This is a genomic window from Aeromonas sp. ASNIH4, from assembly GCF_002934425.1.
GTDB classification, from domain to species: domain Bacteria; phylum Pseudomonadota; class Gammaproteobacteria; order Enterobacterales; family Aeromonadaceae; genus Aeromonas; species Aeromonas hydrophila.
The window spans coordinates 716,007-771,861 of record NZ_CP026217.1; the positions used below are offsets into that span (position 1 = coordinate 716,007).

Consider the following 55,855-nt stretch of genomic DNA (forward strand, 5'->3'; position numbering starts at 1 on the left):
GCGTTATTGCAGTACCAGCCGACCGTGCAGCGGCTGCACGGGTCTGTTGTTGGGGTGGTGCATCACCGCCTTGAAGGCGTCGATCTGGCCCTGACTCACCTGCACCGGCTGCTTCATCACCAGCCAGCGCACCCCTTCCGAGCAGGGTGGGGTGGTCAGCGAGCCGCTGAAGCGGTAGTAGTCGCGTTTAGCGGGCAGCAGTTGTTCGGCCGAGATCGGTTCCTTGAAGGCGTGACTCTCTCCCGCCTTGGCTGGCAGCAGCTGCCAGGCCTGGCTCAGGGCAGCATTGGCCTGGCCCGGCTCGAACATCACCGCCACCACCGCCAGCTCACCCTTGGCGTTGGCATGCACCAGGTGCCCCTCCAGCGGATAGGAGTGGCCCTTGATGAGGTTTTCGCTGGGGGCGTGGAAGTGGAACTGCTTGAGCTCAAAGCGCATGCCGTCGAGCTCAAGGCTGCTGCCCAGGGCATAGTCGACCTGCACCGTGTGGCCGTTGTTGGTGACACTGCGGCCCCCCGCCAGGTAGTGAAACTGCAGCGGGGCCAGCTCGGCCTCGACCAAACCGTCGAGGTTGACCGGCGACTGGTTGCTGCCCGCGCACTGGCCAAATTCCGGGGTCAGTCTGGCCCACTGCGCCGGGCCGGCCTCACCGCTGTATTCCCAATGGGGGGTGGCGGCGAAGGCGGCGGGGCAGAGCAACAGGGCGGCGGCCAACAGGGACTTTCTCATCATGCATCCTTATCTTGATTGAAAAGCACGGCGATCCGTTTCCTGCATTGACGAGGAAATAACGGAAGGCATCATCTGAATTGCGGGATACAGAAGGTCAGACGGTATTTTTATTATTGGTTGGGTGATCGCCGACGATATTTATGATGTATTTAATATGAATCTAAATAATGGGCGGTCACGCCTGCATATTGAATAATCGCTTTATTCAATGACAGCAATCTAATTAATTGGCTGTTATCGCAGATGAATTTGCTCATAATTCACTCATCGGAATTCAGCTCTTTTTTGCCGCGCAAGTCCCCGCCACCAGTCCGTCTGTAATATATTAATTCATTGTTTTTAATGTGGTTTTTGTTGGTCTCATTTGATCTTGAGCAAATAACGCACAGACTTTCCCGGGCAGGCTGAGGCTGCTGTTATGCACAGCCACAAGGGAGAGAGAAAAAATGAATAAATATTGTCTGTTGCTGGCGCTGGGCCTGCCAGGGATGGGGTGGGCGAACGAGCCGATCCAGCCGGTGGAAGCGGCCAAGGTGAGCGCACCGGAAAAAGTCGAGCTGGGCAAGATGCTGTTCTTCGAGCCGCGGCTCTCGAAATCCAACGCCATCTCCTGCAACTCCTGCCACAACCTGGCGACCGGCGGGGTAGACAACCAGGTCAGTTCCCTCGGCCACAAGTGGAAGGAGGGGCCGATCAACTCGCCCACCGTGCTCAACTCCAGCCTCAACTTCGTGCAGTTCTGGGATGGGCGCGCCAAGGATCTGCAGGCGCAGGCAGCGGGCCCCATCGAGAACCCGCTGGAGATGGCCTTCACCCACAAGCTGGCGGTGGAAACCCTGCACACCCTGCCCGAGTACCGGACCCGGTTCAGCGCCGTGTACGGCAAGGCAGACTTCGGCATCGACGAGGTGACCGATGCCATCGCCGCCTTCGAGGAGACCCTGGTAACCCCCAATGCGCCGTTCGATCGCTGGCTGAAGGGGGATGCCAAGGCGCTGACCGCGCAGCAGCTGAAGGGCTATCAGCTGTTCAAGGAGAAGGGCTGCACCGCCTGCCACAACGGGGTGGCCATCGGCGGCAACTCCTACCAGAAGATGGGGCTGGTCAAGCCGTTCAAGACCGACAACCCGGCCCAGGGACGCGGCGCCGTGACCGGCGAGAAGCAGTTCATCGGCTGGTTCAAGGTGCCGACCCTGCGCAACATCGAGCTGACCTACCCCTACTTCCACGACGGCTCGGTGTGGGATCTGAAGGAGGCGGTGCAGATCATGGCTGACATCCAGCTCGGCCAGACCCTGAGCGAGCAGGAGGCGGACGACATGACCGCCTACCTCAAGAGCCTGACCGGCGAGCAGCCGCAGATAGTGTTGCCTATTCTGCCGCCCTCCCAACCCGATACCCCCAGGCCTCAGGTCAAGAGCTGAGCGGGAGTGATGATTGCAGCGGAGCCACCGGCTCCGCTTTTTTGTTCCTATCTATCTGATAAGCCTCTCGAAGTTACTGCACTACACAATGACAAAGGGATGACAATCCCCCAGCTGGCGGCGGCGATTTTACCGATTTGCAGCTCTCTTCACATTTCCGACACGCTCACAATTTGTTCGATTGCCTTACTCATCCGACCTGGTGTCAAATCACTCCGCCTAATACAAGGAGTGGCATAATAATGAATAATATCAATAAATTAGTTCTGGCTATCGGATTCACTCTCACCACCTTCCCGAGCCTGGCGGCGGGCTTCCAATGCAAGGATCACGTCAAGCTCGGGGTGCCCAGCCAATCCAGTCAACTGCTGTGCCGTGACGGCTATGCCGCCGGTTACAACTACGACACCAAGGTCTCTGACTGGGTCTCTTACCGGATGACGGCCGCCAGCGCCCAGGGCCAGGTGCCGCGCAAGGATGCCTTTGCCGAGGACAAGGAGGTGCCGGTGCAGTTCCGCGCCACCCTGGCCGACTACAAGGGCTCTGGCTATGACCGTGGCCACCAGGCGCCGGCGGCGGACATGCGCTCCACCGCCACCACCATGAAGCAGAGCTTTCTGCTGACCAACATGACCCCGCAACTGCCGGCGCTCAACCAGGGGGCCTGGCGCATCCTGGAGGAGAAGACCCGGCAGTGGGCCATCGCCTATCAGGATGTCTATGTGATCACCGGCCCCATCTTCACCAACTCCGATGCCTCCATCGGCAACGGCGTGACCGTGCCCCACGCCTATTACCGGGTGGTGATGGATGTGGCCAACAAGGAGGCGATCGCCTTCATCTTGCCGCAGCAGAACGTGTCGGCCAGCAAGCTGGCAGACTACATAGTGACGGTGGATGCGGTGGAGGAGCAGACTGGACTGGACTTCTTCGCCGAGCTGCCGGATGAGCAGGAAGAGGCCATGGAGTCTCAGCTGATGGCCATGTGGGGCAACTGAGCCAGGTCATGAGCACCATGAAAACAGGGGCCGCGGCCCCTGTTTTCATTTGCTCAGTTCATCCCCGACCTTCTTGACGGTATCCCGGGTGCCGTGGCCGATCTCCCGGGTCACGTCGCGGGTGGTGTGGCCAATCTCGCGGGTCACGTTGCGAGTGGTGTGCCCCACGGTTCTGCCCGCCTCCTTGATGTCGGCGCAGCCGCCGAGCAGGCTGCCCAGGGTCAAGCCGAGGGCCATCAGGGTCATGCAGTCACGCCTCATGCCGTGCTCCTTCTCGTTTCATCATCATCTCCATGCCGATGGCGGCATTATGGCCTCGTGTGCAACGGGCGGGCAACCAGCAGGGTGTGGCCCGGCCCCGGGATCTCGTGCTCGGCCTCCACGTGAAAGTGGGCCTCGCGCAGGCACTGGTACAGCTGTTTGGAGTGGTAGAAGCGGCTGTTGCCGTTGGCCAGACAGGTGAAGTAGAGGGAGGTGGCGTTGAGACTGAAACTGGCGGCTTCAAAGGATTGTCTGTCCCAGAACAGCTCCAGGATGCAGACCCGGGCGTCCGGTTTCATGGCCAGCCGGACCCGGTTCAGGATGGCGACGATCTGCGCGTGGCTGAAGCAGTCGAGAAACTGGCTCATCCACCAGATATCCGCCTCGCCGGGCAGGGGGCCTGCCTGCAGCAGATCCACCGGGTGGCCATGCACCTGCGCCGCCAGCCCCGCCTCCTCGATGTTGCAGCGGGCCAGCGCCAGCTGCTCGGGCAAATCCAGGATGGTGACCTGCAGCGCCGGATCCCGCCTGGCGCAGGCGATGGCCCACTTGCCGGTGTTGCCGCCCAGATCGTAGAGGTGGCGCGGCTCGTAGCCGAACACCTTGTCCTGGGCCTGCTGGAAGGCCCAGTCGGAGTAGAAGTGATCGAAGGCGAACCAGCTGCGGCGGGCCGGTTCGGGCAGCTCGCTCAGGTGCGGATAGAGGGTCTGCCAGGGGCCGAACTCCTGCAGACCGGCCGGGGTGCCGTCACGGATGGCGTCGAGCAGGTGGGCGAGGGGCTGATAGCAGACGTGCTGGGTGAAGTCGAGATTGACCCGGCTCATGGCGTCGTGCAGCAGGTATTTGCCGACCCGGCCCAGCACATAGTGCTCCTCGCTCAGATAGCAGAGTCCGCCGCCGAGCCCCATGTCCAGCAGCACGCCAGCGCCGTATTCGCTGAGCTGACACGCCTGGGCGATGTCGGCCAGCGCGGCCCCCTGGGAGCCGCGGGTTTCGAGATAGGCCAGCACCCCGGTTTCACGCAGGCACCAGCTGGCCTGAAACAGCATGGGCCCGAAGGCGATTTTCTGGGCCTCGCTGATGGCTTCCAGCGCGTTGTAGGGATCCGCCTGATAGTGATTCACGGGGTGGCTCCTGCCGGATCAGCGGCTCTGGGTGCGGGCGAGTTCCGCCTGAATGGCCTGATTCAGACCCAGTACCCAGCGGTTATAACTGCGGTGGATGCTGCCCTTGCCTTTGTCGTCCAGATTGACGCTGCTCACATAATTAATGGAATAATCGCGAGCGCTATAAGGAATATTGATCACCGCCTGATGCTGGCGCACATTGACCTGGCCTCGAATTAGTCCTGGCTGCTCCTGGCGCATTACCCAGCTCTTGCTGATGCCGGCCGTAATAATGGCATTGGCCACCTGTTCTTCGGTCAGATTGAAGGGCACCGGATTGGCTGCCATATTGCGAATTGGCTGGCTGGTGGAGCAGGCGGCAAGCAGGGCGCAGGCCAGCAGCAGGGATATTTTATTAATGAGTTTCATAATATTTTCCTTGGGAAGGATATTCATCAATTTGGGCGTGGCAATGAGACAACACAAATAGTTTATTTTCAATCACCAAGGCGGTTGATAATCTGCGCTGGCTATTATTTTTGATGAATAATGGTATTATCCGCCGGTATTAAGCCGATGACGCCATTCAATGTCGTGGAGCAGGCACTGCCCGCCGGGTGAGTGCCTTTTATCGTCTTCGCGTCCACCCATCGATGTAAGGACAGGTTGCCCGAAACATGCTCTCTTTCTCGCTGCTGGATAGTCAGGCCCTGTCACCCGGTCTGGCCGATGAGGCTGCCTGGCAGGCGTGGGCGCAGCAGGGCCGCTGGCCGGTCGACCCGCCGTTTCCCGCCACCCCCTTGCTGCCGATGATGATGGCGCGCCGCCTGAGTCAGGGCGCCCGGCTGGCGGTGCAGGTGGGGCTGAGCCTGCTGGCCCGCCACCAGATAGACAGTGCCGTCTTCGTCAGCCGCCACGGCGAGCTGGCCCGCTCCATGACCCTGCTGCAGGCGTTGGCGGACGGGCAGGCGTTGTCGCCCACCGATTTTTCTATGTCGGTGCACAACACCGCCGCCGGGCTCTGCTCCATTCAGGGCAAGGCCGCCATCCCCATGACCTCGCTGGCCGCGGGGGAGAACAGTCTGATGGCGGGCCTGACCGAAGCGGTCTGCGCCCTGCAGGCCGGCGCCCGTCGGGTGTTGCTGGTGGCTTTCGAGGGGCCGGTGCCCGAGTTTCACCGCCCCTGGCTGGCGCAAGAGGCGCCACCTCATGCGCTGGGGCTGGTGCTGGCGGCGGGCGAAGAGTGGCACTGTGCGGGGGCGCGTTGCACCGCCGCGTTGGCTGCCCGCCCGCTGCCGCAGAGTCTGGCCTGCTGGCGTGCCCTGCTGCGAGGCGAGCCGACCCTGCTCCTCGCTGACGACCGTCAGGAGTGGAGATGGCAGCGTTGCTGAACCGGGGCTGGCGGCTGATCGGCACGGCCCTCGGCTTCACCCTGTTCGGGGTGGGTGGTCTGCTGCTCTCCCTGTTCTGGTTTCCGCTGCTGGCGCTCTGTCTGCGCGGCGAGCGGCGCCGTACCCTGGCCCAGCTCACCATTCGCCACAGCTTTCGGCTGTTTCTCGGCGTGTTGCGCGGCTGGGGAGTGCTCGATTACCGCGTGAGCGGCATGCCCGCCCACCTGCGTGGCGCCCTGGTGGTGGCCAATCACCCCAGCCTGCTCGATTACGTCATGCTGGCGGCCGAGATGCCGGTGTGCGACTGCATCGTCAAGCAGTCCCTCTGGCGCAACCCCTTCATCGGCGGCGTGGTGCGGGCGGCCGACTATTTGCCCAACGTGGCAGGCGAGGATCTGCTGGCCCTGTGCCAGGCGCGGATCCGGGCCGGCGGTCTGCTGCTGGTGTTCCCGGAGGGAACCCGCACCACCCCGGGCGAACCCATCAAGCTGCAGCGCGGCGCGGCCCAGCTGGCGGTGCGCAGCCAGGTGCCGTTGCAACTGGTGCGGATCCACTGCAGCACCCGATTTCTCACCAAGCAGGACAAATGGTTCAAGATCCCGGAAAATAAGCCGATTTTCACCATAGAATTCCTGCAGCAAGTGGCGGCGGATGAGGTGGTCGCCACCGGCCAGAGCAGTGCGCTGGCCGCCCGCCAGTTGACCCGGTTTCTCACCCAGGCCCTGCAACCGGGGCCCCAATGACAGCATGTGGAACAGTTATGCAAGACCTGCATCTAGAGATAAAACAACTCATCATCGACAGCCTCAACCTCGAGGGGCTCATCCCTGACGACATCGACAGTCAGGCGCCGCTGTTCGGTGACGGCCTGGGGCTGGACTCCATCGATGCGCTGGAGCTGGGCCTTGCCATCAAGGGCCGCTACGGCATCGTGCTCTCCGCCGAGGATGAAAACACCCGTCGTCATTTTGCCTCCGTCACGGCGCTGGTCGCCCTGGTGCAGGCCCAGTCGAAAGGGGAGGCCTGAGCCATGACCCGTGACGACATCTTTGCCCAGATCAAGGCTGCCCTCGTCGAGCTGTTCGAGGTCGACGAAGAGGCCATCACCCCCGAGGCCCGTCTCTATCAGGATCTCGAGCTCGACAGTATCGACGCCATCGATCTGGTGGTGCACCAGCAGAAGTTGACCGGCAAGAAGATCAAGCCGGAAGAGTTCAAGTCGGTGCGCAGCGTCAACGACGTGGTGGATGCGGTCGAGCGTCTGCTGGCCGACGCCTGATGCCGGTGCACGCCCTGCCATGATGCGCTGGCTCTCCTGGCTGGCCGGTGGTGCCCTGCTGCTCTACCCGCTGGCGGTCTACTGGGGGCTGACCCACGCCGGTCAGACCCCGCTGCTGCTCGGTCTGCTGCTCATCTTCTCGCTGCGGCTGCTGCCCGGCCTGCTCAAGGGGCGGGTCCGGCTCGGCCCCTTGCCGGAGTGGCTCTGGCTGGGCCGCCTGCTGGCCTGCATCGGGCTGGGACTGACCCTGCTGTCGGCCCTGTTCAGCGCCCGGCACTGGCTGCTCTACTACCCGCTGGCGGTGAGCCTGGCGCTGCTCTGCCTGTTCGGCTGGAGCCTGACCCGTCCCATGAGCCTGGTGGAGCGGCTGGCCCGCCTGCAGGATCCTGCTTTGCCGCCGGTAGCCATCGGCTACACCCGGCGGGTGACCCAGGTCTGGTGCGGCTTCTTCGTCATCAACGGCGCGCTGGCGGCCTTCACCATCTGGCACGGGGATCTGGCGCTCTGGAGCCTCTACAACGGTCTCATCAGCTACGCCCTGATGGGCGGCCTGATGGGCGCTGAGTATCTGGTGCGCCGCCGCCTGCTCAAGAGGCTGGCCCCATGACCCTGTTGCAAACTATCTGGCAGCGGGACGGCGAGCGCGTGGTGGCGTTCGGCCCGGATGGCGAGGTGACCCTGGCCGAGCTGCGTCGCGACAGCCTGCAGCTGGCGCGGGCCATGGCCCGTCTGGCCGGCCCCGAGCGGCCCGGCATGCGCTGGGCACTCTGTTTCGATGACAGCCTGCTGTTTGCCCAGGCGCTGCTCGCCTGCGCCCTCGGCGGGCACCGGGCCATCCTGCCGGGCCATCAGCGGCTGGCCGGTCTGCAGGCGCTGCAGAGCCAGTTCGACGGCCTGCTCACCGACGGCGAGCTGCCGGGTGCGGCGCTCACGGCGGCGCAGCTCAGGCTGCCGCTGCTGGTGGCGGATGACGAACCGGATGCAGACGGCGCGGTCCTGCCGCCCGAGCGCCTCAGTCTCACCCTGTTCAGCTCCGGCTCCACCGGCGAGCCCAAGGCGATCTCCAAGGCCTGGCCCCAGCTGGAGGCGGAGTTGCGGGTGCAGATGGCGCTGTGGGGCGAGCGGCTGGCGGGCACCCGGGTGCTGGCCAGCGTCAGTCACCAGCACATCTACGGCCTGCTGTTTCGCATTCTGTTGCCGCTTGGTCTCGGTATCCCCTTTGATCGCCGCAGCATCGATTATCCGGAGCAGCTGGCGCTGCAAACGGCCCCCTGGTGCCTGATCGCTTCTCCTGCGTTTCTGAGCCGGCTCGACCCGGCCATTGCTGCCGCCGGCTGCCGGCTGCTCGTCTCCTCCGGCGGCCCCCTGCAACCGGGCGATGCCCAGCAGGCCAGACAGCTGTTCGGTCAGCTGCCGGTGGAGATCTTCGGCAGCAGCGAGACCGGCGGCATCGGCTGGCGCCAGCGCCACCAGGTACAAACCCCCTGGACGACACTGCCCGGGGTCGAGGTGCGGGTCGGCCCGGAGCAGGGCCTGCTGCTGCGATCCCCCTTCCTGCCGACGGCGGAGTGGCTCGCCTGCGCCGATCGAATCGCCTTGCACGAGGGCGGTTTCGAGCTGCTGGGCCGCCAGGATCGGGTGGTCAAGCTGGAGGAGAAGCGCATCTCCCTCGACGAGGTGGAGGCGCGCCTGCAGGCGCTGGAGGAGGTGGAAGCGGCCGCCGTGCTGCCGCTGCAGCAGGGCCAGCGCCAGATCCTCGGCGCCGTGCTGGTGCTGAGCGAATTGGGTGACGCCCGCTGGGCTGAGCTGGGGCCCGGACGTTTCCTGCTGGCCCTGCGCCAGCAACTGCGTCCCTGGCTCGAGCCGGTCGCCCTGCCGCGCAGCGTGCGCCGGGTCGAGCAGATGCCCGTCAACGCCCAGGGCAAGCGCCCCTGGCCACAACTCAAGGAGCTGTTCGATGAGCCTCTCTGTTGACTCTCTGCCAGCGAACACCTTGCCCACCGTGCTGGCCTGCGAGACGCTGGCCGACGGGGTGCGCCTGCAACTGCGGCTCGATCCCGATTTGCCCTGGTTTGCAGGCCATTTTCCCGGCGCGCCCCTGCTGCCCGGGGTGACCCAGATCCACTGGGTGATGCACTATGCCGCCAGCCTGCTCAAGCTGGCGCAGCCGTTTCACGGGGTGGATCAGCTCAAGTTCCAGCGCCCGCTGCGGCCGGGGGCCGAGTGCAGCCTGCGTTTGCAGTGGCAGGCAGACAAGGGCCAGCTCCTCTTTCATTATCTGCTCGGCGATGAGCCGGCGAGCAGCGGCCGGGTGCGCCTCACCCCATGACGCCCTGCATTCTCATCCCCTGTTACAACCACGCCGGCCCGCTGGCCGCCGTGCTGGATCGACTGGCCGAATATGAGCTGCCCTGCCTGCTGATCGACGATGGCAGCGAACCCGTCGCCGCCGCCGCGCTGGCTGCGCTGGCCGCCCGCCACCCCTGGGTCACCCTGCTGCGCCATTCGCACAACCAGGGCAAGGGCGGCGCCGTGATGACGGGGCTGCGCCGCGCCCATGCACTCGGCTTCAGCCACGCCCTGCAGGTGGATGCCGACGGCCAACACGATCTGGCGGACATTCCGGCCCTGCTGGCCGAGGCGGACAAGCACCCGGCGGCGCTTGTCTCCGGCCGCCCGCTCTACGATGATTCTGTGCCCAAGGGGCGCCTCTACGGCCGCTACATCACCCATGTCTGGGTCTGGATCGAGACGCTGTCATTCGCCATCAAGGACAGCATGTGCGGCTTTCGGGTCTATCCGCTGGCGGCTACCTGCGAGCTGCTCGAACGGGTGGCGCTGGGTCGGCGGATGGATTTTGACACCGAGGTGATGGTGCGCCTCTACTGGGCCGGGGTGGCGGTGCGTTTCGTGCCGACCCGGGTCATCTATCCCGCCGATGGCAGCTCCCACTTCCAGCTCTGGCGCGACAACCGCGACATCTCCTGGATGCACACCCGGCTGGTGTGCCGCCTGCTGTGGGATCAGCTGCTGCGCCTCTGCCGCTGGCCCCGTCGCCTCGGCGCCAGGGCGGCGCAGCTGTGGCGCGAGCGGCGCACCCACTGGTCACGCACCCCGGAGCGGGGATCCCTGCTCGGCATGCAGATCATGCTGACCAGCTATCGCCTGCTGGGGCGGCGCGGGTTTTCCCTGCTGCTCTATCCGGTCATCGGCTACTTCTGGCTGACCGGCCGTGCCCAGCGCCAGGCATCCCAAGCCTATCTGACCCGCCTCGAGTCCTTCGCCAATGCGAGCGGTGTGACGTTGCCCCCTGAGCCAAGATCGAGCTTTCGCCACTTCCTGCGCTTTGGCGAGGCGGCGCTCGACAAGCTGGCGGGCTGGCGCGGCGACATCACCGAGCAAGAGGTGGAACTGGTGGGAGCGGAGCACTACCAGGCGGCCATCAACAGCGGTCAGGGCGTTCTGCTGCTGGGCTCCCACCTCGGCGATCTGGAGCTGTGCCGCGCCCTTGGCAGCCGCAAGCAGGGGCTGCGCATCAATGCGCTGGTGTTTACCCGCCACGCGGCCCGCTTCAACGCCCTGCTCAAACAGATCAACCCGGATTTGCACCTCAACCTCATCCAGGTGCAGGAGCTGGGGGCCGATACCGCCATCCTGCTCAAGGAGAAGCTGGAGCGGGGGGAGTGGGTGGTGATCGTCGGCGATCGCACCTCGGTGACCCGGGAGAAACGGGTGATCTGGGCCGACTTTCTCGGCGCGCCGGCGCCCTTTCCGCTCGGGCCCTTCGTGCTCAGCAGCGTGCTGGGCTGCCCTGTCTACCTGATGTTCGGCCTCAAGGAGCAGGGGCGCTTTCGGGTACATTTCGAGCCCTTTGCCGACGGCCAACCCCTGCCACGGCAGGGGCGCCAGCAGATTCTTGCGTCCCGGGTGCAGGCCTATGCCGATCGCCTGCAGCATCACTGCCTGCAGGCCCCGCTGGACTGGTTCAACTTTTTTGATTTCTGGCAGCTGACCGATGAACAAGAGTGAGATGAGACGGGTCACCTTCGGCGCCGAGCCGCTGACCATAGAGGACGTGGTGGCGCTGGCCGAAGGGCGCGCCACCCCCGCACTGAATCCGGATCCCGCCTTCATGGCCCGCATCCAGCGGGGCGCCGACTTTCTCGACCGGCTGCTGGCCGAAGAGGGGGTCATCTACGGGGTGACCACCGGCTATGGCGACTCGGTGACCCGGCCGGTGCCGACCGAGCTGGTGCCTGAGCTGCCGCTGCACCTGACCCGTTTTCACGGCTGCGGGCTGGGGGCGGATCTCGAGCTTGATGCCGCCCGCGCCGTGCTGGCGACCCGACTCTGCTCGCTGGCGCAAGGGGTTTCCGGGGTCAGCCCGGCCTTGCTCGAGCGGCTCTGCTGGCTGCTGGAGCAGGATCTGGTGCCGCGCATTCCCGAAGAGGGGTCGGTGGGCGCCAGTGGCGATCTCACCCCGCTCTCCTACGTCGCCGCCGTGCTGGTGGGGGAGCGCGAGCTCCATCACGACGGTGTGCTGCGCCCCGCCGCCGAGGTCTATCGGGAGCTGGGGGTCGCCCCCCTGACCCTGCGGCCGAAAGAGGGGCTGGCGCTGATGAACGGCACCTCGGTGATGACGGCGCTGGCTTGCCTCGCCTACGCCCGTACCGATTACCTGATGCGGCTGGCGACCCGGATAACCGCCCTGGTGAGCGTCGCCATGGGGGGCAACGCCTTCCACTTCGATGAGCGGCTGTTTGCCGCCAAGCCGCACCCCGGCATGCAGGGCATCGCGGCCTGGCTGAGGGAAGATCTGGTGGCCGGCGAGCTGCCGCGCCACAGCGATCGGCTGCAGGACAGATACTCGTTGCGCTGCGCCCCCCACGTCATCGGGGTGGTGGCCGACAGCCTGCCCTGGTGGCGCCAGCTCATCGAGAACGAGCTCAACAGCGCCAACGACAACCCGCTGATCGACGGCGAGGGGGAGCACGTGATGCACGGCGGCCACTTCTACGGTGGCCACATCGCCATGGCGATGGACAGCATGAAGGCGGCCGTCGCCAACCTGGCCGACCTGCTGGATCGCCAGCTGGCCCAGTTGGTGGACAGCAAGTTCAACGGCGGCCTGCCGAGCAACCTCTCCGGCGCGCCGGATGAGCGGCAGATGATCAACCACGGCTTCAAGGCGGTGCAGATCGGCGTCTCGGCCTGGACTGCGGAGGCGCTCAAGCAGACCATGCCCGCCAGCGTCTTCTCCCGCTCCACCGAGTGCCACAACCAGGACAAGGTGAGCATGGGTACCATAGCGGCGCGCGATGCGCAGCGGGTACTGACCCTGACCGAGCAGGTGGCGGCTGCCTGCCTGCTGGCGGCGGTGCAGGGTGTGGAGCTGCGTCTGGCCCGGCCGACCCCCTTCACCCGCCCGCTCGGTACGGCGCTGGCCGCCATGGTTGCGCAGGTGCGAGCCGAGTTCGCCCCGCTGCTGGAAGATCGGGGGCTCGAGCCCGAGCTGAGGGCGCTGATCGCCCGCATTCGCCAGCGTCACTATCCCCTTTATGGGCCGAACCGGAACTGAGACAAGGTCACAATTGATGAGACAAGCCATGCAGAATGAACCCTGGCAGATCAGCGCCGAGATCGAGGTGACCATCCCGTTCCACGATGTGGACATGATGGCGGTGGCCTGGCACGGCCACTACTTTCGCTACATCGAGCTGGCCCGCTGTGCCCTGCTCGATCTCATCGACTACAACTACCCGCAGATGGAGGCCTCCGGCTATCTCTGGCCCATCATCGACACCCGGATGAAGTACCTGGCGCCGCTGCGCTTTGGCCAGCGGGTGCGGGTGCGCGCCACCCTGACCGAGTACCAGAACCGCCTGAAGATCGACTACCTGCTGAGCGACGCCGCGAGCGGCACCCGCACCAGCAAGGGTTACAGCATCCAGGTGGCGGTCAGCAAGGCGAGCGGCGAGATGTGCCTGGCCTCGCCCCAGGTGTTGCTGGACAAGCTGGGGGTGAGCCAATGAGCCGGCTGACAAGGCCGCTGCTGGCCGGTTTGCTCCTGCTGCTGACATGGCCGCTGCAGGCGGCGCCCCTGAGCCGGGCCGAGGTGCAGCAGCTGCTCGCCCTGAACGAGGCCAAGCAGGCCAGTTTCGAGCAGGAGAAGCAGGTGGCTGGGCTGAGCCAGCCGCTCAAAGCCTCCGGCGAGCTGCTGCTGGTGCGCGATCTGGGGCTCTGGTGGCAGCAGCAGAAACCCTTTCCGCTGACCCTGGTCCTGACGCCGACGCGCATGGTGCAGCAGATGGCGGGCCAGCCCGCCACCGTCATCGACAACCCCCAGCTGCTGGAGTTCAGCCAGATGTTGCTGGCGCTGTTTGGCTCGGACGAGGCGACCCTGAGCCGCTACTTCAGCATCGATTTTCACAGCACGGAGGCGGGCTGGCAGCTGGTGCTGGTGCCGACCCTGGCACCGCTCGACAAGGTGTTTGCCAGCCTCACCCTGAGCGGACAGGGGCAGCTGGATCAGCTGCTCATCGCCGACAAGCAGGGCGACAGCACCCGTATCCGTTTCACGGCCTGGCGGGATCGCACCCTGCCGCTGACCCCTGAGGAGCAGGCCCGCTTTGCTGCCCACTAGCACGATGACGCGCCAGTGCGGCGCCCCCGCCGGGACGAGGAGAGCCCCTCTTGCTGCAAGCTGAAACCACCTGGCGCTGGCTCTCCTGGCTCTGGCTGCTGCTCAGCGCGCTGGCGCTGGCGCTGCTCGGCTGGCAACTCTCCCACAGCCGCATCAACACCAGCCTGATGGACCTGCTGCCCCACGAGGAGCGCTCCGCGCTGGATCCCGCCCTGCGTGAGGGCTTGTTGCGCCAGGTCGACAGACAGCTTGTCTGGATGTTGAGCCTGCCGGCGGGGCAGGATGGGCTGGCCGCGGCGCAGGCGTGGGCAAAAAACCTGCAGGCCTTGCCCGAGCTCAGCGCGGTACGCGCCGCCCAGCCGGAGCTGGCCTCCGCCTGGCAAGGTTTCATCTATGACTATGGCTGGCAGCACCTCGACGAGGGCAGCCGGGCGCGGCTGGCCGCGGGGCCAGAGGTCTGGAGCCAGTGGGTGCTCGGCCAGATCTACAGCCCCTTTGGCGGCGTCTCTCGCACCGAGTGGCAGGCCGATCCCCTGCTGCTGACCCGGGCCGCGGTGCAGGGGCAGATGGCCAGCCCCCTGCGCCTCGACCACGGCTGGCTGATCAGCCGGGACGAGGCCGGGCGGCAGTGGTACCTGCTGCGCGCCGAGCTGGACTTGTCGGCCTTCGATCTTGCCCGTAACAGCGAGCTGCTGAGCCGGCTCAACGAGGCGGAGCAACACCTCAAGGCCGAGTTTCCTGGCGTGGAGCTGCTGCGCCGTGGCACCCTCTTCTACAGCCAGCATGCCAGCGAGCTGGCCCAACAGGACATCTCCACCATAGGGCTCGGCTCCACGGTCGGGGTCTTGCTGCTGATGTGGCTGGCGTTTCGCTCGTTGCGGGCGCTCTGGATCTCCCTGCTGCCCATCGCCGTCGGCCTCGCCTGGGGGGTATTGGCGGTGCTGCTGTGGTTTGGCGAGGTGCACATGTTCACCCTGGTGATCAGCTCCAGCCTGGTCGGCATCATAGATTACGGGATCCACTTCCTGACCGAGCGGCGCCTGCATGGCCGGCAGGAGAGTCCGCACCAGACCCGTGCCCGCCTGCTGCCCAGCCTCTCGATGGCGCTGTTCGCCACCCTGGTCGGCTATGGCCTGCTCTGGCTCGCTCCTTTCCCCGGCCTGCAGCAGATGGCCCTGTGCGCTCTGGTGGGGCTGACGGCGTCGTTCATCACAGTGCTCTGCCTGTACCCGCTCTGGCTCGGGGAGCTGCCCCAGCGGGAAGCGCGCGTGCTGGTGCCGATGGCGCTCTGGCTCACATGGTGGCGCGAGTTGCGTCTCTTGCGTTGGGGTGTGCCCCTGCTCTGGCTGGCCCTGATCGGGGCGGGCTTGAGCCGGCTGGCCGTCGACGACGACATCGCCCGCCTGCAACCGCTGCCCGCCGAGCTGCAGGCCCAGGAGCGGCAGATCCAGCGCCTCACCGGCCAGCAGGGGGGCATGACCGGCTTCCTGGTGACGGCGGCCGACGGTGAAACGGCGTTGCAGCGGCTCGAGGCCATGAGCGGCAAACTGGTCGAGGCCAAGGCAGAGGGTCAGCTGACGGGCTTCGTGTCACTGGCCCAGTGGCTGCCCTCGCTGGCTCGGCAGCAGGCGGATCACGCCGCCCTCACGGGCCTGTTGCCGGAAGTGGTGACGCGGCTCAACCAGGCCGGGGTGCCGGTCAAGGGCGAGCCTCGCCCCTGGCATCCTCTGACCCCGCAGCAGTGGCTGGCCAGCCCGGTCAGCGAGGGCAGCCGGCTGCTGTGGCATACCATGGCCGATGGCCGGGTGGCGCTCTGGCTGCCGGTCAACGGCGTGACCGATGCGGCCGCCGTGGCGGCCCTGGCCGAGAGGCAGGAGGGGGTGTTCTGGCAGGATCCGCGCAATCAGTGGAGCCAGCTGTTCGCCCACTACCGGGTCAAGCTGACCGAACTGCTGCTGGTGGCGATCGCCCTGGTGGGGGGGCTGCTGTGGGCCCGCTTCGGCTGGCGCAAGGGGGGGCGGATCCTGCTGATCAGCGGGTTTTCGTTGGGATCCGGGCTGGCCCTGCTGGCCGCCTGCGGCCAGCCGCTCACCCTGTTCGGGGTGCTGGCCATGAGCCTCATTTTCGGCATCGGCATCGACTACAGCCTCTTCTTCGCCTACAGCGGCGGGGATCCTCTGCGCCAGCGTTCGACCATGTTCGCCATCCTGCTGGCCAACCTGACCACCCAGCTTTCGTTCGGTTTGTTGGCGCTGAGCCACACCTCTGCCATCGCGGGCTTTGGTCTGGTGCTGAGCGGCGGTATCTTTACCGCCTTCCTGTTGTCGCCTCTGGTGCTGGATAAACAGGGATTGGACAAGCCGGCATGCACCCCGCCGGTGCAGGGCCACCGGGAGCAGGAGCAACCATGAGACCACTGTTCGCCTTTATCATTCTCTTGCTGGCAGGCTGCAGCAGCCAACCGACCCCCACCGCCTATCTCGACAAGGGGACCGTCATGACGCTGCCGGCCCCCGTGCTGGCCGCACCCTTCTATCGCCAGCAGTTGCTGACCGCCAGCGTGGGGGAGAGCACTCACCAGCTGATGACGGTGCTGGAGGCCGACGGCCGCCAGCTGACCCTGGTGGGGCTGACCCCGAGCGGGGTGCGGCTGTTTCTGGTGCGCTATGACCAGCAGGGGATTTCAACTCGCCAGCTCAGCCCGCTGCTCACCACCGGCATGCCGCCGGTGAGCCAGGTGCTGGCGGACGTGATGCTCTGCTACTGGCCGCTCGCCAGCTGGCAGCCACAGCTGCCACCGGGCTGGACGCTGCGCGACGAAGGGCCGCTGCGCCGGCTGCGCGCCCCCGACGGCACTTTGGTGACCGAAATCCGCTACCGCGACGTCGACGGCGTGCGCGAGCCGGTCGGCCTGCAGCAGCACGTATTCCACTACCGCCTGCAACTGGAGACCCTGAGCCAATGAGCTGTTATATCGCCGCCTATGGCCTCGTCTCGGCATTGGGGACGGGGCGCGATGCCAGCGCCGAGGCGCTGCTGGCCTGGCAGCAGTCGGGCGTGAGCCCGCTGGATCGCCACCGGGCGCCGCTGCTGGATGGCCGCCAGACTCCGGTGGGGCGGGTGGAGGGTGAGTTGCCGGCTATACCGGCGGCGCTTGCCCCTTATGCCTCGCGCAACAACCAGCTGCTGCTGGCGGCGCTGGCCCAGGTGCGGCCCGCTCTCGACGAGGCGTTGGCGGCACATGGCCCTGCGCGAGTGGGGCTGGTGCTTGGCACCAGCACCGCCGGGATCGGCGAGGCCGAGCTGGCGGTGGCGGCTGTCCGGCGCGGGGAGGCCGTGCCGCCCGCCTTTGACTATCGCCAGCAGGAGCTGGGTTCGCCGTCGGAATTTCTGGCCCGCCACCTCGGCCTGGCGGGGCCGGCCTGGACTATCTCCACCGCCTGCTCCTCCAGCGCGCGCGCCTTCATCAGCGGCCAGCGGCTGCTGGCGGCCGGGCTGGTGGACGCCGTGCTGGTGGGCGGCGCCGACAGCCTGTGCGGGCTCACCCTCAACGGCTTTGACAGCCTGGAGTCCCTCAGCTGTGCGCGCTGCCAGCCGTTTGATGAGGCGCGCCAGGGGATCAACATCGGCGAGGGGGCGGCGCTGTTTCTGCTGAGCCGCACGCCAGCACCGCTGGCGCTGCTGGGGGCCGGGGAGTCCTCCGATGCCTGGCACATCTCGGCGCCCCATCCAGACGGTATCGGCGCCGAGGCGGCCATGCAGATGGCGCTGGCCCAGGCGGGCCTGACGCCGGCACAGGTGGGCTACGTCAACCTGCACGGCACCGCCACCCGCCTCAACGACGCCATGGAGAGCCAGGCGGTGCATCGGCTGTTTGGTGCCGAGGTGCCCTGCAGCTCCACCAAGCCGCTCACCGGTCATGCCCTGGGGGCGGCGGGGGCCATCGAGGCGGCGCTCGCCTGCCTGCTGCTGGAGCGCGCTCTGCCGCTGCCGCCCCAGCGGGTGACGACGACGGATCCGGTGCTGGCACCCATCCGGCTGGTGAGCGGCGAGGTGCCGCTCGCGGCGCCCCGGGTGCTCTCCAACTCCTTTGCCTTCGGTGGCAACAATGTCAGCCTGCTGTTCGGGAGCGTTCACCATGAATGAGCCAGGTTCACTGCCCGCCATCGAGACCCTGCTGCCTCACCAGGCCCCCATGCTGCTGCTGGATCGGCTCTGCGCGGCGGATGCCCAGCAGGCGCGCTGCGAGACCCGCATCGGTGCCCGCCATGCCCTGCTGCTGGATGGCGAGGGCAACCTGCCCGGCTGGGTCGGCATCGAGCTGATGGCGCAGACCATCGCCTCCTGGGCCGGCATGCAGGGGCGTCTGCGCGGCGAGCCGGTGCGCATCGGCATGCTGCTCGGCAGTCGCAAGTATCGCTGCCTACGCCCCGCCTTTGCGGCCGGCAGCCTGCTCACCATCGAGGCTTGCTGCCTGTTGCAAGACGGCGGCATGGCCAGTTTTGATTGCCGGATCCTGCTGGCGGGGGAGGAGTGCGCCCAGGCGCGACTCTCCACCTACCAGCCGAGCCCCGACGAATTGTCCGATTTGTTAGCCTGAGGAAGCTTCATGATCTCTAGCGTATTGGTCACGGGCGCCAGCAAGGGGATAGGCCGCGCCATCGCCCTCAAGCTGGCGGCCGACGGTTTTTCCATCGTGGTGCACTACCACAGCGATCGGGCCGGGGCCGAAGCCACTCTGGCCAGCCTGCAGGCGGCCGGTGGGCAGGGGCGCCTGCTCCAGTTCGACATCGCCGATCGGCAGGGCTGCCGCGCGCAGCTGGAGGCCGACATGGCCGAGCACGGCGCCTATTACGGCGTGGTCTGCAACGCCGGCATCATCCGTGACGGCGCCTTCCCCGCCCTCACCGACGAGGAGTGGGACGGGGTGCTGCACACCAACCTGGACGGCTTCTATAACCTGCTCAAGCCCTGCATCATGCCGATGATCGGCCTGCGCCGGGGTGGGCGCATCGTGACCATCTCCTCGGTGTCCGGGCTGATGGGCAACCGGGGCCAGGTCAACTACAGCGCCGCCAAGGCGGGCATCATGGGCGCCACCAAGGCGCTGGCGCTGGAGCTTGCCAAGCGCAAGATCACGGTCAACTGCGTGGCCCCCGGCCTCATCGACACCGGCATGGTGGACGATGAGGTGAAGGCGGAGGCGATGAAGCTGATCCCGCTCAAGCGGATGGGGCAGGCCGACGAGGTGGCCGGGCTGGTCTCTTACCTGATGTCCGACATCGCCGGCTATGTCACGCGCCAGGTCATCTCCATCAACGGGGGCATGGTATGAAGCGGGTCGTGGTGACCGGCATGGCCGGGGTGACCGCCTTCGGGCAGGATTGGCCGAGTGTGCGGGCCCGCCTGCAGGCGGGGCGCAACGCCGTGGTGAACATGCCGGAGTGGGCCATCTACGACGGCCTCAACACCCGGCTGGCGGCCCCCATTCCGGACTTCACGCTGCCGGCTCACTATCCGCGCAAGAAGACTCGCGCCATGGGGCGGGTCTCCCAGCTGGCGACCGTCGCCAGCGAGCTGGCGCTGGCGCAGGCGGGGCTGCTGGACAACCCGGCGCTCACCGACGGGCGCACCGGCATCGCCTACGGCTCCTCCACCGGCAGCACGGACCCCATCCGCGCCTTCGGGGTCATGCTCAACGACAAGAGCACCGCCAGCATCACGGCCACCACCTATGTGCAGATGATGCCGCACACGGCGGCGGTCAACACCGGGCTGTTCTTCGGCCTGCGCGGGCGGGTTATTCCCACCTCCAGCGCCTGCACCTCCGGCAGCCAGGGCATCGGTTATGCCTATGAGGCGATCAAGCACGGCTACCAGACCCTGATGGTGGCCGGCGGGGCGGAGGAGCTCTGCCCGTCGGAGGCCGTGGTGTTCGATACCCTGTTTGCCACCAGCCAGATGAACGACAACCCCGAACTGGCACCGCGTCCGTTCGACCGGCAGCGGGATGGACTGGTGATAGGCGAGGGGGCCGGCACTCTGGTGCTGGAGGAGCTGGAGCATGCGCAGGCGCGCGGGGCCACCATCCTTGCCGAGCTGGTGGGCTTTGCCACCAACTGCGATGCCGCCCATGTGACCCAGCCCCAGCAGGAGACCATGCAGCTCTGCATGGAGATGGCGCTGGCCCAGGCCGGTCTCCAGCCTGAGGAGATCGGCTACATCAGCGCCCACGGCACCGCCACCGAGCGCGGCGACATCGCCGAGAGCCACGCCACCGCCGCCATCTTCGGCGACCGCACCCCTATCTCGTCGCTCAAGAGCTACTTCGGCCACACCCTGGGGGCCTGCGGGGCCATCGAGGCCTGGCTGGCGCTGGAGATGATGCAGGAGGGGTGGTTTGCCCCCACCATCAACCTGACCGAGCCGGACCCGGCCTGCGCCCCGCTCGATCACGTGGTGGGCTGCGGCCGCACGCTGGTGGTGGAGTACCTGATGTCCAACAACTTCGCCTTCGGCGGCATCAACACCTCCCTCATCTTCAAACGCTGGTCCTGAGTGTCGGTGCCCTGCCTGGCAGGGCGCCGGTACAGGCTGGGTTTAGCCTTGATGAATTAATATGCCCCCCGTTTTTTTCGGGAGGCATCATGTCTTTGTTATCTGGTTTTTCTTGTGCCGCCGCGCGGCTGCGTGTCCTGCAGGGCGTTCTGTTATCCAGCTTGTTGTGGGCGCTGGCCGCCCCGGCCATGGCCGATGATGAATTTCGGCTGGGCAAGACCATTCTGCTCGGGGTCGGCGATCATCCCGCCATCATTCCCATGCTCGCCTGCCGGCCGACCAAATCCATCATGGTCAAGGCTGGGCGGGAATTGACCCTGGAGCGGGTCAAGGTGTTTTATGGCAACGATCGCAGCAAGACCCTCTATTTTGACAAGGATCTGAAAGAGGATCAGGAGTCGGGGTGGAAATCCCTCGGCAGCCGGCTCTGCATCAAGCGGATCGAGGTGTACGGCAATTCGGAAGGGAGCAAGGCCGGGGTCAAGGTATACGGCCGCAAATAAGCAAAGGGCGGGGCAAATCCCCGCCCAGCTTTTATTTCTTCGGACGAAACGGCTTGATGACGGTCTCGTCGCACTCGAGATAGGGGCCTTCCATCAGATCGATGCAGTAGGGGATGGCGGGGAAGACCGCATCCAGGCACTCGCGGATCGATTTGGGCTTGCCCGGCAGGTTGACGATGAGCGAGCTGCCGCGCAAACCGGCGGTCTGGCGCGACAGGATGGCGGTCGGCACGAACTTGAGGGATTCGGCCCGCATCAGCTCGCCAAAGCCCGGCATCATCCGATCGCACACCGCCTCGGTGGCCTCCGGGGTGACGTCCCGCTTGGCCGGCCCGGTGCCGCCGGTGGTGACGATGAGACTGCACTGCTCCTGGTCCGCCAGCCGGATCAGGGTCGCTTCGATCTGCTCCTGTTCATCGGGGATCACCTGATAGACGGGCTCCCACTCCGAGGTCAAATATGCGTTCAGCGTGTCGATGATGGCCTTGCCGGACAGGTCTTCGTAGATGCCTGCACTGGCGCGATCGCTGACGGTGACGATACCGATTCTTGCCTTGCTCATGGTCTGCTCTTGGTTGCCGCTATAAGTGGCAAATAAAATAACATAATCAGCAAGATATGTTAAACCAGCCGGATGGTGGCGTGAAGACGAGCGTCAAATGGCAAACCATATTGGCAGCCTCCTTTCAATAAGACATAACATCGGCATATTGCCGTGCCAAAAATGTATAAACGAACCCGCCATCGATATTCAGGAATAATCGGTTGATCCATAACGAATAACCCGTCTGGGTTCCCACCGCGCCGTCATCTTTTGGCGCAAGAGGAGGGGAAAGCTGGCCCGGCGGATTGAACCGCGGCGGGGTTCGGCTTATATAACTCCATATGCGATTGGTGAAAATATGAACCGATTGTTGTTGTTTGAGTATCACCATGCAGCGGCTGGCCGCGGGAGGGCATATGGAGTTGCCTGATTTTGATACCTTGAAACGGTTGGCGGTGGCGGAGCCCGAGCGGCTCGACGAGTTGCTGCAGCAGCAGATTGAAGGGCTGATCGACCGGGTCAGCCCGCAGCAGCAAATGCGTCTGCGCGGTCTGCAATTTCGCATCGACTGTCAGCGCCAGCTGGCCAAAAACAACCTGGACAGCTGCATCCGGATTGCCGCCATGATGCACGACTCCTTTTATTCCATGCGTTGTGAAATGGTTCATCTCAATGATCCTGATTATGCTGAACCATTGCCGGAATATAAGGAGAACAATGTCCTCTATTTCAGCAATTATTACCGCAAGAAAAAATAATATTATTCCCGAGTAATTATTGAAATATATCCCCGTTATTCTGCGCGGTTGCCGGGTGAGGCCGGCTGACCAACGTTGAACAGTTTGGCGTGATTTGTAATCCATTTGATGTATTTTTGTGTCGCCTTTTATTTTATTTGAGTTTGGTTATTGGCGTGATATGTGTAGATGTATGGCGCCGATTGTTAGGCTAATATGGCGAGACTTTTTTAATTTGCTACGACTCGAAGGGATTATGAGAAGTATCACACCAAGACGGGTGCTGTCGCGGGAGCAGCAGACGGAAATCACCCGCATTATCGTCAAGGTGGGCCAGATGCTGGCCCAGTTCGGCGCCGAGAGTCGCATCATCGAGCAGACCACGGTCCGGCTCGGCATGGCGCTCGGGCTGGAGAGCGTCGAGATGGCTATCTCCTCCAGCGCCATCGTGCTCACCAGCCTCTATCAGGGCAGTTGCGTCACCACCACCCGGCGGGTGCGCGAGCACGGCATCAACATGCAGGTGGTGTGCGAGATCCAGCGCATCTGCATCATGGCGGAGAAGGAGCTGATCGGCGCACGGGAAGTGCGTCAGCGGCTCGATGCCATAGTGCCGTTTCACTATCACCCCTGGCTGGTGGTGCCCATGGTGGGGCTCTCCTGCGGCGCCTTCAGCCTGCTGTTCGGCGGTGACTGGCCCATCTTCCTGGTGACCTGCTTCTCGGCCTCGGTCGCCATGCGGGTACGCCAGCTGATTGCCCGCCATCACCACAGCCCCCTCATCAACTTTGCCGCCACCGGTTTCATCGCCACCCTGCTCGCCTCCAGCGCCACCTTCTTCAACTGGGGGGCGCAGCCCTATCTCGCCATGGCGGCCAGCGTACTGCTGCTGGTGCCGGGCTTTCCGCTCATCAATGCGGTCTCCGACATGGTGAAGGGTTACTTCAACATGGGGCTGGCACGCTGGGGCACGGCGACCCTGCTGACCATCAGCGCGGCGATAGGGATTATTCTCGCCATGTCGGTGACCGGCATCTGGGGGTGGAAGGTATGAAGAGCTTTGACGTGGTATCGATTCTGTTGATCGGGGCAAACCGGCTATCCATCAGCGTGCGGATCCATATCGGTATCATCCTCGCCATGTCGGTGACCGGCATCTGGGGGTGGAAGGTATGATGGATTTCATCTGGCTGCTGGCCAAGGATGCCTTCTGGTCGGCCATTCCGGCAGTGGGGTTTGCCATGCTGTTCAACGTGCCGCCACGGATGTTGAAGTACTGTGCCATGGGCGGCGCGCTGGCTCACAGCCTGCGCACCCTGCTGATCCATCAGGGCATGCCCATCGAGTGGGCCACCCTGGCGGCGGCGACCACGGTCGGCTTTGTCTGCGTCTACTGGTCGCGCCGGCTGCTGGCGCCGCGCCCGGTGTTCAGCGTTGCCTCCATCATCCCGATGATCCCGGGTAGCTATGCGTTCAAGGCGATGATTGCGGTGGTGGAGCTCAATATCTCCGGAGTGACCATGGAGCTTATCCAGAGCGCGGTGGAAAACGGGCTCAAGGCGTTGTTTATCGTGGGGGCCCTGAGTTTCGGTTTGGCGATCCCCTCTCTGGTCGTGTACCGTAACCGCCCCATTATCTGACCGACGGTTCGAGAGGTTGACCCCATGATGATTTCCATGATTGCCGCCATGGCCCACGATCGGGTGATAGGGCTGGACAACCAGATGCCCTGGCACTTACCGGCGGATCTGGCCCACTTCAAGCGGGTGACCCTGGGCAAGCCGGTGCTGATGGGGCGCAAGACCTTTGAATCCATCGGACGGCCGCTGCCCGGCCGTCGCAATCTGGTGATCAGCCGCAATCCCGACTACAGGGCCGACGGCGTGGAGGTCATCGACTCGGTGGACGCGGCGCTGGCGCTGCTGGTCGGCAGCGACGTGGCCGAGCTGATGGTGATCGGCGGCGGTCATCTCTACGGCCAGCTACTGCCACGGGCCGACAGACTCTATCTGACCCGCATCGATCTGGCGGTGGAGGGGGATACCCGCTTCCCGGCCTTCGACGAGGGTGACTGGTCGTGCATCGAGCGTGAGTCACATCAGCCCGACGAGAAGAATCCCCACTCCTACTGTTTCGAGACCTGGCAGCGGCGCTGACGGACGACGTTACCGCTCTGGCAGATAAAAGGCCCCTTGTGCTGCACAAGGGGCCTTTTTGTTGTCCGTAGCTGCAGCGCGAGGGATGAATGACAGCGTTGGTCAGGGCATCGATTGACCTGCGCCCTCTCTGTTTTTCTCCCTAAAGTGGACTTGAAAATAATTAGCTATCTAATCATTTTCTTACCCTTGGCAGATACGCGAGGTGCCTTCCTTGTCTGGCGCATTATCTTGACCTTTTCCCGGCCTTCTTCCTCAATCAACCCGGCATTGCGATTGAATTTGTTTGCATTTTATGGCCCGGTACAGGGGCTTGTACCATCTTTTGATGAATTTTTATGATGTTAAATAACCCTTAAAAATCAATAAATTATGATTTAATCTTTTTGTTTGGACTCTTTTGGTTCTTTTGTTTTGGCTGTTAATTACTTAGTGTTAAAAGTAATTGGCTCACGTTCGACGATTTGCCTGGCAAGTCGTCGGCCAAGAAAAAAGGACAATATGACAGTCAAACTCGAGGTTAAATCACTCTACAAAATCTTCGGCGATCAGCCGGAAAAAGCGTTCAAATTGCTGGCCAAAGGGCATGACCGCGCCAGCATCCTGCAAAAAACCGGGCAGACCCTGGGGGTCCAGGATGTCAATCTGGTCATCGACGAAGGGGAGATCTTCGTGGTGATGGGCCTCTCCGGCTCGGGCAAATCCACCCTGGTGCGTCTCTTCAACCGGCTGATCGAGCCGACCCGCGGCCAGGTGCTGATCGATGGCGAGGACATCGCCGCCATCTCCGACAGCGAGCTGCGTCAGGTGCGGCGCAAGAAGATCAGCATGGTATTCCAGTCCTTCGCCCTGATGCCGCACCTGAGCGTGCTGGAAAACACCGCCTTCGGGCTGGAGCTGGCCGGTGTGCCGCTGGCGGAGCGCCAGCAGAGCGCCCGCCAGGCGCTCCATCAGGTGGGGCTGGGTCAGTGGACTGATGCCTTCCCCGATTCCCTCTCCGGCGGCATGAAGCAGCGGGTCGGCCTGGCCCGGGCGCTTGCCAACGACCCCGACATCCTGCTGATGGACGAGGCTTTCTCCGCGCTGGATCCGCTGATCCGCACCGAGATGCAGGATGAGCTGCTCAAGCTGCAGGCCAGCCAGCAGCGCACCATCGTCTTCATCTCTCACGATCTGGACGAGGCGATGCGCATCGGCGATCGCATTGCCATCATGCAGGACGGCCAGCTGGTGCAGGTCGGTACCCCGGACGAGATCCTCAACCAGCCCGCCAACGACTATGTGCGCGCCTTCTTTCGCGGGGTGGATCTGGCCAACGTGTTCAGCGCGCGCGATGTGGCCAGCCGCAAGCAGATGCCGCTCATCAAGAAGCACACCACCGACGGGCCGGGCAACGCCCTGCGCCAGCTCAAGGAGCAGGAGCGGGAGTTCGGTTACGTGGTGGATCGCCGGCGTCGCTTCATCGGGGTCGTCTCGGTGGAGTCGCTCGGTCAGGCGGTCAGGGCCAAAGGCAGACTGGAGCAGGCGCTGCTGGCGGACATCCAGCCCATTCTGGCGGACACCGCCCTCAACGAACTGATCAGCCAGGTGGCGGCCGCCCCCTGTCAGGTGCCCGTGGTCGAGGAGGATGGCACTTACCTGGGCCTCATCTCCAAGGCCAACCTGCTGAACACCCTGGACAGGAGTACCCCGGCATGAAGCGGATGAATCCCCATTTTTTACTGAGCGGGCTGCTGGCCCTGGTGCTGCTGGCGAGTCCCTCCCTGCGTGCCGATGAGGCTGCTGTCGACCCCTGGGGGGCCAGTGCGGCCGCCACCGAGGTTGCCGATCCCTGGGGCAGTACCGACGCTGAGGCTACCGACTGGCAGAACCAGATCGAGGCGGTCGACACCACTGCCGCCGTCGACTGGCTGGATCCCTTCCAGCAGGCGCTGATGCCGCTGGATAGCTGGGTCGAGGGCGGTATCGGCTGGCTGGTGGACAACCTGCGTCCCGTGTTTCAGCTGATCCGCGCGCCGGTGGAGCTGGCGCTGGGCGGCATGACCCATCTGCTGCAGACGGTGCCCTCCACCCTGATGATCGGCCTGCTGACCCTGATCGCCTGGCAACTGGTGAACGGCCGCATGGCGCTGGGAACCCTGTTCTCGCTAGTGGTGGTGGGGCTGATCGGCGCCTGGTCAGATGCCATGGTGACCCTGTCGCTGGTGCTGACGTCGCTGTTCTTCTGCGTGCTGATCGGGCTGCCGGTCGGCATCCTGCTGGCGAGGAGCGAGCGACTGTCGCGCTGGACCCGGCCGCTGCTGGATGCGATGCAGACCACGCCGGCCTTCGTCTACCTCATTCCCATCGTCATGCTGTTCGGCATCGGCAACGTGCCCGGGGTGGTAGTGACCGTCATCTTCGCGCTGCCGCCGATGATCCGGCTGACCATGCTGGGCATTCGCCAGGTGCCTGCGGATCTGGTGGAAGCGGCCCACTCGTTCGGCGCCAGCCCCTCCCAGTTGCTGTTCAAGGTACAGCTGCCGCTCGCCATGCCCACCATCATGGCCGGGGTCAACCAGACCCTGATGCTGGCACTCTCCATGGTGGTGATCGCCTCCATGATCGCGGTGGGGGGCCTCGGCCAGATGGTGCTGCGCGGCATTGGCCGGCTCGACATGGGGCTCGCCTCCATCGGCGGCCTCGGCATCGTGCTGCTGGCCATCGTGCTCGACCGCCTGACCCAGGCGATGGGACAGCCGGATCGCAGCCGTACCGGCCGCTGGTATCAACGCGGCCCCGCCGCCCTGCTGCTGCGCCTGCTGGGCCGCGACAAGTCTATCGATTACAAAGGAGTAAATGCATGAGACTCATCACCAAGACGCTGACCCTGGGGTCCCTGCTGTTGAGCTCCCAACTGCTCGGCCCGCTCGCCATGGCCAGCACCGAGCTGCCGGGGGAGGGCGTGCGCGTCCAGCCCTTGCAGAGCTCGTTGCCGGAGGAGAGCTTCCAGACCCTGCTGGTCAGCAAGCTGATGGTGCGCCTCGGCTATGACGTCCAGCCAGCCCAGGAGGTGGACTACAACGTGGCCTACGCCTCGGTGGCACAGGGGGATGGCACCTTCCTCGCCTTCAACTGGATACCGCTGCAAAACAACAAATATGAGCAGGCGGGGGGGGACAAGGTGTTCTTCCGTGAGGGCACCTATGTGGCCGGGGCCGCGCAGGGCTATCTCATCGACAAGCAGACCGCGACCCGCTACGGCATCACCAACCTGGGTCAGCTCAAGGATCCCAAGCTGGCGGCGCTGTTTGACGGCGATGGCGACGGCAAGGCCGACCTGGTGGGCTGCAACCCGGGTTGGGGCTGCGAAGAGGCGATCAACCGTCATCTGGCTGGCTTTGGTCTGACCCCGACCGTCACCCACAAGCAGGGCAACTACGCGGCGCTGATCGCAGATACCCGTGCCCGTTACCAGGCCGGCAAGCCGGTGCTCTACTACACCTGGACCCCCTACTGGCTCAGCAGCGAGCTGGTGCCGGGCAAGGATGTGGTGTGGCTGGAGGTGCCCGCCGACGGCCCTGATGCGGCCAAGACCCGGCTGCCGAACGGCAAGAACTACGGCTTCCCGGTCAACACCATGCACATCGTCGCCAACAAGCAGTTCGCCGAGGCCAACCCGGCAGCCGCCAGGCTGTTCTCCATCGTCAAGCTGCCGCTCAATGACATCAACGTCCAGAACGGCCTGATGAACAAGGGGCAGAACAAGCCGGCGGACGTGGAACGTCACGCCGACGCCTGGCTCAAGGGCCACGAGGCGCTGGTGAATGACTGGCTGACCCAGGCGCGCGCCGCCGCCAAGTAATGAGGGGCGGTAGCTCGCTCTTTGCGCAAAGAAAAACGCCCGGCAGTTGCCGGGCGTTTTTTATGGGAGCCGTGCGGGCGGGCCCTCTGGCTCAGATGCCGGAGCCGTCGTTCTCGCCGTTCTCCTCGTGCAAGCCGCATTCGCGCTTGAGGCCGAAGAAGCGGGTCTGCTCCTCGCTCATGCCGGGCTCCCACTTGGTGGTGGTGTGCACGTCGCCCACCGACAGGTAGCCCTGCTCCCACAGCGGGTGGTAGGGCAGGTCGAACTCCTTGAAGTAGTAGAAGACGTCCTTGTTGCTCCAGTCGATCACCGGCAGGAACTTGAAGCGGCCGCGCTGGATGGCCAGCACCGGCAGCTTGCCCCGGCTGCCTGACTGCTCCCGGCGCAGGCCCGAGAACCAGGTGCGGGCACCGAGCTCGTTCAGGGCGCGGTCCATCGGCTCTACCTTGTTGAGCTGGTTGTAGTGGGTGATCCCCTCAACTCCCTGCTCCCACAGGAGGCCGAAGCGGGCCTCCTGCCAGGCCGGACTGAGCTCGGCCCGGTAGATTTTGAGGTTGAGCGCGAGCCGCTCGGTCAGCTCGTCGATGAAGCGGTAGGTCTCGGGGAAGAGATAACCGGTATCGGTCAGCACCACCGGCACGTCGGCCCGCTCGCGGTTCACCAGGTGCAGCATCAGCGCCGCCTGGATGCCGAAGCTCGATGACAGCACGTGCTCTCCCGGCAGGTTGGCCAGGGCCCAGCGCACCCGCTCGGGGGCGCTGATGGCATCGAGAGCCCGATTGATAGGGGCCAGCGCTTCGACCTGCTCCTCGCGACTCAAGGCCAGCAGGGCGTCGAGGTCGAGCCGGCCGTCGGCGGTGCGCGCCAGCCGCTCTGTATCGGTCTGATCAGGCTGCATAGAAGTCCCTCGCGGAGTCGATGACCGGGGCTATGATGCCGGCGCGGATGACGAAGTCGCCGAAGCACTCGCCCGCGTTGCGATCCTTGGCCCAGCGACCGATCAGGGCATCCAGCTCGGCCAGGATCTGCGGCTCCGTGATGTTCTCCAGGTGCAGGCGCGGGATGCGGGTTCCCTCTAGGTTGCCACCCAGGTGCAGGTTGTAGCGCCCCGGCGCCTTGCCCACCAGACCCACCTCCGCCAGCATGGCGCGGCCGCAGCCGTTGGGGCAGCCGGTGACCCGGAAGATGATGGCGTCATCGGCCAGGCCGTGCTTGGCCAGCAGCCCCTCGATGTCGGTGACGAAGGCCGGCAGCATGCGTTCCGCCTCGGCCATCGCCAGCGGGCAGGTGGGCAGGGCCACGCAGGCCATGGACTGCTTGCGCTGCTCGCTCACGCCGTCATCCAGCAGGCCATACTGGCGTGCCAGCGCTTCGATGCGGGCCTTCTCGCCGGCAGGCACGCCGGCGATGATCAGGTTCTGGTTGGCGGTGAGGCGAAAATCCCCCTGATGTACCTTGGCGATCTCCAGCATGCCGGTCTTGAGGGGCTTGCCCGGGAAGTCCAGCAGGCGGCCGTTCTCGATAAACAGGGTCAGGTGGTGCTTGCCGTCGATCCCCTCAACCCAACCGAAGCGATCGCCACGGCTGGTGAACTCATAGGGGCGTACCGGCCCGAACTGGATGCCGGCGCGGCTCTCCACCTCGGCCTTGAAGGCCTCGACGCCGACGCGCTCGAGGGTGTACTTGGTCTTGGCGTTTTTGCGGTTGACCCGGTTGCCCCAGTCGCGCTGGGTGCTGACCACGGCGGCCGCCACTTCCAGCACGTGGGAGAGCGGCACGAAGCCGAAATCGCTCGCCTTGCGCGGGTAGGTGCTGGTGTCGCCGTGGGTCATGGCCAGACCCCCGCCCACCAGCACGTTGAAGCCCACCAGCTTGCCGTGATCACTGATGGCCACGAAGTTGAGATCGTTGGCGTGGATGTCCACGTCGTTGTGGGGCGGGATCACCACAGTGGTCTTGAACTTGCGCGGCAGGTAGTTGGAACCCAGGATCGGCTCCTCGTCACCCCCCAGCTTCTCGCCGTCCAGCCAGATCTCCACGTAGGCGCGGGTCTTGGGCAGCAGGTGTTCGGAGATCTTCTTGGCCCACTCGTAGGCCTCCTGATGCAGCTCGGACTCCACCGGGTTGCTGGTGCAGAGCACGTTGCGGTTCACGTCGCCGGCGGTGGCTATGCTGTCGATGCCGGTGCTGTTGAGGGTCTGGTGCATCATCTTGATGTCACGCTTGAGCACCCCGTGGAACTGGAAGGTCTGGCGGGTGGTCAGGCGGATGCTGCCGTACAGGCTGTGATCCTCGGCGAACTTGTCGATCACCTGCCACTGGGCCGGGGTGATGATGCCGCCGGGCAGGCGGGCGCGCAGCATGACGTTGTGCAGCGGCTCCAGTTTCTGGGCGGTGCGCTCCGGGCGAATGTCGCGGTCATCCTGCTGGTACATGCCGTGAAAGCGGATCAGCTGGAAGTTGTCGCCGTTGAAGCCGCCGGTGAGCGGGTCTGTGAGATCCTGCGCTATGGTGCCGCGCAGATGATCGCTCTCGCGTTTCAGACGTTCGTTGTCGGCCAGCGGTCCTTCCACCGGTCCCGGAATCACTTGTTTGCTCATCAATAGACATCCCTTTGATAACGTTTGGCACGACGCAATTCGCTCAAATACTCTTCTGCTTCCTCACGGCTCTTGTGGCCATGTTCCGCAATCACATCCAGCAGGGCTTCCTGCACATCTTTCGCCATCTGGTTGGCATCGCCGCACACATAGAAGTGAGCGCCTGCTTCCAGCCACTGGTAGAGCTCCTGGCCCGCTTCCCGCAGGCGGTGCTGTACATAGACCTTCTCGGCCTGATCCCGGCTGAAGGCCAGCGAGATCTTGCTGAGCAGCCCGCTCTTCACATAACGCTGCCACTCCACCTGATAGAGGAAATCCTGGGTGAAATGCGGGTTGCCGAAGAACAGCCAGTTGTTGCCCTCGGCCCCCTGGGCCTCGCGCTCCTGCAGGAAGGCGCGAAACGGTGCAATGCCGGTACCCGGGCCCACCATGATGACGGGGGTGTCGGGGTTTGGCGGCAGGCGGAAGTTGTCGTTGTGCTCGACGAATACCCGCACCTCGGCATCTTCGGCCAGCCGATCCGCCAGATAGGAGGAGGCGGCGCCACTGCGCACAGTGCCATCTTCCTGCGGGTAGCGCACCACGCCGACGGTCAGGTGCACCTCTTCTTCCACCTCGCTCTGGCTGGAGGCGATGGAGTAGAGGCGAGGGGTGAGCGGGCGCAGCAGGCCCAGCAGCTGTTCGGCAGTGAGCGCGGTCGGGAAGCGTTTCAGCACATCCACCACCTGGGCAGGGGCCACCAGGGCGTTGACCTGGGCCTTGTCGCCAGCCAGATCTTTCAGTGCCGCATTGCCAGAGATCTCGGCAAGACCGGTAATGAAGCCGCCGTGCAAGCGGGTCAGCTCCAGCTCGCGGCTGAGCACTTCGCGCAGACTGCCGCGGGCGGTGGCCTCGTCGCCGGAGAGACCGGCCAGCGCCAGCACCTCGTTCACCAGTGCGGGGTCGTTGTCAAACCAGATGCCGAGGGCATCGCCCGGCTGGTAGCGGATGCCTGACTCTTCAAGGCTGATCTCGATGTGGCGGATATCCTTGGTCGAGTCGCGGCCGGTGATCTTCTGATTGACCGAGAGCCTGGCCGGGAAGGGGTTCTCCTTGCTGTACTGGCTGTGGCCGACAGCCTGCTGTACCGCGCTGGCCACGCTGCTGTTGGCGGGACCGGCGGAGAGGGTGGCGGCGATGGCATTGAGCGCCTGCTCGCCCCACGCCTTGGCGGCATCCTGATAATCCACGTCCAGGCTGGCGAGCTCATGCACCCGATCGGCGCCAGCCTTGGTCAGCAGGCTGTCAAAGTCCTTGCCGGTCTGGCAGAAGAATTCATAGGAGCTGTCACCCAGCCCCAGCACGGCGAACTTGAGCCCTTCCAGCTTGCCAACCTTGCCCTTCTTGAGCTGCTCGAACAGATCGACTGCGCTCTCCGGCGGTTCACCCTCCCCGTAAGTGCTCACTACCACCAGCAGGTGGGTCTCTTTCTTGAGCTGCTTGGGTTTGTAGTCCGCCATGGAGGTGAGGGTCACCGGCAGGCCGCGCGCCTCGGCCTGCGCCTTGATGGCGCTGGCCACGCCCTTGGCGTTGCCGGTCTGGGAGCCGTAGAGAATGGTCAGATTGCCGCTGGGGGCAGTGGCGGCTGCGCCGGTCACGGCCGGCTGGCTGCCCGCCAGGGAGAGACCGTAGAGATAACCGCTGACCCAGGCCAGTTGCTGGGTGTTGAGGGTCGATAGCGCCTGGCTCAGCTGTCGCTGCTGCTCGTCGGAGAGGGGAGTCAGGTTGGTCAGGGAGTCCTTCAATTGCATCACACACGTCTTCCATGGTCTGATTTTTGGTCAGGTTAAGGGGTGTGATGGATAACAACAAAGAATAAAAATGTCTTTTTTATTCTATTACTGCATTAAAACGGTGATGGAGAGGGGCGCAACGCGACTCAGGTCGACAGGGCTCTCATGGTATAAAAGGCGATGAATGAACCCGTATTACCCACACAGGAAGCGTGAATGTCGACCATCAGCTTGTTTCATGTCAATGCCTTCAGCCGGCAGCCCTTTGGCGGCAACCCGGCGGTGGTGGCGTTGGGGCCGAGTCAGCCGGATGCCACCCTGCTGGCCATGGCGGCCGAGTTCAACCAGTCGGAGACCGCCTTTATGGTGCCCCTTGGCCATGCCCGCTATCAGCTGCGCTGGTTCACTCCCGAGCTGGAAGTGGATCTCTGTGGCCACGGCACTCTGGCAGCGGCCCACGTGCTGTGGCAGACGGGGGCGGTGGCAGGGGATGAGGTCATCCACTTCGAGACCCGCAGCGGTGAGCTGCTGGCCCAATGTGAAGGGGAGTGGATCTGGCTCGTTTTCCCGCGCATTGCCACGGCGCCGCTCGTTCTGGATCCGGCCTATGCGGCTGCGGTCGGTTGCCAGCCGCTGCAAACCCTGGCGGCTGGCGCCAAGTTCTTGCTGGCGCTGACCAGCGAGGAGGAGGTTCGTGCGCTCACCCCAGATTTTCACGCCCTGCGCGCCCTGCCAGGCCGAGGCCTGATGGTGACGGCGCCCTCGCGCGATCCGGACCATGACTTCGTCTCCCGCTACTTCGCCCCCTGGGTCGGGGTGGATGAGGATCCGGTGACCGGCTCCAACCACTGCGCCCTGGTGCCCTTCTGGGCCGAACGGCTGGGCAAACGGCGGCTGCGGGCTCGCCAGATCTCGGCCCGGAGAGGGGAGCTGCGGCTAGAACTGCAGGATAATCGGGTGCTGATGGCCGGTCAGGCCGTCACCTTGTGGCAGGGGGTGTGGCTGCTGCCAGCGGCCTGATAAGCGGCAAGCTGGCGGCGTATTGAAGGTTCGCCACCGGTTTGTGCCTGCCATAAAAAACGCCCCGCAGTGGCGGGGCGTTTTGATTGTCATGGACGGCAGCTGCGCTGCTGCGGCCCTGTTTCTTCGGCTCTTACTTTTGTGGACGCAAGGCCGGGAACAGGATGACGTCGCGGATGGTGTGGCTGTTGGTGAACAGCATCACCAGACGGTCGATACCGATACCCTGACCGGCAGTCGGCGGCAGACCGTGTTCCAGCGCGGTCACGAAGTCGGCGTCGTAGAACATGGCTTCGTCATCGCCTGCGGCTTTCTGGTCAACCTGAGCCTGGAAGCGCTCGGCCTGATCTTCCGCATCGTTCAGCTCGGAGAAGCCGTTGGCCAGCTCGCGGCCGCCGATGAAGAATTCGAAGCGGTCGGTGACGTCCGGGTTCTGGTCGTTGCGACGGGCCAGCGGAGAAACGGCGGCCGGGTACTCGGTGATGAAGGTCGGTTGCAGCAGCATGTGCTCCACGGTCTCTTCGAAGATCGCGGTGATCACGTGGCCCAGTTCCCAGCTCTTCATCAGCTCGATGTGCAGGCGCTTGGCGACGGCGGTGGCCTTCTCCAGGGTCGCCAGATCGTCACGGGTCACATCCGGGTTGTACTTCAGGATGGAGTCAACCATGGAGAGGCGCTGGAACGGCTGACCGAAATCGATGGTCAGGCCCTCTTCGCCCTCTTTGGCGTAACGGATCTTGGTGTCGCCCAGGATGTCCTGCGCCAGGGTGCGCAGCATCTCTTCGGTGAGATCCATCAGATCGATGTAGTCGGCGTAGGCCATATAGAACTCGAGCATGGTGAACTCGGGGTTATGGCGAACGGAGATACCTTCGTTACGGAAGTTGCGGTTGATCTCGTAGACACGCTCGAAACCACCGACCACCAGACGCTTCAGATAGAGTTCCGGAGCGATACGCAGGTACATGTCGATGTCCAGCGCATTGTGGTGGGTGATGAACGGACGGGCAGAGGCGCCACCCGGGATGACCTGCATCATGGGGGTTTCCACTTCCATGAAGCGCTTGTCGTTCAGGAACTTGCGGATACCGGCCACGACCTTGGTACGGGTCACGAAGGTCTTGCGGGACTCTTCGTTGGCGATCAGATCCAGGTAACGCTGACGGCAGCGGGCTTCCTGGTCGGTCAGACCTTTGTGCTTCTCGGGCAGCGGGCGCAGGGCCTTGGTCAGCAGGCGAATGTCGGAGACATGAACGGAGAGTTCGCCTGTGTTGGTGCGGAACAGGGTACCTTCGACACCCACGATGTCGCCCAGATCCCACTTCTTGAACTGCTCGTTGTAGAAGCCTTCCGGCAGGTCGTCACGGGTGACGTAGACCTGGATCTTGCCAGCCATGTCCTGCAGGGTGGCGAAAGATGCCTTGCCCATGATCCGGCGGGTCATGATGCGACCGGCAATCTTCACCCGTTTACCCAGTGCGGCCAGTTCGTCGGCGCTCTTGTCACCAAACTCGGCGTGCAGATCGCCGGAGAGGCTGTCACGACGGAAGTCGTTGGGGAAGGGGTTGCCCTGGGCGCGCAAGGCGGCCAGCTTGGAACGACGCTCCTGCATCTCGTTGTTCAGATCGAGAGTTTGGTCGACTTCCGGAGTAGTGGTTTGTTCAGACATGGTGATTCCTGCTGTTCTGTTTTTTTACAGGCCTGATTTCAGGCTAGCTTCGATAAACTTGTCCAAGTCGCCGTCGAGTACCGCTTGGGTGTTGCGGGTTTCGACGCCGGTACGTAGATCCTTGATGCGCGCATCATCCAGCACATAGGAACGGATCTGGCTGCCCCAGCCGATATCGGACTTGGTCTCTTCGAGGGCTTGCTTCTCGGCATTCTGCTTCTGAATTTCCAGCTCGTAGAGCTTGGCCTTCAGCTGCTTCATACACTGATCTTTGTTTTTGTGCTGGGAACGATCGTTCTGGCACTGTACCACGACCCCAGTAGGAATGTGGGTAATACGTACCGCGGATTCGGTCCGGTTGACGTGCTGACCACCGGCGCCGGAGGCACGGTAGACGTCGATACGCAGGTCGGCCGGGTTGATCTCGATGTCGATGTCATCGTCGATCTCGGGGTAGACGAACACCGAGCAGAACGAGGTGTGGCGACGGCCACCGGAATCGAACGGGGATTTGCGCACCAGGCGGTGGACGCCGGTCTCGGTACGCAGCCAGCCGAACGCATACTCACCGGTGAACTTGATGGTGGCGGACTTGATGCCGGCCACGTCGCCTTCGGAGCATTCAATCAGCTCGGGCTTGTAGCCGTGGGCATCGCCCCAGCGCAGGTACATGCGCAGGACCATGTTGGCCCAATCCTGCGCTTCGGTACCACCGGAGCCGGACTGGATGTCGATGTAGCAGTCGGAGGGGTCGTGCTGACCGGAGAACATGCGGCGGAACTCGAGATCCACCAGCTTGGTTTCCAGCACGTCGGCTTCGGCCACGGCTTCGTTGAAGGTGTCTTCGTCTTCACCTTCCACGGCCAGCTCGACCAGCATGGCCACGTCGTCAGCGCCCTGAGTCAGGGTGTCGATGGTGCCGACCACGTTTTCCAGCGCCACGCGCTCCTTGCCCAGCGCCTGTGCGCGCTCGGGTTCATTCCAGACGTCCGGCTGTTCCAGCTCGGCGTTGACCTCTTCTAGACGCTCTTTCTTGGCGTCATAGTCAAAGGTACCCCCTAAGCAGCTCGGTCCTCTCAGACAGCTCCTTAAGCTTGTTTAATACAGGATTGACTTCAAACATCGTGAAAACTCTCGGGGTCGATGTGATTTAAAAACGGGATATTCTAGCCAATTGTGGAAGGAATAAACAGGGTCGGCTGTCCTTGTGCGTGCCTCGTAGTCAATTTCTGGTGCAGTTTTCCCCAACTCGGTGGAAAATATCGCCCGCCGGCCCATTTTCCGGTTTAGTTTTGCGCCGACGGGTCGTTAATAACTACGCAGTGCTGTGCACTTTTTGGGAAATCCTGTTCCTGACCTCATAAGAAGAACGCATGATGAAAAACCTATCACTCAAGCAGAAGATACTGTTGTCGGTGGTGATCGCCCTGTCGCTGGTGATCCTGCTGCTCTCCTGGCAGAGCTATACCAGCCAGAAGTCCCTGTTGCTGCAAGGCAGTCAGGAACAGGTACAACGCCTCGGCAGCCAGCAGGCGGCCAGTGTCAGTGACTGGCTCGCGGCCCGTCGCGACGTCATTCAGGCGCTCGGCAACAAGGCCGGTGCCGAACCCCTCAACGCCCTGCAACAGGCGCAAGTCTCCGGTCGCTTCCAGCTCACCTATTTTGGCGAGAGCGGCGGCAAGATGAACGACTCCGACCCCTCCATCAACCGTGACGGTTACGATCCCCGCTCCCGTGGCTGGTATCAGGAAGCCATGAGCAAGGGCGGCCTGATCGTGACCAAACCCTATCTGGATGTGGCTTACAACATCATGGTGGTGACCCTGGCCCAGCCGGCTCAGGGCGGCGTGGTCGGTGGCGACCTCTCCATTGCCTCGCTGGTGGAAGACGTCACCAAGATGAAGCTGCCGGCCGATGGTTTCGCCATCATGATGCACAAGGACGGTACCGTCATCGCCTACAAGGACGCCGCCAAGGCGATGAAACCGGCCACCGAGATCGACAACGATCTGACCAATGCCCTGATCGAGCAGAGCAAGACCAGCAACAGCCTGGTGCCGGCCTACTTCGACAACGAAGGGCGCGACAAGCTGCTGTGGGCGGTGGATATCCCCGATACCGACTGGGAGCTGGTGCTGGTACTGGACAAGGAGACCCTGGAGGCGCCGCTCTCTTCCCTGCTGATGACCCAGCTCGGCCTGGCCCTGCTGGTGCTGGTGGGCAGCATCCTCGCCATCTCCTGGCTGGTCAGCATGCTGCTCGGCCCGCTCAGCAAGGTCTCCCAGGCCCTGGCGCGCATCGCCGACGGTAACGGCGATCTGACCCAGCGCATCAAGATCGACACCAACGACGAAGTGGGTCAGCTGGCCAACAGCTTCAACCGCTTCGTCGGCAGCCAGCACCAGCTGATCGGCAATATCCGCAAGCTGGCCAACGAGCTGAACGCCGATGCCGAGCGTAGTCTGGTGACCAACCAGGCCGCCGTGGACGAGCTGCAGCGCCAGCAGCAGGAAGTGACCATGGTCGCCACTGCCGTCACCGAGATGGCGAGCGCCACCATGGAGATCGCCGGCAACGCCGAGAACACCGCCGCTGCGGCCCAGCAATCCGCCCAGAGCAGTGAGCAGGGCAAAATGCTGGTGAACCAGACCCGTCAGTCCATCAACGGTCTGGCCGAGGAAGTGGGGCAGGCGACCGAGGTGATCGGCGAGCTGAGCCGCCATGCCCAGGCCATCTCCGGCATCCTCTCCACCATTCAGGGCATCGCCGAGCAGACCAACCTGCTGGCGCTGAACGCGGCCATCGAAGCGGCCCGCGCCGGTGAACAGGGTCGCGGTTTCGCGGTGGTGGCGGACGAGGTGCGGGTGCTGTCGCGCCGTACCCAGGACTCCACCCAGGAGATCCAGTCCACCATCGAGACCCTGCAGCAGACCACGGCCCGTGCGGTGAGCCTGATGCAGACCAGCCAGGGGCTGGCGGACAACAGCGTGAAAGACGCCGATGCCGCTGCCGCCGCGCTCGAAGAGATCACCCAGGCGGTGTCGCTCATCTCCGACATGGCGGGTCAGATCGCCACGGCCGCCGAGGAGCAGACCCAGGTGACCGGCGAGATCACCCAGAACACCACCGCCATCAAGGATGTGAGCGACGAGATCACCGCCGCCGCCATGCGCGATCTGGATCAGGCCGAAAGCCTGAAGGGCCGGGCCACCGACCTGAACCAGCAGGTCTCGACCTTTATCCTGTAAGTGTTTGAACGCGGCGAGCACGGCCGCAGTGACAAAGCCCCGCCCTCTGCCGAGTGCGGGGCTTTTTGTTTATGTGACTCGCCGCGGGCAGCCATGAAGGGTGGGGGGCGCCGCTCGCGAGCAGAAAAGGCAGAGCCCACCAAGGGGTGGGCTCTGTTCATAGACGTCTGACGGGAAAGGAATTACAGGAAGGGCAGTGCCAGGAACAGCTTGATCACCATGGCGTTGATGATGTCGATGAAGAAGGCGCCCACCATGGGCACCACCAGAAACGCCAGGTGGGAGGGGCCGAAGCGCTGGGTGATGGCCTGCATGTTGGCAATGGCGGTGGGGGTGGCCCCCAGACCAAAACCGCAGTGGCCTGCCGCCAGCACGGCTGCGTCGTAGTTGCTGCCCATCACCCGGAAGGTGACGAAGATGGCGTAGAGCGCCATGGCCACGGTCTGGGCCGCCAGCAGGACGAAGATGGGCAGCGCCAGGTTGGCCAGATCCCACAGTCGCAGGCTCATCAGCGCCATCGCCAGGAACAGCGACAGGCTGACGTTGCCGAGCAGGGAGACTTCGCGGTCGCTCACTTCATGCCAGTTCAGCAGGGTCAGCACGTTGCGCAGCAGCACGCCGACGAACAGCACGCAGACGAACACCGGCAGCTCGAAGGCGCCGCCCTTGAGGTAGGCGGAGAGCATCTCGCCCCCCTTCAGGCTGATGGCGATCAGCGCCAGGGTCTCGATCAGGCTGAAGGTGGTGAGCGGGCGCTCCATGTCCGGCATCTCGAAGCCTTGCGGCGCGTCATCCCGGTTGTGCTCCTCGCCGGGTACTTTCACCTTCTTCACCAGATAGCGGGCGACCGGGCCGCCGATGAGGCCGCCTAGCACCAGGCCGAAGGTGGCACAGGCGATGGCCAGTTCGGCGGCGGATTGCACCCCGTACTTCTCGGTGAAGGTGGCGCCCCAGGCCGCCCCGGTGCCGTGGCCGCCGGAGAGGGTGATGGAGCCGGCCAGCAGCCCCATGTGGGGATCCAGACCGAGCAGGGTCGCCAGACCCACGCCCAGGCTGTTTTGCACCAGCAGCAGGCCGGTGACCACCAGCAGGAAGGTGAGCACCGCCTTGCCGCCGCGCTTGAGGCTGGCGAGATCGGCGGAGAGACCGATGGAGGCGAAGAACGCCAGCATCAGCGGGGTTTGCAGGCTGGTATCGAACTGCAGCTCCATCTGCAGGGTGGAGCGCAGCAGCAGCAGCACCAGGGCGACCACCAGGCCGCCGGCAACCGGTTTGGGGATGTTGAAGGTTCGTAGCAGCCCGACTCGGGTCACCAGCAAACGACCGAGCAGCAACACCAGGGTGGCTGCGACCAGGGTGGCGTAGGAATCAAGTTGTAGCATTCAGTACTCCCATGTTGATTGGCTGTGTCTTTCGTTGATGCAGACTCACAGATTCAGCCGGGATAAAAACAGTGTGGCTCAGGTGCCAACAAAGAAGGGGCGACATGCCCCCGCCCCACGTAAAAATGGGACCAGTGCGGGCCTGAACGGATCAGGCTTCCAGATGAGATTTATGAAAAATCGAGCGGATAGTAGCAAAAAGCACCACTTATATCCACATTTGTCAGATAAATGGTCATTCTTGATGTATCTTGTGACATTTAACACTATTGGGTTAGTCGCCGTTTAATACCGGCCGCAGGCCATTTCCCGGCTGTCATTTGGGGCGCCAGTCCCTATAATTCGGCGTTTTTTGGCCCGCCGGACGGCACTGGTGGGATGTGAGCCGGCGGCCCGGCGCGCTATCATGGGCGGGCTTTCGGCCCATGGCGAATACGGCGGGCAGTCGATGCCGCCGTTTCGCCCCGGGTGAGTCACGATTCGCGGGTGTTGTGCCCATCAAAGAGGAGAGGGTGTGAAGAAGTCCATCTACATCGCCTACACAGGCGGCACCATAGGGATGCAGCGTTCCGACCATGGCTATGTGCCGATGGCGGGCTTCATGGAAGACTGTCTGGCGCGGATGCCCGAGTTCCATCGTCCCGAGATGCCGGATTACCATATTCACGAATATGCGCCCCTCATCGACTCTTCCGACATGACGCCGGCGGACTGGCAGCGCATCGCCGAGGATATTAAAGGCAACTACGACAAGTACGACGGTTTCGTCATTCTGCACGGCACCGACACCATGTCGTTCACCGCCTCGGCGCTCTCCTTCATGCTCGAGGATCTGCACAAGCCGGTGATCATCACCGGCTCCCAGATCCCGCTCGCCGAGCTGCGCTCCGACGGTCAGCAGAACCTGCTCAACGCCCTCTATATCGCGGCCAACTACCCGATCCACGAGGTGACGCTGTTCTTCAACAACCAGCTCTATCGCGGCAACCGCAGCAAGAAGGTACACGCCGATGGCTTCCACGCCTTCGATTCACCCAACTACCCGCCGCTGCTCAATGCCGGCATCGCCATCTCGCTGGAAGCGGGCGAGCTGGGCGTACCGTCCGAGCGGCCGCTGGTGCTGCACGACATCACCCCCCAGCCCATCGGCGTGGTGACCCTCTACCCCGGCATCTCGGCCGAGGTGATCGCCAACATCCTGCAGCAGCCGGTGCGGGCGCTGATCCTGCTCTCGTTCGGGGTGGGCAATGCGCCGCAGAATCCGGCCATGCTGGCGCTGCTCTCCGAAGCGTCGGCCCGCGGCGTCATCATCGTCAACCTGAGCCAATGCCTGCACGGCAAGGTCAACATGGGGGGCTATGCCACCGGCAATGCGCTGTCCCGGGCCGGGGTCATCTCGGGCTTTGACATGACCGCCGAGGCGGCGCTGACCAAGCTGCACTTCCTGCTGAGCCAGGATCTGCCGGCGCCGCGCATCCGCGAGCTAATGCAGCAGTCGCTGCGTGGGGAGCTGACCCCCTGACTGGTTTCCCCCTCACCCTAACCCTCTCCCAGCGGGAGAGGGGATAGATCGAGGTGGCGAGGTTTGCCATGAAGATCGCCGGCAGGTGGCCCGCTTACTGTTCGCAGGTGTGAGCCTGCTCCCTTCTCCCATGGCGGGAGAAGGGCCGGGGATGAGGGGATGAGTCATCCTGCATAGATAGGAAAAAAGAGGGGAGCCATCATGGCTCCCCTCTCTGCTGTGGCCACCGCGGGCGGCCTGGCGGGTCAGACTCAGTGGTTGAGGTCGACCCGCACTATCTCTTCCTCGTCGCGATACTGACGCTTGAGCTCGCTCTTGCTCTTCATCACGATCTCGCCGTCACGGCCGATATTCATGTGCTCGGGGTTGTCGAGGTGCATCGCCTGCCAGGCCATCACGGCCTGCAGGGAAGTGGCCTTCTGCTCGTCGGTGAGCGGCTTGCCATCGGGCCACTTGCCGAGCTCGACCGCCGTCTTGAGGCGCTCGTACACCTCTGCGGGCATCTGCCTGATTGCTTGTAGAAACTCACCTTGTTGAAACGACATCCGGCCTTCTCCTTGCACATTGAGCCATGACGAATCGGGATCAGGCCGGCAGATCCTGGCGAACCGCGCCAGCCATCTGCTCCATCACCCGCACTACCTGACAACTGTACCCGAACTCGTTGTCATACCATACGTAGAGCACGCAGTGATCCCCTTCGGCGATGGTGGCCTGAGAGTCGACGATGCCCGCAAAACGGGAGCCCACCATGTCGGAAGAGACCAGCTCGGTGCTGGCGCTAAAGTCGATCTGGCGATGCAGGGCGGAGCTCAGCGCCATCTGCTGCAGATAGGCGTTGAGGCTCTCCCGATCGGTGGTCTGTTCCAGCGACAGATTGATGATGGCCAGCGACACGTTGGGGGTGGGCACCCGGATGGCGTTGCCGGTCAGCTTGCCCTTGAGCTCGGGCAGCGCCTTGGCCACCGCCTTGGCGGCGCCGGTGCTGGTCATCACCATGTTGAGGGCTGCGCTGCGGCCGCGTCGCTCGCCCTTGTGATAGTTGTCGATCAGGTTCTGGTCGTTGGTGTAGGAGTGCACCGTCTCCACGTGGCCGTGGCGGATGCCGTACTTGTCCTGCATCACCTTGAGCACCGGAGTGATGGCGTTGGTGGTGCAGGAGGCGGCGGAGATGATCTTGTCATCGGGCCCTATCACCTCGTGGTTGACCCCGAACACCACGTTCTTCATCTCCCCCTTGCCGGGGGCAGTCAGCAGCACCCGGGCGGCGCCGCGCGCCTTGAGGTGTTCAGACAGCCCCGCCTCGTCGCGCCAGACCCCGGTGTTGTCGACGATCAGCGCATCGTGAATGCCGTAGGCGGTGTAGTCGATGTCGGCCGGGCTGTTTGCATAGATCACCTGGATGAAGGTGCCATTGGCGATGATGGCACTGCGTTCCACATCCACCTCGATGGAGCCGTTGAAGGGGCCGTGCACCGAGTCGCGGCGCAGCAGGCTGGCACGCTTCTCCAGATCCCCATCACGACCGCCGCGCACCACGATGGCGCGCAGCCGCAGCGAGTTGGCGGCGCCGGTGCGCTCGATCAGCAGCCGGGCCAGCAGGCGACCGATGCGGCCAAAGCCGTACAGCACCACGTCGGTGGGGGCCGGCACGCCGCGCCCCAGGGCCGGTGCCAGCTTGGCACGCAGGTAGTCGTCGATGCCGGCTTCATCCTGGTGATCCTGCCAGTAACCCACGGCCAGCTTGCCCAGATCGATCTCGGCAGCGGTCGGGTTCAGGGCCAGGATGGCTTGCAGCAGGGGAAAGCTCTGTTGGATCGGGAGGGGGGCTCCCTGGTGGCGGCGAACGACCCGGTGGGCCTTGAGGATATCGATGGTGGAGGCGTTTTGCAGTGGGCGGCCGTAGAGGGTGATCTCGATCCCCTGCTGGCGGTAGAGGCGACCGATCAAGGGTTGCATGGCTTCGGCGAGCTCCTGGCTCTCCTGCCACGCCTGCAGATAGTGCTCGTGGGTCATTAACCAGATCCTTTATTTCACGTTGTTGGGGCAAATAGAAATTCGTCGAATGCAGATCAGTGTAGGGGTGTATATTTCGTTATATTATTCTGCAGTCGCGGCCTTATACGGCGCGCGCATTGTAATGGATATGTAATCTGTTTGCTAGCCAAGGGTGGCCATGGCAGGCTGCGATTGTTACCAACAAGATATGAACCATGACCCCTTTTCCAGCTCGTCCCCTGTTGTTCGGCCTCTGTTTCGGCCTGCTGCTCACCGCCTGTGACGATGACAGGATCCACAACATCTGTGCCAATTACCCGGCCCTCTGTCAGGATCTGGTGGACGACGGCTGGTGTCGTTACGAACGCAGCGATATCATCCGGGCCCGCTACTACCTGCAGGCGGAGGGGACACAGCGGCGCCAGTATGAGTTGATGCGCAGCCTGGAGCGTTATCTCAAATGCGCCGAACGCTCCACCAACATCGAGTACAAGCGGGCCCGCGAGCAGAAGAGCCCGCGGGTGGAGGGGATGCTGGCGGCCGGCGAACAGCTGGCCCAGCTCGATGCCGCCACCCGCAACGCTACAGATCCCTACCTGCTGCTCTGGCACTGGACCAACAACACCAACGAGCTGGCTCGCCAGCAGTTTCTGGCGCTGGAGGGGCAACCCGTGCTGGAGGAGCCCGAGCTGCAACTGGCGCTCGGCGGCATCTATGCCAAGAGCGAGCCGCACAAGGCCATCGCGCTGATGCAGCACGCCCTCTCCCTCTACCGGGAAGGGGAGCAGGTCAACGGCCGGATCCTCACCTCCCTCAGCACCCTCTACATGGGCCAGAAGCAGTACGGGCAGGCCTATCTGTGGGGCAAGGTGAGCGAGTCTTTCCAGAATGCCGCCGAGGTGTCGGCCACCCGTTTCAGCCTCTATCACTCTCTGAGCAAGCAAGAGCAGGAGAGCCTGGACAGCCAGGCCGCCGCCCTGGTCGAACAACTGAAAAGCGGGACCTATCGTCCCTGAACCCTGATGAACCACATTGAACCTCTGGCCAGCGACTGGCCACACCCCTTCGACATCCGGCTCACCCACGGCCGGGTCAACACCGATGGCCGCCAGCTGGAGCGGGTCACCGTCAGGGCTGTCGTGCTGCGCGGCGACCAGCTGCTGCTGGTGCACTCCCGGGTCAACGGCGATCTCATGTTTCCCGGTGGCGGCATCGAGCAAGGGGAGTGCCACCGCACGGCCCTCGCGCGCGAGCTGCGCGAAGAGTGCGGCGCCGAGCTGGTGGCGGTCGGTGCCCTGCTCGGCGAGACGCGGGAGTACCGGCCAGCTCGCGAGGCCGACTACGACGCCTACTGCATCCGCTCCTTCTACTACCTCTGTCAGGTGGGGGAAGCGTGGTGCGAACCCCAGCCCCAGCCCTACGAGATAAGGCTCGGTTTCACCCCCGGCTGGTTCGAGCTGGCCGAGGCGCTGCAGACCAACAAGACCCAGCTGGCGGGCCCCTGTCCCCAGTGGACGGTGCGGGAGACTCGGGTGCTGGCCGAACTGCACCACTGGCACGGCGCCGGCCTGCTGGGCTGAACGCTGTTCGATCCCATAAAAAAAAACCGCCCTAGGGCGGTTTTTTGCGTTGGCTGCCGATCAGGGCGTACAGACCGGGCAGAGGGCGTAGGTGCCTTGCGGATCGTTGAAGCGGGTCAGCGGGTCCAGGCTGCGGTTCACCTCCACCAGCGCCTTGCCGAGACCGGCCGGCAACCAGCTCTGCAGGTGGGAAGCCAGCACTTGGGCGCTGCTGTCGAACAGCTGGCGCAGGAACTTGTCTTTGGCCGACTCTTCCTGCTCGATGGGGGTGACCTGCCACTCCTTGAGGTTGGCCAGCTCGGCTGCCGCCTTGATGGCCGCCTCCTGATCGCCAAACTCGTCCACCAGTCCCAGCGCCTTGGCATCCTGACCGGTCCAGACCCGGCCCTCGGCCGCTTTCTCGGTCTCTTCCGGACTCAGACCACGGCCCTTGCTGACCAGACCGACGAAACGCTGATAGGTATCTTCCACGCTCAGCTGGATCGCCTGGCCGACGTGTTCCGGCAGGGCACGGGTCAGGCCGACGCCGACATAGTCGGTGGTGCCGACGCCGTCGGTGTGTACCCCGTACTGGGAGAGCGCCTTGTCGATGGTGGCGAACATGCCGAACACCCCGATGGAGCCGGTGAGGGTGGTGGGGGAGGCGAAGATCTTGTCCGCATCGGCGGAGATCCAGTAACCGCCGGAGGCGGCGTAGCTGCCCATGGAGATCACCACCGGCTTGCCGGCCTGCTTGAGGGCCAGCAGCTCGGCGCGGATCTGCTCGGCGGCGAAGGCGCTGCCGCCCGGGCTGTCGACCCGCAGCACCAGGGCTTTCACCTTGTCGTCGCGGCGGGCATCGGCCAGCAGGTCTGCGAGGCTGTCGCCGCCGATGGTGCCGGCTGGCTGGACGCCATCCATGATGGCGCCGCTGGCGACGATGAGACCCACCTCATCCTTGCCGCTCTGGGGATACTGGCTCGGAATGGCGGCCAGGTACTCCTTGAGGCCCACCCCCTTCCAGCCGTGGTCCTCGCTCTCGCCCACTTCCTTGATCACCGCCTGGGTCATCTCGTCGCGGGTCGCCAGCTGGTCCACCAGACCGTTGTCGAGGGCGTAGTTGGCGGCATTGCCGCCGGCCTTGCGCAGTAGCTCGAGGAAGCGATCCTTGCCCGGTGCCACGGCGTCCGGTTCGATCTCCCGCTGCTCGGCCACGTCGGCCACATAGGATTGCCACAGCTGATCTAGCCAGCGTTGGTTCGCCTCCTTGCTCTCGGGGGACATCTCGTCGCGGGTATAGGGTTCGACGAAGGATTTGTAGGTACCGACCTTGAACACGTGCGGGGTGATGTTGAGCTTCTCCAGCGCTGACTTGTAGTAGGTCTGGTAGACGCCGAGCCCCTCGATGACCACGGCGCCGCTCTGGTTGAGCAGCACGTGATCGGCGTGGGCGGCCAGCAGATATTGGCCCTGGGTGTAGAAGTCGGCCATGGCGATGACCGGCTTGCCGCTCTCCTTGAACTCATCGATGGCGCTCGCCACCTCCTGCAGTTTGGAGAAGCTGGTGCCTTGCAGCCCCTGGGGCTTTATCACCAGCGCCTTGATGCGATCGTCATCCTTGGCGCTCTTGATGGCCCACAGCAGATCGGAGAGGACGATCTCGCTGGGCAGCTCGTTGCTGTTGTCCACCTGGCGCAGCAGCTGCACCGTGGGATCGGTCTGCGAGCGCTGTTCCACCAGCACGCCGGAGAGATTGAGGGTAAGGGCCCCTTCGATGGGGGCGCTGGGCGCCTCTTTCTGGCTGACGCTGAAGACGATGATCAAGACCACGACGAGAAACAGCAGATTGACCAGCATCAGCCGGGTGAAATTGAGCAGGCGCCACAGGCTGCGAAACAGCCAACCCAGACCTTTGAAAATAGACATAGTCGCGTTATCGCCCTGTTAATGGGGAGGGAAGCGCCATTATTAACCAGTTGGCCGGTGAAATGCCATTTCCGCTTGGACAGGATCGGAGCCCGGTTGTTCGGAACACGTCTGTTCGCCGAAAAATTGTCCAAACATTTGTTTGAAAAAGCATTTTCGATTCTTTACTCTAGCCTCGGTTTGATAACAAAAAATTAACTGGAGGCCCTGTGAGCCGCCCACCCATCCTGCCGTCGTGTCTTGGGCTTGAGTCCGGACGGTGGAGGATGGGCGTGGTGCCATCCAGCCCGGCCCCGACAAGGAGTTCATGATGAGCCGTTACCCGACCCTGCTGACCCCCCTCGATCTCGGCTTTACCCAGCTGCGCAACCGCGTGTTGATGGGATCCATGCACACCGGCCTCGAAGAGGAGAAGGGGGGCTTTGACAAGCTGGCCGCCTTCTATGGTGAGCGGGCCCGGGGCGGGGTCGGCCTCATCGTGACCGGCGGCATCGCCCCCAACCTGCGTGGCCGGCTGGTGCCCCACGGCTCCCAGCTGAGTTTTCCCTGGCAGGTGGCCAAGCACAAGAAGGTGACCAGTGCGGTGCATCAGGAGGGGGGCAAGATAGCGCTGCAGATCCTCCATGCCGGCCGCTACGCCTATCATCCGTTCAGCCTGGCGCCAAGCGCCCTCAAGGCCCCCATTTCTCCGTTCAAGCCGCGCGCCATGAGCGAGCGCCAGATCCGCGGCACCATCCGCGACTTCGCCGCCACCGCACAACTGGCCAGGAGCGCGGGCTACGACGGGGTCGAGGTGATGGGCTCGGAAGGCTATCTCATCAATCAGTTCATCTGCGAGCGCACCAACAAGCGCACCGATGGCTGGGGTGGCAGCAGCGAAAACCGCATGCGCTTCCCGGTGGAGATTGTCCGCGCCATCCGCGAGCGGGTCGGTCCGGATTTCATCATCATCTTCCGCCTCTCCATGCTGGATCTGGTGGAGCAGGGCTCCTCCCTTGAGGAAGTGATCGCCCTTGGCAAGGCGCTGGAACAGGTGGGGGTCACCCTCATCAATACCGGCATTGGCTGGCACGAGGCGCGCATTCCCACCATCGCCACCAGCGTGCCGCGCGGCGCCTTCAGCTGGGTGACGGCGGAGCTCAAGAAACATCTGAGTGTGCCGCTTATCACCACCAACCGCATCAACACCCCCGAGGTGGCCGAGCGCATTCTGGCGGGCGGCGAGGCGGATATGGTTTCCATGGCGCGCCCCTTCCTGGCGGATCCCGAATTTGTCATCAAGGCCGCCGAGAACCGGGCGGACGAGATCAACACCTGCATCGCCTGCAACCAGGCCTGTCTGGATCATGTCTTCAAGCAGAAGCGGGCCTCCTGCCTGGTCAATCCGCGCGCATGCTTCGAGACCGAACTCACCTTCGGCCGGGTGCCCCAGCCCAAAAAGCTTGCGGTGGTGGGCGCCGGTCCCGCCGGGCTGGCGTTTGCCTGCTACGCCGCCGAGCGCGGTCATCAGGTGAGCCTGTTCGATCAGGCCAGCGAAATCGGCGGCCAGTTCAACTTCGCCAAGCAGATCCCGGGCAAGGAGGAGTTTCACGAAACCCTGCGCTACTTTGCCAAGCGGCTGGAGAAGTGCGGCGTCGAGCTCTATCTGGGCCAACGCCAGAGTGCCGAGAGCCTCTTGGGCGGCGGTTTTGACGAGGTGATCCTCGCCACCGGCATCCGCCCGCGCACCCCCAACATTCCGGGTATCGAGCATGCCAAGGTGATGAGCTACCTCGATGTCTTGCGGGATCACAAGCCGGTGGGCGAGAAGGTGGCGGTGATCGGCGCCGGCGGCATCGGCTTTGACGTGGCCGAATACCTGGTAGAGGGCAAGGGGGATCGCAGTCGCGATCACTGGCTCAAGGAGTGGGGCATCGACAAGCAGCTCGGCGAGCGCGGCGGCCTGATGGCCCCGGTGATCGACGCCCCCGAGCGCCAGGTCTGGCTGCTGCAGCGCAAGGAGAGCAAGGTGGGCGACGGCCTTGGCAAGACCACCGGCTGGATCCACCGCACCGTGCTGAAGAACCGCAAGGTGGAGATGCTCTCCGGCGTGCAGTACCTGCGCATCGACGATGAGGGGCTTCACATTCAGGTGGGTGAACAGCAGCAGTGCCTGCCGGTGGATCAGGTGATCATCTGCGCCGGCCAGGAGCCGCTCAAGGAGCTGCAGGCCGGTCTGCAGGCGGCGGGCAAACCGGTACACATCATCGGCGGCGCCGACGTGGCCGCCGAGCTGGACGCCAAGCGTGCCATCCGCCAGGGGGCCGAACTGGCGGCGGTCATCTAGGCGATTGGCCGCCATGTATTGCGACAAACCCCTGATGCTCAGGGGTTTTCTTCATCTGGTGCTGTGCTAAGGTAGCGCCATCATAGCCCCTGACAAGGAACTGCCCATGGATGCCCTCCACCTGTTACTGAATCGTCACTCCTGTGGTCGTCTGGCCGAGCCCGCCCCGAGCGGCGAGGTACTCGACAATATCCTCAAGGCCGGGCTGCGGGCGCCGGATCACGGCACCCTGACCCCCTGGCAGTTCATCCTGTTCGAAGGGGAGGGGCGCGAACGGCTCGGCACCCTGCTGGCACAGGCCGCGCGCAGCCGCGGCGAGGATGAAGAGAGCATCAAGAAGTGTCAGGAGGCCCCGCTGCGCGCGCCGCTGCTGATTGCGGTGGCAACCCGCTATCAGGAACATCCCAAGGTGCCGCGACTGGAGCAGGAACTCTCCGCCGGCTGCGCCCTGATGGCGATGCAGATGGCGGCCCAGGCCCAGGGCTTCAACGGCATCTGGCGCTCCGGCTGGTTCATTTTCGACGAGCAGATCAATGAAGGGTTGGGACTGGCACCGGAGGATCAGCTGGTGGGCTTCCTCTACCTTGGCACCCCCATGCTGGAGGCTCGCAAGCTGCGCGAGCTGCCGGTGAGCGAGTTTGTGCGCCGCTTCTAGTCTGCTTCATTACCGGCAAGGCCCTGACTCGTCAGGGCTTTTTTGTTTCTGGTGGCGGGCTGTACTGATATTTGGAGGATTGCCAAGAGGGAGGCCATGGCTGGCAGGGAATTTTTTAAATTGTGAGATGCCGTTCTCAATCCTGGTTTATTACGCTATGTAAAACGTTTGCGCCTCGTTAATATCCCTGTGCCAGTTTAGAAGGTGACCCCTTCTAATTTTCTGCGATGAGAGTCGCAATTCCGTAGCACCTTTTTACAGCCCAACGTCTTGATGACATTGGGCTTCATTTTTATGGGCGTTTTTCAGATGCCAATACCCTTAACCGGCAAACCCACCTTTTTACAGGCCATCATGGTCTTGATGGCGTTGGACTTCATTTTTATTGGCGCTTTGCAGGTGCCGATCCCCTTAATTCCGTAGCGTCCGGTGCAGCTGCTAGCTCACCGGCGTCTTGCCTTTGGCGGGCAGCACGCGGGCCGGGTTGCCCACCACCCTGGCGCCGGCCGGCACGTCTTTGGTGACCACGGCTCCGGCGCCCACGATGGCCTCCCGCCCTATGGTGACACCGGGCAGCAGGATGGCGCCGCCGCCAATCCAGACCCTGTCCTCGATGGTGACCGGCAGCGCGGTCTCGACTCCCTGGATCCGCTCATCGGCGTCCAGCGCGTGGGCGGCGGTGTAGATCTGCACGTTCGGCCCAATCATCACCTCGGCGCCGATGCGAATGGGGGCGTTGTCCAGCAGAGTGGCCCCCATGTTGATGTAGCTGCGCTCGCCAAGGTGGATGTGGCGGCCATAGGTGCAGTAGAGGGGCGGGCAGATGAAGGCACCCTGGGCCAGCTCGCCGACGATCTGCTGCAGCAGCGCCAGCTGTTCATCCTCCTCGTCGCTGCGATTGAAGCGGCGGTACAGGCGGGCCGTCTCCCGGCGCAACAGATCCAGTTCCGGTGCCATGCAGTTGTAAGGCTGGCTGGCGATCATCTTGTCGTACTCGGTCATGGCTGCTCCTGTGGCGTGCCTGTGTGGCGCATGGGGTTCATATGTTAGCGGTCCGGCCGCCGGATAACCGTGATCAGCGGCCCGCTACGGGTAGCACCAGATTGGTCAGCCTGCCCTCGGCAAAGGCAATCAGGTTGTCAAAGGCGGCCTGAAAGTAGAGCTCGTAGCTGTTGCGCTCCACATAGCCGAGATGGGGCGTGGCCAGCACATTGAGCAGGCGCAGCAAAGGCTCGTTTTGCGCCGTGGCCGGCTCTGCATCGAACACGTCGAGCTCTGCGCGCCGGGTGGGGTTGGTTGACTGCTCCGGTGAAGAGGCGGTCTGATCTAGTGGGCAGAAAACAGACGGGGCTCCCATGTGGGAGCCCCGTTGGCAACGGCTGTGTCGATGACTTAGCCGAGTTTGCGGCCGGAGAGGCGGCACCACTCTTCCTTGACGGCGGTCGGGTCCATCTCGAACCACTGGCTGTAGATGGTCTCCAGCTCCGGCGCCTGGCTTTCCAGCACACCGGAGAGGGCCATCAGGCTACCCGCTTTGCCGTGGCCGGCGATCAGCGGCGCCAGTTCGCGCAGCGGGCCGGCCAGGATGTTGGCGACCACTACGTCCGCTTCGACATCTTGCGGCTGATCCGCCGGCAGGTAGAGCTCGATCTGATCGGCGACGCCATTGCGCTCGGCGTTGTCACGGCTGGCCTGGATGGCCTGCGGATCGATGTCTATGCCGATGACCCGGGCGGCGCCCAGTTTCAGGGCGGCGATGCCGAGGATGCCGGAGCCGCAACCAAAGTCGACCACGGTTTTACCGGCCAGATCCAACCCGTCCAGCCACTGCAGGCAGAGCGCCGTGGTGGGGTGGGTACCGGTACCGAAGGCCAGACCCGGATCCAGCATGACGTTGACCGCATCGGGGTTCGGCACGTCGCGCCAGCTCGGGCAGATCCACAGCCGCTCGCCGAACTGCATGGGGTGGAAGTGATCCATCCACTCGCGCACCCAGTCCTTGTCTTCCAGCTGCTCCACCTTGTAGCCCACGTCTTCGCCGAAGATCTGCTGGAAGAAGGCGATGGTGGGCGCCGGATCGGTTTCGGCGTCGAACAGCCCCATTACTTCGGTCTCGCCCCACAGCGGGGTTTCACCCGGCATGGGTTCATAGACGGGCACATCCTTGGCATCCATAAAGGTCACCGCCTGGGCACCACGCCCCAGCAGCATGTTGCTCACCTTGTCTGCGGTCTTGGCAGTGGCGTTGATTCGAATTTGTATCCAGGGCATGGCGTCGACTCTTCATAAATGTGAAACCGCGGGATTCTATCATCATGGGCGTGTGCTGTCGTGGTTTGCCCATGCAGTGTGGTGGAGGATACGGACTTTGCCGAGTTGGCACGGTTAATGTATTCCTCATTGGGTGACGGGAAGCAACCTGTTCCCGCTGAATGCTTTGCTCTAGGAAAGTTCCGTCATCTTTTTCAGCCACCTTCGGGTGGCTTTTTTTTGGTTCATCGCGGCTTTCCGGGGAAGGCCGCCTTGATTTTCAGAAAAAAGTATTCTGAGTCCCTAAATCCATATGCCATACGCTTTATCACTTTGATCTTGTTGTTCACCCCTTCCAGCACACTCGTGTGCATCGGGTAGTTTGCACTCGCCAGGATCCCCCGCATATATTTCGATAAATTTCGACCAAATCGTTGCAGCGGCGCTAGCCCGCTTTCCTTCACCTGCCGCATCCAGCTCCGCCATCGTCGCCATCCTTCCCACACGCTCGGCGCATACCAGATGCCCTTCAACCCCTCTTTCAGCACGTACACCATCGCCAGCGGTTGATTCGCCGCCAACAGCTCCTGCAACTTCACATCCTGTTTTTCACTCAACTTCGCCCGATTACGTAGCAGCAACCAACGCGCACTTTTGACCACTTTTCGCGCCGGTTTATCGCTTTTCAGTGCATTCGCCTGCTCCACTCGCACCCGGTCCACCACCTCTCGGCCATAGCGAGCCACCACGTGGAACAGGTCGTAGACCACCTCCGCCTGCGGGCAGTGTTGCTTCACCTCCAGGTCGAACGCCGTGTTCATGTCCATCGCCACCGCTTCAATCTGCTGGCATCGCTCGCCGAGCTGCTCGAAGAAGGGACGGATAGCGGCCCGGCTGTTGCCGTGCCCCACCCACAGGACGCGGGTTCGCTCGGCATCCATGATCACGGTGGCATAGCGGTGTCCCTTGTGCAGGGCAAACTCATCCATCACCAGCCGCCGCACCTCCCCAAGTTCGATGGTGCCCACACTGGTCTGCAAACGGCGCTTGTCGATCTCCTTGATGGTGTGCCAACCGACCCCGGTGAGCTGGCTGACATGGCGGATGGGGAGGTACTGAACGAGCGCTTCAATCCAGCACTGCATGCGCCGGGTGAGGCGGGAGCCAGAGGGGAGCCAGTCGATATGTTCACTGACGCGACCACAGCGCAGACAGTCGACGCGGCGAACAGGCAGTTGTAACCAGACTTGTCGGTCAAATAGGTCTCGCTCACGCACCCGGCGGATACGTTGGTCGTGGATCAATGGCGTGGGTTGCAGGCATCGGCGACAACGGGGCAAGAAGTCGGCGCGAGGCTCAAGGGTAAACAGGGTGTGATGGTTGGCAGAAAGCGCTTGGGCGATGACGGTATAACCTGGCCAGAAGGAGGCAATATCAATATGATGCACGGCGACAGCAGGGTGATGGTGGTGGTGTGTTTGGAGACAGCCAGTTTACCAGCACCCTGTCTGTCAACTTCCACTTCCCCAAGATCCCGCGAAGAACCTTTTTTTTGCCTGTGGATTGGCAGGGGCTGCAGGTCTGGTGGCAGGCACAATGTGGCAAGTAAGCGAGGAGAGGGACGGGATTGGCACACTAGCTGCAAAGATACAGAGGTCCTGCATAAGGATATGTGTGTGATTGTTACCCCAACGTTCAGGTATTTAGGGCCATCCCGGCGGGATGGCCCCTTTTTTTGGCTCTTTTTATGTTGATGCTGCGTGGTGACTGTCTGTTGCCTGAGGTGAGCTGTGCTGTGATGGGGCTTGTCACTGGTGAGTTCACCCCATGATGGTGCAGTTTTTACCCATAAGGGATTAGTTGCCGAACCGGCTCATGTCGATCACCAGCTTGCCCACCATGCGGCCGGCTTCCACTTCGGTATGGGCCTGAGCCAGGGTAGTCGGGGTCAGCTCGGCCACCACCTTGCTGAGGGTGGTTTTGACCACGCCCTGGTCCACCAGGGCGGCGACCAGCCCCAGCAGGTTGTGCTGCTCGATCATGTCCGGGGTCTGGAACAGGGAGCGGGTGAACATGAACTCCTGGCTGAAGGTGACGCTTTTGCTCTTGAGCAGGGAGAGGTCCCAGGGCACGCTCGATTCGGCGATGGTGCAGATATGGCCGAACGGGCTGATGAGGCTGGCCATGGCATCCCAATGCTGCTCGGTGGCATTGGTGCAGAAGATGGCATCCACCTGAGTGATGCCGAGGGCGGTGAGCTCCTCCTGCAACTGGTGATGGCTCACCACCTGGTGGGCCCCCATCTGCAGGCACCAGGCCCGGGTCTCGGGGCGCGAGGCGGTGGCGATCACCTCCATGCCGGTGAGCTGGCGGGCCAGCTGGATGGCGATGGAGCCGACCCCGCCGGCGCCGCCGATGATCAGCAGCCGTCCGCGGCTCTCGCGGGTGAGGCCCATGCGCTCGAACAGGGTCTCCCAAGCGGTGATGGCGGTGAGCGGCAGGGCGGCCGCTTCCAGGTCGCTCAGGCTGGTGGGGGCGAGGGCGGCGATACGCTCATCCACCAGTTGCAGGGCGCTGTTGCTGCCGGGGCGGCTGATGTCGCCGGCATACCAGACCCGGTCGCCCGCCTTGAACAGGGTCACTTCGCGACCGACGGCGATCACTTCACCCACGGCGTCCCAGCCCAGTACCCGCGGGCTGCTCTCGACCTTGGCCTTGGGGGCACGCACCTTGGTGTCGACCGGGTTGATGGAGGTGGCCTTGACCCGCACCAGCAGGTCGCGCGGGCCCGGTGTCGGGTCGGCCAGATTGGCTTCGATGAAGCAGTGGGGGTGATCGCTCGGCAGATAATGGGTCAGGGCGATGGCTTTCATGGCAGTTCCTTTCAAATCGGTTGGATGGGGATTGCCAGCCACTCTAGTCTGGTTGATTATTCAGATTAAGATGGGTAATTGGTAAAGACTGTTTGAATATATGAACAATGTCGAATTGGAGCTGATGGGGCTGTTCGCCACCGTGGTGGAGCAGGGCAGTTTCACCGGCGCGGCCGAGCTGCTCGGCATGCCCAAATCCTCGGTCAGCCAGAAGATCTCGCGGCTCGAATCCCAGCTCGGGGTGCGCCTGTTGCAGCGCACCACTCGCCGGCTGAGCCTGACCCCGCAGGGGGAGGTCTATGTGGAGCAGTGCCGGGCGCTGCTGGCGCTGGCCCGCAGCGCCAATCTGGCGATGGCGAGACTGCGCGCGGCCCCGGCCGGCCGGGTGCGGATCACCGCGCCGGAGGCGACCGGCACCCTGCTGCTCGGCCGGATCCTGGCCGAGTTTCGGGCCCTCTACCCTGAGGTGGTGCTGGAGCTGACCCTCTGCGATGAGCAGCTCGATCTGGTGGGGGAGGGTTATGATCTGGCGCTACGGGCGGCACCGCTGAAAGATTCCAGCCTGATCTGCCGGCGCATCGGCCAGGTGCCGCGCCATCTGGTGGCGGCGCCCGCCTATCTGGCGGCCCACGGCACGCCGCAACAGCTGAGCGAGCTGGGGCGATACGCCTGTCTGGTGCACACGTCGCTGCCGGTGTGGCCGTTGCAGGAGGGAGGCTGGCGGCCGCAAGGGGCTTGTCTGAGCAACAGCCTGCTGGCGCTGCGGGAGCTGGCCATCAACGAGGGGGGAATTGCCCTGCTGCCCCATCACGTCTGCGAGGGGGATCTGGCGAGTGGTCGCTTGCAAAAAGTGTTGCCCGAGCTCGCCGTGCCGCCCAA

Annotated in this window: 54 protein-coding genes and 1 pseudogene (1 of these 55 running past the window's edge); 36 read left to right on the plus strand and 19 right to left on the minus strand. The window is 63.8% G+C overall.

From position 1 onward, the window contains the following. Positions 1–3: 3 nt before the first annotated feature. Positions 4–729: a carbonic anhydrase gene (locus C2U40_RS03375; RefSeq protein WP_103828069.1), complete on the minus strand. Its 726-nt coding sequence runs from the start codon at positions 727–729 to the stop codon at positions 4–6. A 449-nt stretch (positions 730–1,178) separates the two neighbouring features. Between C2U40_RS03375 and C2U40_RS03380 the strand changes: the two genes are divergently transcribed. Next, a complete protein-coding gene (locus tag C2U40_RS03380) occupies positions 1,179–2,156 on the plus strand; it encodes a cytochrome-c peroxidase (protein ID WP_077095664.1) in 978 nt (325 codons plus the stop codon). Between the two features lie 242 nt (positions 2,157–2,398). Beyond that, a complete protein-coding gene (locus tag C2U40_RS03385; RefSeq protein ID WP_011707167.1) occupies positions 2,399–3,154 on the plus strand; it encodes a DNA/RNA non-specific endonuclease in 756 nt (251 codons plus the stop codon). Between the two features lie 45 nt (positions 3,155–3,199). Here C2U40_RS03385 and C2U40_RS03390 read toward each other — a convergent pair whose 3' ends face one another. The 3 genes from C2U40_RS03390 to C2U40_RS03400 are packed head-to-tail and all read right to left on the minus strand — an operon-like array spanning position 3,200 to position 5,022. Then, positions 3,200–3,415, minus strand: coding sequence for a hypothetical protein (locus C2U40_RS03390; RefSeq protein WP_017409353.1), 216 nt, complete (start codon positions 3,413–3,415; stop codon positions 3,200–3,202). A gap of 47 nt (positions 3,416–3,462) precedes the next feature. Further along, a complete protein-coding gene (locus tag C2U40_RS03395) occupies positions 3,463–4,539 on the minus strand; it encodes a methyltransferase (protein ID WP_103828070.1) in 1,077 nt (358 codons plus the stop codon). 18 nt (positions 4,540–4,557) lie between these two features. Next, entirely contained in the window at positions 4,558–5,022 is a 465-nt protein-coding gene (locus C2U40_RS03400; RefSeq protein WP_011707164.1) for a hypothetical protein, read from the minus strand. Positions 5,023–5,198: 176 nt separating this feature from the next. Between C2U40_RS03400 and C2U40_RS03405 the strand changes: the two genes are divergently transcribed. The 18 genes from C2U40_RS03405 (at position 5,199) to C2U40_RS03490 (ending at position 20,895) form a co-directional block, all read left to right on the plus strand. Then, positions 5,199–5,912, plus strand: coding sequence for a beta-ketoacyl synthase chain length factor (locus tag C2U40_RS03405; protein WP_103828071.1), 714 nt, complete (start codon positions 5,199–5,201; stop codon positions 5,910–5,912). Next, entirely contained in the window at positions 5,897–6,655 is a 759-nt protein-coding gene (locus C2U40_RS03410; RefSeq protein ID WP_016351793.1) for a lysophospholipid acyltransferase family protein, read from the plus strand. The genes C2U40_RS03405 and C2U40_RS03410 overlap by 16 nt, the downstream gene beginning before the upstream one ends. A 17-nt stretch (positions 6,656–6,672) precedes the next feature. Then, positions 6,673–6,939: a phosphopantetheine-binding protein gene (locus tag C2U40_RS03415; RefSeq protein WP_181014830.1), complete on the plus strand. Its 267-nt coding sequence runs from the start codon at positions 6,673–6,675 to the stop codon at positions 6,937–6,939. A gap of 3 nt (positions 6,940–6,942) precedes the next feature. After that, entirely contained in the window at positions 6,943–7,191 is a 249-nt protein-coding gene (locus C2U40_RS03420) for an acyl carrier protein (RefSeq protein WP_103828073.1), read from the plus strand. A 19-nt stretch (positions 7,192–7,210) separates the two neighbouring features. After that, positions 7,211–7,798 carry a hypothetical protein gene (locus tag C2U40_RS03425; protein ID WP_181014831.1) on the plus strand — a complete coding sequence of 196 codons (588 nt, stop codon included), beginning with the start codon at positions 7,211–7,213 and terminating at the stop codon, positions 7,796–7,798. Beyond that, the gene (locus C2U40_RS03430) at positions 7,795–9,165 is read left to right on the plus strand and encodes an AMP-binding protein (RefSeq protein ID WP_103828075.1); all 1,371 of its coding nucleotides are present in this window, start codon (positions 7,795–7,797) and stop codon (positions 9,163–9,165) included. The genes C2U40_RS03425 and C2U40_RS03430 overlap by 4 nt, the downstream gene beginning before the upstream one ends. Continuing rightward, on the plus strand, positions 9,149–9,520 hold the full coding sequence (locus C2U40_RS03435) for a 3-hydroxyacyl-ACP dehydratase FabZ family protein (RefSeq protein WP_103828076.1): 372 nt from the start codon (positions 9,149–9,151) through the stop codon (positions 9,518–9,520). The genes C2U40_RS03430 and C2U40_RS03435 overlap by 17 nt, the downstream gene beginning before the upstream one ends. After that, on the plus strand, positions 9,517–11,220 hold the full coding sequence (locus C2U40_RS03440; RefSeq protein ID WP_103828077.1) for a glycosyltransferase family 2 protein: 1,704 nt from the start codon (positions 9,517–9,519) through the stop codon (positions 11,218–11,220). Before C2U40_RS03435 ends, C2U40_RS03440 begins: the two co-directional genes overlap by 4 nt. Then, entirely contained in the window at positions 11,207–12,769 is a 1,563-nt protein-coding gene (locus C2U40_RS03445; RefSeq protein WP_039214729.1) for an HAL/PAL/TAL family ammonia-lyase, read from the plus strand. The genes C2U40_RS03440 and C2U40_RS03445 overlap by 14 nt, the downstream gene beginning before the upstream one ends. A 28-nt stretch (positions 12,770–12,797) precedes the next feature. Continuing rightward, positions 12,798–13,223 (plus strand): acyl-CoA thioesterase, encoded by a 426-nt coding sequence (locus tag C2U40_RS03450; protein WP_011707154.1) that lies wholly within the window; start codon positions 12,798–12,800, stop codon positions 13,221–13,223. Continuing rightward, positions 13,220–13,834, plus strand: a complete 615-nt coding sequence (locus tag C2U40_RS03455; RefSeq protein ID WP_103828078.1) for an outer membrane lipoprotein carrier protein LolA — start codon at positions 13,220–13,222, stop codon at positions 13,832–13,834. Before C2U40_RS03450 ends, C2U40_RS03455 begins: the two co-directional genes overlap by 4 nt. A 50-nt stretch (positions 13,835–13,884) precedes the next feature. Beyond that, on the plus strand, positions 13,885–16,245 hold the full coding sequence (locus C2U40_RS03460; protein ID WP_103828079.1) for an MMPL family transporter: 2,361 nt from the start codon (positions 13,885–13,887) through the stop codon (positions 16,243–16,245). Further along, entirely contained in the window at positions 16,242–16,799 is a 558-nt protein-coding gene (locus C2U40_RS03465) for a DUF3261 domain-containing protein (protein WP_077095652.1), read from the plus strand. Before C2U40_RS03460 ends, C2U40_RS03465 begins: the two co-directional genes overlap by 4 nt. Next, the gene (locus C2U40_RS03470) at positions 16,796–17,980 is read left to right on the plus strand and encodes a beta-ketoacyl-[acyl-carrier-protein] synthase family protein (protein WP_103828080.1); all 1,185 of its coding nucleotides are present in this window, start codon (positions 16,796–16,798) and stop codon (positions 17,978–17,980) included. Before C2U40_RS03465 ends, C2U40_RS03470 begins: the two co-directional genes overlap by 4 nt. After that, entirely contained in the window at positions 17,973–18,434 is a 462-nt protein-coding gene (locus C2U40_RS03475) for an ApeP family dehydratase (RefSeq protein ID WP_103828081.1), read from the plus strand. Before C2U40_RS03470 ends, C2U40_RS03475 begins: the two co-directional genes overlap by 8 nt. 9 nt (positions 18,435–18,443) lie before the next feature. Continuing rightward, entirely contained in the window at positions 18,444–19,169 is a 726-nt protein-coding gene (locus C2U40_RS03480) for a 3-ketoacyl-ACP reductase FabG2 (protein WP_103828082.1), read from the plus strand. Continuing rightward, positions 19,166–20,392: a beta-ketoacyl-ACP synthase gene (locus C2U40_RS03485; RefSeq protein ID WP_103828083.1), complete on the plus strand. Its 1,227-nt coding sequence runs from the start codon at positions 19,166–19,168 to the stop codon at positions 20,390–20,392. Before C2U40_RS03480 ends, C2U40_RS03485 begins: the two co-directional genes overlap by 4 nt. A 164-nt stretch (positions 20,393–20,556) precedes the next feature. Further along, positions 20,557–20,895: a DUF2541 family protein gene (locus tag C2U40_RS03490; RefSeq protein ID WP_017409337.1), complete on the plus strand. Its 339-nt coding sequence runs from the start codon at positions 20,557–20,559 to the stop codon at positions 20,893–20,895. Positions 20,896–20,926: 31 nt separating this feature from the next. On the opposite strand, the gene mog is transcribed toward C2U40_RS03490, so the two are convergent. Continuing rightward, positions 20,927–21,457, minus strand: coding sequence for a molybdopterin adenylyltransferase (mog, locus tag C2U40_RS03495; protein WP_103828084.1), 531 nt, complete (start codon positions 21,455–21,457; stop codon positions 20,927–20,929). A gap of 398 nt (positions 21,458–21,855) precedes the next feature. On the opposite strand from mog, the gene C2U40_RS03500 reads away from it, so the two are divergent. From C2U40_RS03500 to proX, 8 genes are all read left to right on the plus strand, one after another. Next, the gene (locus C2U40_RS03500; RefSeq protein ID WP_011707145.1) at positions 21,856–22,197 is read left to right on the plus strand and encodes a DUF3135 domain-containing protein; all 342 of its coding nucleotides are present in this window, start codon (positions 21,856–21,858) and stop codon (positions 22,195–22,197) included. Between the two features lie 235 nt (positions 22,198–22,432). Further along, positions 22,433–23,230: a threonine/serine exporter family protein gene (locus C2U40_RS03505; protein ID WP_011707144.1), complete on the plus strand. Its 798-nt coding sequence runs from the start codon at positions 22,433–22,435 to the stop codon at positions 23,228–23,230. Further along, positions 23,227–23,352, plus strand: coding sequence for a hypothetical protein (locus C2U40_RS26820; RefSeq protein ID WP_258040490.1), 126 nt, complete (start codon positions 23,227–23,229; stop codon positions 23,350–23,352). Before C2U40_RS03505 ends, C2U40_RS26820 begins: the two co-directional genes overlap by 4 nt. After that, entirely contained in the window at positions 23,349–23,816 is a 468-nt protein-coding gene (locus tag C2U40_RS03510; protein WP_011707143.1) for a threonine/serine exporter family protein, read from the plus strand. Before C2U40_RS26820 ends, C2U40_RS03510 begins: the two co-directional genes overlap by 4 nt. Before the next feature lie 24 nt (positions 23,817–23,840). Next, positions 23,841–24,332, plus strand: coding sequence for a type 3 dihydrofolate reductase (folA, locus tag C2U40_RS03515; RefSeq protein ID WP_103828085.1), 492 nt, complete (start codon positions 23,841–23,843; stop codon positions 24,330–24,332). A gap of 501 nt (positions 24,333–24,833) precedes the next feature. Then, the gene (gene proV, locus C2U40_RS03520) at positions 24,834–26,030 is read left to right on the plus strand and encodes a glycine betaine/L-proline ABC transporter ATP-binding protein ProV (protein ID WP_103828086.1); all 1,197 of its coding nucleotides are present in this window, start codon (positions 24,834–24,836) and stop codon (positions 26,028–26,030) included. Then, positions 26,027–27,178, plus strand: a complete 1,152-nt coding sequence (gene proW, locus C2U40_RS03525) for a glycine betaine/L-proline ABC transporter permease ProW (protein WP_103828087.1) — start codon at positions 26,027–26,029, stop codon at positions 27,176–27,178. Before proV ends, proW begins: the two co-directional genes overlap by 4 nt. Beyond that, entirely contained in the window at positions 27,175–28,176 is a 1,002-nt protein-coding gene (gene proX, locus C2U40_RS03530; protein ID WP_103828088.1) for a glycine betaine/L-proline ABC transporter substrate-binding protein ProX, read from the plus strand. Before proW ends, proX begins: the two co-directional genes overlap by 4 nt. Positions 28,177–28,267: 91 nt before the next feature. Here proX and C2U40_RS03535 read toward each other — a convergent pair whose 3' ends face one another. Genes C2U40_RS03535 through C2U40_RS03545 form a run of 3 tightly spaced genes read right to left on the minus strand, consistent with a single transcriptional unit; the run spans position 28,268 to position 32,566 of the window. Beyond that, entirely contained in the window at positions 28,268–29,074 is an 807-nt protein-coding gene (locus C2U40_RS03535; RefSeq protein WP_103828089.1) for a phosphoadenylyl-sulfate reductase, read from the minus strand. Beyond that, entirely contained in the window at positions 29,064–30,776 is a 1,713-nt protein-coding gene (gene cysI / locus C2U40_RS03540; protein WP_043162018.1) for an assimilatory sulfite reductase (NADPH) hemoprotein subunit, read from the minus strand. Before cysI ends, C2U40_RS03535 begins: the two co-directional genes overlap by 11 nt. Beyond that, positions 30,776–32,566, minus strand: coding sequence for an assimilatory sulfite reductase (NADPH) flavoprotein subunit (locus C2U40_RS03545; RefSeq protein ID WP_181014832.1), 1,791 nt, complete (start codon positions 32,564–32,566; stop codon positions 30,776–30,778). Before C2U40_RS03545 ends, cysI begins: the two co-directional genes overlap by 1 nt. 198 nt (positions 32,567–32,764) lie before the next feature. On the opposite strand from C2U40_RS03545, the gene C2U40_RS03550 reads away from it, so the two are divergent. Further along, a complete protein-coding gene (locus C2U40_RS03550; protein WP_103828091.1) occupies positions 32,765–33,568 on the plus strand; it encodes a PhzF family phenazine biosynthesis protein in 804 nt (267 codons plus the stop codon). Between the two features lie 133 nt (positions 33,569–33,701). On the opposite strand, the gene lysS is transcribed toward C2U40_RS03550, so the two are convergent. Continuing rightward, a complete protein-coding gene (gene lysS / locus C2U40_RS03555; protein WP_011707134.1) occupies positions 33,702–35,237 on the minus strand; it encodes a lysine--tRNA ligase in 1,536 nt (511 codons plus the stop codon). Between the two features lie 24 nt (positions 35,238–35,261). Beyond that, positions 35,262–36,360 (minus strand): peptide chain release factor 2 gene (gene prfB / locus C2U40_RS03560; RefSeq protein WP_011707133.1). Its coding sequence is split into 2 segments (ribosomal slippage): positions 35,262–36,284 and positions 36,286–36,360, totalling 1,098 coding nucleotides; the frame shifts between segments, so codons are not numbered across the junction. A gap of 253 nt (positions 36,361–36,613) precedes the next feature. On the opposite strand from prfB, the gene C2U40_RS03565 reads away from it, so the two are divergent. Beyond that, positions 36,614–38,485, plus strand: a complete 1,872-nt coding sequence (locus C2U40_RS03565; RefSeq protein ID WP_011707132.1) for a methyl-accepting chemotaxis protein — start codon at positions 36,614–36,616, stop codon at positions 38,483–38,485. A gap of 182 nt (positions 38,486–38,667) precedes the next feature. Here the strand turns inward: C2U40_RS03565 and gltS are convergent, their stop codons facing one another. Continuing rightward, entirely contained in the window at positions 38,668–39,867 is a 1,200-nt protein-coding gene (gltS, locus tag C2U40_RS03570; RefSeq protein WP_016351764.1) for a sodium/glutamate symporter, read from the minus strand. Between the two features lie 514 nt (positions 39,868–40,381). On the opposite strand from gltS, the gene ansA reads away from it, so the two are divergent. Next, positions 40,382–41,389, plus strand: coding sequence for an asparaginase (ansA, locus tag C2U40_RS03575; protein WP_011707130.1), 1,008 nt, complete (start codon positions 40,382–40,384; stop codon positions 41,387–41,389). Between the two features lie 251 nt (positions 41,390–41,640). Here ansA and C2U40_RS03580 read toward each other — a convergent pair whose 3' ends face one another. Together C2U40_RS03580 and C2U40_RS03585 are read right to left on the minus strand one after the other, a co-directional pair. After that, positions 41,641–41,934 carry a YeaC family protein gene (locus C2U40_RS03580; protein WP_011707127.1) on the minus strand — a complete coding sequence of 98 codons (294 nt, stop codon included), beginning with the start codon at positions 41,932–41,934 and terminating at the stop codon, positions 41,641–41,643. Positions 41,935–41,974: 40 nt separating this feature from the next. Beyond that, positions 41,975–43,405: a glyceraldehyde-3-phosphate dehydrogenase gene (locus tag C2U40_RS03585; RefSeq protein ID WP_017409322.1), complete on the minus strand. Its 1,431-nt coding sequence runs from the start codon at positions 43,403–43,405 to the stop codon at positions 41,975–41,977. Positions 43,406–43,602: 197 nt separating this feature from the next. On the opposite strand from C2U40_RS03585, the gene C2U40_RS03590 reads away from it, so the two are divergent. Together C2U40_RS03590 and C2U40_RS03595 are read left to right on the plus strand one after the other, a co-directional pair. Then, a complete protein-coding gene (locus tag C2U40_RS03590) occupies positions 43,603–44,403 on the plus strand; it encodes a DUF2989 domain-containing protein (RefSeq protein ID WP_103828092.1) in 801 nt (266 codons plus the stop codon). Between the two features lie 6 nt (positions 44,404–44,409). Then, entirely contained in the window at positions 44,410–44,967 is a 558-nt protein-coding gene (locus tag C2U40_RS03595; protein ID WP_103828093.1) for an NUDIX domain-containing protein, read from the plus strand. A gap of 60 nt (positions 44,968–45,027) precedes the next feature. Here C2U40_RS03595 and sppA read toward each other — a convergent pair whose 3' ends face one another. After that, positions 45,028–46,872: a signal peptide peptidase SppA gene (gene sppA, locus C2U40_RS03600; RefSeq protein WP_103828094.1), complete on the minus strand. Its 1,845-nt coding sequence runs from the start codon at positions 46,870–46,872 to the stop codon at positions 45,028–45,030. Positions 46,873–47,182: 310 nt separating this feature from the next. On the opposite strand from sppA, the gene C2U40_RS03605 reads away from it, so the two are divergent. Together C2U40_RS03605 and C2U40_RS03610 are read left to right on the plus strand one after the other, a co-directional pair. After that, positions 47,183–49,198: an NADPH-dependent 2,4-dienoyl-CoA reductase gene (locus C2U40_RS03605; protein WP_043167201.1), complete on the plus strand. Its 2,016-nt coding sequence runs from the start codon at positions 47,183–47,185 to the stop codon at positions 49,196–49,198. A gap of 106 nt (positions 49,199–49,304) precedes the next feature. Beyond that, positions 49,305–49,853 carry an NAD(P)H nitroreductase gene (locus C2U40_RS03610; RefSeq protein ID WP_024944291.1) on the plus strand — a complete coding sequence of 183 codons (549 nt, stop codon included), beginning with the start codon at positions 49,305–49,307 and terminating at the stop codon, positions 49,851–49,853. 438 nt (positions 49,854–50,291) lie between these two features. Here C2U40_RS03610 and C2U40_RS03615 read toward each other — a convergent pair whose 3' ends face one another. From C2U40_RS03615 to C2U40_RS03635, 5 genes and pseudogenes are all read right to left on the minus strand, one after another. Next, complete coding sequence (locus C2U40_RS03615; RefSeq protein WP_024941481.1) at positions 50,292–50,855, minus strand: sugar O-acetyltransferase; 564 nt, start codon at positions 50,853–50,855, stop codon at positions 50,292–50,294. A gap of 73 nt (positions 50,856–50,928) precedes the next feature. Further along, positions 50,929–51,159: pseudogene (locus C2U40_RS03620) on the minus strand (D-2-hydroxyacid dehydrogenase family protein); the annotation flags it as partial. Between the two features lie 86 nt (positions 51,160–51,245). Beyond that, complete coding sequence (gene prmA / locus C2U40_RS03625; RefSeq protein WP_103828095.1) at positions 51,246–52,124, minus strand: 50S ribosomal protein L11 methyltransferase; 879 nt, start codon at positions 52,122–52,124, stop codon at positions 51,246–51,248. Positions 52,125–52,348: 224 nt separating this feature from the next. Next, entirely contained in the window at positions 52,349–53,551 is a 1,203-nt protein-coding gene (locus C2U40_RS03630; RefSeq protein ID WP_081000878.1) for an ISL3-like element ISAeme19 family transposase, read from the minus strand. Between the two features lie 408 nt (positions 53,552–53,959). Then, entirely contained in the window at positions 53,960–54,976 is a 1,017-nt protein-coding gene (locus C2U40_RS03635; RefSeq protein WP_103828426.1) for a zinc-binding alcohol dehydrogenase family protein, read from the minus strand. 100 nt (positions 54,977–55,076) lie between these two features. Between C2U40_RS03635 and C2U40_RS03640 the strand changes: the two genes are divergently transcribed. Then, positions 55,077–55,855, plus strand: the 5' portion of a protein-coding gene (locus C2U40_RS03640) for a LysR family transcriptional regulator (protein WP_181014880.1). Its footprint extends 94 nt past the window's final position; only the first 779 of its 873 coding nucleotides appear in the window; the start codon lies at positions 55,077–55,079; its stop codon lies beyond the right edge, outside the window.

Coding starts and splice junctions, on each gene's coding strand:
- C2U40_RS03375 (WP_103828069.1), bottom strand. CDS start 729: ATGAGAAAGTCCCTGTTGGCCGCCGCCCTGTTGCTCTGCCCCGCCGCC.
- C2U40_RS03380 (WP_077095664.1), top strand. CDS start 1,179: ATGAATAAATATTGTCTGTTGCTGGCGCTGGGCCTGCCAGGGATGGGG.
- C2U40_RS03385 (WP_011707167.1), top strand. CDS start 2,399: ATGAATAATATCAATAAATTAGTTCTGGCTATCGGATTCACTCTCACC.
- C2U40_RS03390 (WP_017409353.1), bottom strand. CDS start 3,415: ATGAGGCGTGACTGCATGACCCTGATGGCCCTCGGCTTGACCCTGGGC.
- C2U40_RS03405 (WP_103828071.1), top strand. CDS start 5,199: ATGCTCTCTTTCTCGCTGCTGGATAGTCAGGCCCTGTCACCCGGTCTG.
- C2U40_RS03410 (WP_016351793.1), top strand. CDS start 5,897: ATGGCAGCGTTGCTGAACCGGGGCTGGCGGCTGATCGGCACGGCCCTC.
- C2U40_RS03415 (WP_181014830.1), top strand. CDS start 6,673: ATGCAAGACCTGCATCTAGAGATAAAACAACTCATCATCGACAGCCTC.
- C2U40_RS03420 (WP_103828073.1), top strand. CDS start 6,943: ATGACCCGTGACGACATCTTTGCCCAGATCAAGGCTGCCCTCGTCGAG.
- C2U40_RS03425 (WP_181014831.1), top strand. CDS start 7,211: ATGATGCGCTGGCTCTCCTGGCTGGCCGGTGGTGCCCTGCTGCTCTAC.
- C2U40_RS03430 (WP_103828075.1), top strand. CDS start 7,795: ATGACCCTGTTGCAAACTATCTGGCAGCGGGACGGCGAGCGCGTGGTG.
- C2U40_RS03435 (WP_103828076.1), top strand. CDS start 9,149: ATGAGCCTCTCTGTTGACTCTCTGCCAGCGAACACCTTGCCCACCGTG.
- C2U40_RS03440 (WP_103828077.1), top strand. CDS start 9,517: ATGACGCCCTGCATTCTCATCCCCTGTTACAACCACGCCGGCCCGCTG.
- C2U40_RS03445 (WP_039214729.1), top strand. CDS start 11,207: ATGAACAAGAGTGAGATGAGACGGGTCACCTTCGGCGCCGAGCCGCTG.
- C2U40_RS03450 (WP_011707154.1), top strand. CDS start 12,798: ATGCAGAATGAACCCTGGCAGATCAGCGCCGAGATCGAGGTGACCATC.
- C2U40_RS03455 (WP_103828078.1), top strand. CDS start 13,220: ATGAGCCGGCTGACAAGGCCGCTGCTGGCCGGTTTGCTCCTGCTGCTG.
- C2U40_RS03465 (WP_077095652.1), top strand. CDS start 16,242: ATGAGACCACTGTTCGCCTTTATCATTCTCTTGCTGGCAGGCTGCAGC.
- C2U40_RS03470 (WP_103828080.1), top strand. CDS start 16,796: ATGAGCTGTTATATCGCCGCCTATGGCCTCGTCTCGGCATTGGGGACG.
- C2U40_RS03475 (WP_103828081.1), top strand. CDS start 17,973: ATGAATGAGCCAGGTTCACTGCCCGCCATCGAGACCCTGCTGCCTCAC.
- C2U40_RS03480 (WP_103828082.1), top strand. CDS start 18,444: ATGATCTCTAGCGTATTGGTCACGGGCGCCAGCAAGGGGATAGGCCGC.
- C2U40_RS03485 (WP_103828083.1), top strand. CDS start 19,166: ATGAAGCGGGTCGTGGTGACCGGCATGGCCGGGGTGACCGCCTTCGGG.
- mog (WP_103828084.1), bottom strand. CDS start 21,457: ATGAGCAAGGCAAGAATCGGTATCGTCACCGTCAGCGATCGCGCCAGT.
- C2U40_RS03500 (WP_011707145.1), top strand. CDS start 21,856: ATGGAGTTGCCTGATTTTGATACCTTGAAACGGTTGGCGGTGGCGGAG.
- C2U40_RS03505 (WP_011707144.1), top strand. CDS start 22,433: ATGAGAAGTATCACACCAAGACGGGTGCTGTCGCGGGAGCAGCAGACG.
- C2U40_RS26820 (WP_258040490.1), top strand. CDS start 23,227: ATGAAGAGCTTTGACGTGGTATCGATTCTGTTGATCGGGGCAAACCGG.
- C2U40_RS03510 (WP_011707143.1), top strand. CDS start 23,349: ATGATGGATTTCATCTGGCTGCTGGCCAAGGATGCCTTCTGGTCGGCC.
- folA (WP_103828085.1), top strand. CDS start 23,841: ATGATGATTTCCATGATTGCCGCCATGGCCCACGATCGGGTGATAGGG.
- proV (WP_103828086.1), top strand. CDS start 24,834: ATGACAGTCAAACTCGAGGTTAAATCACTCTACAAAATCTTCGGCGAT.
- proW (WP_103828087.1), top strand. CDS start 26,027: ATGAAGCGGATGAATCCCCATTTTTTACTGAGCGGGCTGCTGGCCCTG.
- proX (WP_103828088.1), top strand. CDS start 27,175: ATGAGACTCATCACCAAGACGCTGACCCTGGGGTCCCTGCTGTTGAGC.
- C2U40_RS03535 (WP_103828089.1), bottom strand. CDS start 29,074: ATGCAGCCTGATCAGACCGATACAGAGCGGCTGGCGCGCACCGCCGAC.
- cysI (WP_043162018.1), bottom strand. CDS start 30,776: ATGAGCAAACAAGTGATTCCGGGACCGGTGGAAGGACCGCTGGCCGAC.
- C2U40_RS03545 (WP_181014832.1), bottom strand. CDS start 32,566: ATGCAATTGAAGGACTCCCTGACCAACCTGACTCCCCTCTCCGACGAG.
- C2U40_RS03550 (WP_103828091.1), top strand. CDS start 32,765: ATGTCGACCATCAGCTTGTTTCATGTCAATGCCTTCAGCCGGCAGCCC.
- lysS (WP_011707134.1), bottom strand. CDS start 35,237: ATGTCTGAACAAACCACTACTCCGGAAGTCGACCAAACTCTCGATCTG.
- C2U40_RS03565 (WP_011707132.1), top strand. CDS start 36,614: ATGAAAAACCTATCACTCAAGCAGAAGATACTGTTGTCGGTGGTGATC.
- gltS (WP_016351764.1), bottom strand. CDS start 39,867: ATGCTACAACTTGATTCCTACGCCACCCTGGTCGCAGCCACCCTGGTG.
- C2U40_RS03580 (WP_011707127.1), bottom strand. CDS start 41,934: ATGTCGTTTCAACAAGGTGAGTTTCTACAAGCAATCAGGCAGATGCCC.
- C2U40_RS03585 (WP_017409322.1), bottom strand. CDS start 43,405: ATGACCCACGAGCACTATCTGCAGGCGTGGCAGGAGAGCCAGGAGCTC.
- C2U40_RS03590 (WP_103828092.1), top strand. CDS start 43,603: ATGACCCCTTTTCCAGCTCGTCCCCTGTTGTTCGGCCTCTGTTTCGGC.
- C2U40_RS03595 (WP_103828093.1), top strand. CDS start 44,410: ATGAACCACATTGAACCTCTGGCCAGCGACTGGCCACACCCCTTCGAC.
- sppA (WP_103828094.1), bottom strand. CDS start 46,872: ATGTCTATTTTCAAAGGTCTGGGTTGGCTGTTTCGCAGCCTGTGGCGC.
- C2U40_RS03605 (WP_043167201.1), top strand. CDS start 47,183: ATGAGCCGTTACCCGACCCTGCTGACCCCCCTCGATCTCGGCTTTACC.
- C2U40_RS03610 (WP_024944291.1), top strand. CDS start 49,305: ATGGATGCCCTCCACCTGTTACTGAATCGTCACTCCTGTGGTCGTCTG.
- C2U40_RS03615 (WP_024941481.1), bottom strand. CDS start 50,855: ATGACCGAGTACGACAAGATGATCGCCAGCCAGCCTTACAACTGCATG.
- prmA (WP_103828095.1), bottom strand. CDS start 52,124: ATGCCCTGGATACAAATTCGAATCAACGCCACTGCCAAGACCGCAGAC.
- C2U40_RS03635 (WP_103828426.1), bottom strand. CDS start 54,976: ATGAAAGCCATCGCCCTGACCCATTATCTGCCGAGCGATCACCCCCAC.